The sequence below is a fragment of the Cellvibrio sp. OA-2007 genome (genome assembly GCF_000953825.1).
In the GTDB taxonomy this organism is placed as follows: Bacteria; Pseudomonadota; Gammaproteobacteria; order Pseudomonadales; family Cellvibrionaceae; genus Cellvibrio.
In genome coordinates, this window is record NZ_BBUL01000020.1 from 173015 (window position 1) to 230685 (window position 57671).

General features: G+C 46.6%; 56 protein-coding genes (1 of these 56 cut by a window edge). 30 read left to right on the top strand and 26 right to left on the bottom strand.

The features are described from left to right. From atpD to rpmH, 18 genes are all read right to left on the bottom strand, one after another. Window positions 1-731, bottom strand: the 5' portion of a protein-coding gene (atpD, locus tag AWU77_RS01000; protein WP_062057875.1) for a F0F1 ATP synthase subunit beta. It extends 649 nt beyond the left edge of the window; only the first 731 of its 1380 coding nucleotides appear in the window; the start codon lies at window positions 729-731; its stop codon lies off the left edge, out of view. Between the two features lie 112 nt (window positions 732-843). Beyond that, window positions 844-1707 carry a F0F1 ATP synthase subunit gamma gene (gene atpG / locus AWU77_RS01005; protein WP_062057878.1) on the bottom strand — a complete coding sequence of 288 codons (864 nt, stop codon included), beginning with the start codon at window positions 1705-1707 and terminating at the stop codon, window positions 844-846. 79 nt (window positions 1708-1786) lie between these two features. Then, window positions 1787-3331 (bottom strand): F0F1 ATP synthase subunit alpha, encoded by a 1545-nt coding sequence (atpA, locus tag AWU77_RS01010; RefSeq protein ID WP_062057881.1) that lies wholly within the window; start codon window positions 3329-3331, stop codon window positions 1787-1789. A gap of 22 nt (window positions 3332-3353) precedes the next feature. Beyond that, window positions 3354-3890, bottom strand: a complete 537-nt coding sequence (locus AWU77_RS01015) for a F0F1 ATP synthase subunit delta (protein WP_062057884.1) — start codon at window positions 3888-3890, stop codon at window positions 3354-3356. An 11-nt stretch (window positions 3891-3901) separates the two neighbouring features. Next, the gene (locus AWU77_RS01020) at window positions 3902-4372 is read right to left on the bottom strand and encodes a F0F1 ATP synthase subunit B (protein ID WP_062057887.1); all 471 of its coding nucleotides are present in this window, start codon (window positions 4370-4372) and stop codon (window positions 3902-3904) included. A gap of 50 nt (window positions 4373-4422) precedes the next feature. Continuing rightward, window positions 4423-4662 carry a F0F1 ATP synthase subunit C gene (gene atpE, locus AWU77_RS01025; RefSeq protein ID WP_039916140.1) on the bottom strand — a complete coding sequence of 80 codons (240 nt, stop codon included), beginning with the start codon at window positions 4660-4662 and terminating at the stop codon, window positions 4423-4425. A gap of 70 nt (window positions 4663-4732) precedes the next feature. Continuing rightward, complete coding sequence (gene atpB, locus AWU77_RS01030; protein WP_062057890.1) at window positions 4733-5638, bottom strand: F0F1 ATP synthase subunit A; 906 nt, start codon at window positions 5636-5638, stop codon at window positions 4733-4735. Between the two features lie 39 nt (window positions 5639-5677). Continuing rightward, entirely contained in the window at window positions 5678-6109 is a 432-nt protein-coding gene (locus AWU77_RS01035) for an ATP synthase subunit I (protein WP_062057892.1), read from the bottom strand. Between the two features lie 262 nt (window positions 6110-6371). After that, window positions 6372-7283: a ParB/RepB/Spo0J family partition protein gene (locus AWU77_RS01040; protein WP_062057895.1), complete on the bottom strand. Its 912-nt coding sequence runs from the start codon at window positions 7281-7283 to the stop codon at window positions 6372-6374. Between the two features lie 26 nt (window positions 7284-7309). Beyond that, window positions 7310-8113, bottom strand: coding sequence for a ParA family protein (locus AWU77_RS01045; protein ID WP_062057897.1), 804 nt, complete (start codon window positions 8111-8113; stop codon window positions 7310-7312). A 36-nt stretch (window positions 8114-8149) separates the two neighbouring features. Continuing rightward, window positions 8150-8809, bottom strand: a complete 660-nt coding sequence (rsmG, locus tag AWU77_RS01050) for a 16S rRNA (guanine(527)-N(7))-methyltransferase RsmG (protein ID WP_062057900.1) — start codon at window positions 8807-8809, stop codon at window positions 8150-8152. Between the two features lie 86 nt (window positions 8810-8895). Next, window positions 8896-10806, bottom strand: a complete 1911-nt coding sequence (gene mnmG, locus AWU77_RS01055; protein ID WP_062057903.1) for a tRNA uridine-5-carboxymethylaminomethyl(34) synthesis enzyme MnmG — start codon at window positions 10804-10806, stop codon at window positions 8896-8898. An 837-nt stretch (window positions 10807-11643) separates the two neighbouring features. Next, entirely contained in the window at window positions 11644-12429 is a 786-nt protein-coding gene (locus AWU77_RS01060; protein ID WP_062057906.1) for a ParA family protein, read from the bottom strand. A 115-nt stretch (window positions 12430-12544) separates the two neighbouring features. Beyond that, window positions 12545-13909, bottom strand: coding sequence for a tRNA uridine-5-carboxymethylaminomethyl(34) synthesis GTPase MnmE (gene mnmE / locus AWU77_RS01065; protein ID WP_062057909.1), 1365 nt, complete (start codon window positions 13907-13909; stop codon window positions 12545-12547). 9 nt (window positions 13910-13918) lie between these two features. After that, window positions 13919-15583, bottom strand: a complete 1665-nt coding sequence (yidC, locus tag AWU77_RS01070) for a membrane protein insertase YidC (protein ID WP_062057912.1) — start codon at window positions 15581-15583, stop codon at window positions 13919-13921. Window position 15584: 1 nt separating this feature from the next. Next, window positions 15585-15887: a membrane protein insertion efficiency factor YidD gene (gene yidD, locus AWU77_RS01075; protein ID WP_062057915.1), complete on the bottom strand. Its 303-nt coding sequence runs from the start codon at window positions 15885-15887 to the stop codon at window positions 15585-15587. Continuing rightward, entirely contained in the window at window positions 15865-16380 is a 516-nt protein-coding gene (gene rnpA, locus AWU77_RS01080) for a ribonuclease P protein component (RefSeq protein WP_062057919.1), read from the bottom strand. Before rnpA ends, yidD begins: the two co-directional genes overlap by 23 nt. 107 nt (window positions 16381-16487) lie before the next feature. Next, complete coding sequence (rpmH, locus tag AWU77_RS19985) at window positions 16488-16625, bottom strand: 50S ribosomal protein L34 (RefSeq protein WP_084617888.1); 138 nt, start codon at window positions 16623-16625, stop codon at window positions 16488-16490. A 479-nt stretch (window positions 16626-17104) separates the two neighbouring features. Between rpmH and dnaA the strand changes: the two genes are divergently transcribed. The 5 genes from dnaA to AWU77_RS20405 all read left to right on the top strand — a co-directional run bounded on the left by dnaA (window position 17105) and on the right by AWU77_RS20405 (window position 23867). Beyond that, entirely contained in the window at window positions 17105-18697 is a 1593-nt protein-coding gene (gene dnaA / locus AWU77_RS01085; protein WP_062057923.1) for a chromosomal replication initiator protein DnaA, read from the top strand. Between the two features lie 83 nt (window positions 18698-18780). Next, a complete protein-coding gene (dnaN, locus tag AWU77_RS01090) occupies window positions 18781-19884 on the top strand; it encodes a DNA polymerase III subunit beta (protein WP_062057927.1) in 1104 nt (367 codons plus the stop codon). Between the two features lie 32 nt (window positions 19885-19916). Continuing rightward, the gene (recF, locus tag AWU77_RS01095; RefSeq protein ID WP_062057930.1) at window positions 19917-21035 is read left to right on the top strand and encodes a DNA replication/repair protein RecF; all 1119 of its coding nucleotides are present in this window, start codon (window positions 19917-19919) and stop codon (window positions 21033-21035) included. Between the two features lie 51 nt (window positions 21036-21086). Next, window positions 21087-23507, top strand: a complete 2421-nt coding sequence (gene gyrB, locus AWU77_RS01100) for a DNA topoisomerase (ATP-hydrolyzing) subunit B (RefSeq protein WP_062057934.1) — start codon at window positions 21087-21089, stop codon at window positions 23505-23507. 195 nt (window positions 23508-23702) lie between these two features. Continuing rightward, window positions 23703-23867, top strand: a complete 165-nt coding sequence (locus AWU77_RS20405) for a hypothetical protein (RefSeq protein ID WP_193747469.1) — start codon at window positions 23703-23705, stop codon at window positions 23865-23867. Between the two features lie 46 nt (window positions 23868-23913). Here AWU77_RS20405 and AWU77_RS01105 read toward each other — a convergent pair whose 3' ends face one another. Continuing rightward, window positions 23914-26445, bottom strand: a complete 2532-nt coding sequence (locus AWU77_RS01105) for an alpha-amylase family glycosyl hydrolase (protein ID WP_202966600.1) — start codon at window positions 26443-26445, stop codon at window positions 23914-23916. 352 nt (window positions 26446-26797) lie between these two features. Between AWU77_RS01105 and AWU77_RS01115 the strand changes: the two genes are divergently transcribed. After that, entirely contained in the window at window positions 26798-28138 is a 1341-nt protein-coding gene (locus AWU77_RS01115; protein ID WP_193747465.1) for a CAP domain-containing protein, read from the top strand. A gap of 32 nt (window positions 28139-28170) precedes the next feature. On the opposite strand, the gene AWU77_RS01120 is transcribed toward AWU77_RS01115, so the two are convergent. The 4 genes from AWU77_RS01120 to AWU77_RS01135 all read right to left on the bottom strand — a co-directional run bounded on the left by AWU77_RS01120 (window position 28171) and on the right by AWU77_RS01135 (window position 30833). After that, complete coding sequence (locus AWU77_RS01120; protein ID WP_062057943.1) at window positions 28171-28914, bottom strand: SDR family NAD(P)-dependent oxidoreductase; 744 nt, start codon at window positions 28912-28914, stop codon at window positions 28171-28173. A gap of 107 nt (window positions 28915-29021) precedes the next feature. Then, window positions 29022-29603 (bottom strand): TetR/AcrR family transcriptional regulator, encoded by a 582-nt coding sequence (locus AWU77_RS01125; RefSeq protein WP_062057946.1) that lies wholly within the window; start codon window positions 29601-29603, stop codon window positions 29022-29024. Window positions 29604-29692: 89 nt separating this feature from the next. Then, window positions 29693-30442 carry an RES family NAD+ phosphorylase gene (locus AWU77_RS01130; RefSeq protein WP_062057950.1) on the bottom strand — a complete coding sequence of 250 codons (750 nt, stop codon included), beginning with the start codon at window positions 30440-30442 and terminating at the stop codon, window positions 29693-29695. Between the two features lie 19 nt (window positions 30443-30461). Further along, window positions 30462-30833 carry an XRE family transcriptional regulator gene (locus tag AWU77_RS01135; RefSeq protein ID WP_062057953.1) on the bottom strand — a complete coding sequence of 124 codons (372 nt, stop codon included), beginning with the start codon at window positions 30831-30833 and terminating at the stop codon, window positions 30462-30464. Window positions 30834-31042: 209 nt separating this feature from the next. Between AWU77_RS01135 and AWU77_RS01140 the strand changes: the two genes are divergently transcribed. Genes AWU77_RS01140 through AWU77_RS01155 form a run of 4 tightly spaced genes read left to right on the top strand, consistent with a single transcriptional unit; the run spans window position 31043 to window position 34542 of the window. Then, window positions 31043-32248, top strand: coding sequence for a M48 family metallopeptidase (locus AWU77_RS01140; protein ID WP_062057956.1), 1206 nt, complete (start codon window positions 31043-31045; stop codon window positions 32246-32248). Then, window positions 32238-32900, top strand: a complete 663-nt coding sequence (locus AWU77_RS01145) for a TIGR00266 family protein (RefSeq protein ID WP_062057959.1) — start codon at window positions 32238-32240, stop codon at window positions 32898-32900. Before AWU77_RS01140 ends, AWU77_RS01145 begins: the two co-directional genes overlap by 11 nt. 10 nt (window positions 32901-32910) lie before the next feature. Then, the gene (locus AWU77_RS01150) at window positions 32911-33594 is read left to right on the top strand and encodes a TIGR00266 family protein (RefSeq protein WP_062057962.1); all 684 of its coding nucleotides are present in this window, start codon (window positions 32911-32913) and stop codon (window positions 33592-33594) included. A 12-nt stretch (window positions 33595-33606) separates the two neighbouring features. Further along, window positions 33607-34542, top strand: a complete 936-nt coding sequence (locus AWU77_RS01155) for a TIGR00266 family protein (protein ID WP_084617891.1) — start codon at window positions 33607-33609, stop codon at window positions 34540-34542. A 57-nt stretch (window positions 34543-34599) separates the two neighbouring features. Here the strand turns inward: AWU77_RS01155 and AWU77_RS01160 are convergent, their stop codons facing one another. Further along, window positions 34600-35064, bottom strand: a complete 465-nt coding sequence (locus tag AWU77_RS01160; RefSeq protein ID WP_062057966.1) for an Lrp/AsnC family transcriptional regulator — start codon at window positions 35062-35064, stop codon at window positions 34600-34602. 181 nt (window positions 35065-35245) lie between these two features. Between AWU77_RS01160 and leuA the strand changes: the two genes are divergently transcribed. From leuA to AWU77_RS01210, 10 genes are all read left to right on the top strand, one after another. After that, window positions 35246-36913 carry a 2-isopropylmalate synthase gene (gene leuA / locus AWU77_RS01165; protein WP_062057969.1) on the top strand — a complete coding sequence of 556 codons (1668 nt, stop codon included), beginning with the start codon at window positions 35246-35248 and terminating at the stop codon, window positions 36911-36913. 158 nt (window positions 36914-37071) lie between these two features. Then, window positions 37072-37623 (top strand): hypothetical protein, encoded by a 552-nt coding sequence (locus tag AWU77_RS01170; protein ID WP_062057972.1) that lies wholly within the window; start codon window positions 37072-37074, stop codon window positions 37621-37623. A 319-nt stretch (window positions 37624-37942) separates the two neighbouring features. Continuing rightward, the gene (locus tag AWU77_RS01175) at window positions 37943-39193 is read left to right on the top strand and encodes an ABC transporter permease (protein ID WP_062057975.1); all 1251 of its coding nucleotides are present in this window, start codon (window positions 37943-37945) and stop codon (window positions 39191-39193) included. Next, window positions 39193-40458 (top strand): ABC transporter permease, encoded by a 1266-nt coding sequence (locus AWU77_RS01180; protein ID WP_062057978.1) that lies wholly within the window; start codon window positions 39193-39195, stop codon window positions 40456-40458. The genes AWU77_RS01175 and AWU77_RS01180 overlap by 1 nt, the downstream gene beginning before the upstream one ends. 224 nt (window positions 40459-40682) lie before the next feature. Then, window positions 40683-41411: an ABC transporter ATP-binding protein gene (locus tag AWU77_RS01185; RefSeq protein WP_062057982.1), complete on the top strand. Its 729-nt coding sequence runs from the start codon at window positions 40683-40685 to the stop codon at window positions 41409-41411. 5 nt (window positions 41412-41416) lie between these two features. Further along, window positions 41417-42655: an ABC transporter permease gene (locus tag AWU77_RS01190; RefSeq protein ID WP_062057986.1), complete on the top strand. Its 1239-nt coding sequence runs from the start codon at window positions 41417-41419 to the stop codon at window positions 42653-42655. Between the two features lie 12 nt (window positions 42656-42667). After that, window positions 42668-43933 carry an ABC transporter permease gene (locus tag AWU77_RS01195; RefSeq protein WP_062057989.1) on the top strand — a complete coding sequence of 422 codons (1266 nt, stop codon included), beginning with the start codon at window positions 42668-42670 and terminating at the stop codon, window positions 43931-43933. 124 nt (window positions 43934-44057) lie between these two features. Beyond that, on the top strand, window positions 44058-45131 hold the full coding sequence (locus tag AWU77_RS01200; RefSeq protein ID WP_062057992.1) for an efflux RND transporter periplasmic adaptor subunit: 1074 nt from the start codon (window positions 44058-44060) through the stop codon (window positions 45129-45131). Window positions 45132-45261: 130 nt separating this feature from the next. After that, entirely contained in the window at window positions 45262-45507 is a 246-nt protein-coding gene (locus tag AWU77_RS01205) for a type II toxin-antitoxin system Phd/YefM family antitoxin (protein WP_062057995.1), read from the top strand. Beyond that, the gene (locus AWU77_RS01210; RefSeq protein WP_062057998.1) at window positions 45504-45890 is read left to right on the top strand and encodes a type II toxin-antitoxin system VapC family toxin; all 387 of its coding nucleotides are present in this window, start codon (window positions 45504-45506) and stop codon (window positions 45888-45890) included. The genes AWU77_RS01205 and AWU77_RS01210 overlap by 4 nt, the downstream gene beginning before the upstream one ends. Window positions 45891-45971: 81 nt before the next feature. Here the strand turns inward: AWU77_RS01210 and AWU77_RS01215 are convergent, their stop codons facing one another. Next, the gene (locus AWU77_RS01215; protein ID WP_062058001.1) at window positions 45972-46733 is read right to left on the bottom strand and encodes a hypothetical protein; all 762 of its coding nucleotides are present in this window, start codon (window positions 46731-46733) and stop codon (window positions 45972-45974) included. A 246-nt stretch (window positions 46734-46979) separates the two neighbouring features. Here AWU77_RS01215 and AWU77_RS01220 point away from each other — a divergent pair, with 246 nt between their 5' ends. From AWU77_RS01220 to AWU77_RS01240, 5 genes are all read left to right on the top strand, one after another. After that, complete coding sequence (locus AWU77_RS01220; RefSeq protein ID WP_062058004.1) at window positions 46980-48314, top strand: hypothetical protein; 1335 nt, start codon at window positions 46980-46982, stop codon at window positions 48312-48314. 3 nt (window positions 48315-48317) lie between these two features. After that, entirely contained in the window at window positions 48318-48833 is a 516-nt protein-coding gene (locus tag AWU77_RS01225) for a hypothetical protein (RefSeq protein WP_062058007.1), read from the top strand. A gap of 39 nt (window positions 48834-48872) precedes the next feature. Continuing rightward, window positions 48873-49406 (top strand): hypothetical protein, encoded by a 534-nt coding sequence (locus AWU77_RS01230; RefSeq protein ID WP_062058010.1) that lies wholly within the window; start codon window positions 48873-48875, stop codon window positions 49404-49406. 32 nt (window positions 49407-49438) lie between these two features. Further along, on the top strand, window positions 49439-49729 hold the full coding sequence (locus AWU77_RS01235) for an immunity protein Tsi6 family protein (protein WP_062058013.1): 291 nt from the start codon (window positions 49439-49441) through the stop codon (window positions 49727-49729). A gap of 522 nt (window positions 49730-50251) precedes the next feature. Next, on the top strand, window positions 50252-51004 hold the full coding sequence (locus AWU77_RS01240; RefSeq protein ID WP_062058016.1) for a hypothetical protein: 753 nt from the start codon (window positions 50252-50254) through the stop codon (window positions 51002-51004). A gap of 101 nt (window positions 51005-51105) precedes the next feature. Here the strand turns inward: AWU77_RS01240 and AWU77_RS01245 are convergent, their stop codons facing one another. Beyond that, on the bottom strand, window positions 51106-53163 hold the full coding sequence (locus AWU77_RS01245) for a beta-propeller domain-containing protein (RefSeq protein WP_062058018.1): 2058 nt from the start codon (window positions 53161-53163) through the stop codon (window positions 51106-51108). Window positions 53164-53386: 223 nt separating this feature from the next. Here AWU77_RS01245 and AWU77_RS01250 point away from each other — a divergent pair, with 223 nt between their 5' ends. The 5 genes from AWU77_RS01250 (at window position 53387) to AWU77_RS01270 (ending at window position 57323) form a co-directional block, all read left to right on the top strand. Next, complete coding sequence (locus AWU77_RS01250) at window positions 53387-54298, top strand: MipA/OmpV family protein (protein ID WP_062058022.1); 912 nt, start codon at window positions 53387-53389, stop codon at window positions 54296-54298. Between the two features lie 118 nt (window positions 54299-54416). Further along, the gene (locus AWU77_RS01255) at window positions 54417-54743 is read left to right on the top strand and encodes a DUF3019 domain-containing protein (protein ID WP_238582281.1); all 327 of its coding nucleotides are present in this window, start codon (window positions 54417-54419) and stop codon (window positions 54741-54743) included. Window positions 54744-54957: 214 nt separating this feature from the next. Beyond that, the gene (locus AWU77_RS01260; RefSeq protein ID WP_062058025.1) at window positions 54958-55659 is read left to right on the top strand and encodes a response regulator; all 702 of its coding nucleotides are present in this window, start codon (window positions 54958-54960) and stop codon (window positions 55657-55659) included. A 21-nt stretch (window positions 55660-55680) separates the two neighbouring features. Further along, window positions 55681-57006: an ATP-binding protein gene (locus AWU77_RS01265; RefSeq protein WP_062058028.1), complete on the top strand. Its 1326-nt coding sequence runs from the start codon at window positions 55681-55683 to the stop codon at window positions 57004-57006. A 14-nt stretch (window positions 57007-57020) separates the two neighbouring features. Next, window positions 57021-57323, top strand: coding sequence for a hypothetical protein (locus AWU77_RS01270; protein ID WP_152625216.1), 303 nt, complete (start codon window positions 57021-57023; stop codon window positions 57321-57323). Window positions 57324-57671: the final 348 nt, after the last annotated feature.

Consider the following 57671-nt stretch of genomic DNA (forward strand, 5'->3'; position numbering starts at 1 on the left):
TAAATGTTGTCAACGAAGAAGAGTACGTCTTTACCTTCGTCACGGAATTTCTCCGCCATGGTCAAACCAGTCAAGGCTACGCGCAAACGGTTGCCCGGCGGCTCGTTCATCTGACCGTAAACCATTGCCACTTTATCGACAACGTTAGAGTCTTTCATTTCGTGGTAGAAGTCGTTCCCTTCACGGGTACGCTCACCTACACCGGCAAATACAGACAGACCACTGTGCTCTTTTGCGATGTTGTTGATGAGTTCCATCATGTTTACGGTTTTACCTACACCCGCACCACCGAACAAACCTACTTTACCGCCTTTAGCAAAGGGGCAAACCAAGTCGATTACTTTGATACCGGTTTCGAGCAAATCGTCTGACGCTGACAGCTCTTCATATTTAGGCGCTGCACGGTGAATCTGCATACGCTCTTGTTCGCCGATAGGGCCACACTCGTCGATTGGATTACCTAAAACATCCATAATACGACCGAGTGTTTCTTTACCTACGGGTACTTTGATAGGTTCGTTAGTGTTGGTCACGACCAAGCCGCGACGCAAACCTTCGGATGAGCCCAGAGCAATAGTGCGCACAACGCCGTCACCTAATTGCTGTTGAACTTCAAGCGTCAGGTTGCCGTCGGTAATTACCAAAGCATCATAAACTTTAGGCACTGCATCGCGTGGGAATTCCACATCGATAACGGCGCCGATAATCTGAACGATACGTCCGCTACTCATTTCCGGTTCCTCTTTGTTCCAGAAATCTCAGATCCCTTTTAATAAAACTCAAGGGGCTGAAAGATTAAACACAAAAACAGTTTGGCTTGCTGCGCGCTGGGTGAACAGGGTATTAAGATACCGCTGCAGCACCACCTACGATTTCCGACAGCTCTTGCGTAATGGCTGACTGACGCGCTTTGTTGTAAATCAGTTTCAAACTATCAATTAATTCGCCGGCGTTGTCGGTTGCGCTTTTCATTGCAATCATCCGCGCTGCTTGCTCACAGGCCGCGTTTTCAACTACCGCTTGATAGACTTGCGATTCAATAAAACGAGTCAACAACCCTTTCAACAGGAACTCGGCATCTGGTTCGTAGATATAATCCCAATGATGTTTCAACTTGGAATTTTCTTCAGCCACCAGAGGCAACAATTGGCGAACTTTCGGCGTTTGCGTCATGGTGTTAACAAAATCATTACTCACCATAAACAGCTTATCGATCTTGCCTTCTTCAAAAGCATCGAGCATAACTTTCACACTGCCGATCAAATCAGCAACCGCAGGGGCTTCGCCGATATCGCGCGTGGAAGCAACAACATTGCCACCAAAACTTCTGAAAAACTGGGCCGCTTTTGCACCCACCAAACACAGATCAATGGCGATGCCCTTGTCGTTCCAGGATTTCATGTCTCTAATTGCAGCTTTAAACAAGTTAGTGTTTAAACCACCGCAGAGACCGCGATCACTGGACACCAGAACATAACCAACGCGCTTTACTTCGCGCTCTTTCATAAAACGGTGTTTGTATTCGGGGCTGGAATTTGCCAGATGCCCGACTACCTCACGAATGCGATTGGCGTAAGGTTTGCCCAATTGCATACGGTCTTGCGCACGACGCATTTTACTTGCTGCGACCATTTCCATCGCGCTGGTAATTTTCTGCGTGCTTTTGACGCTCGAAATTTGCGTCCGAATTTCTTTAGTGCTTGCCATACTCTCGAACTCAGGTTAACGGCCTAAGACGCTTGAGGTCGTATAAGCCGATCATACATCGGCTTATACGACCACCAAATTACCAGGTGCGGCTTGCCTTCAGCTTGGTGATCAGTTCTTTGAACTTGCCTTCCAATTCGCCATTCCAATCACCGGTTGCATCTATGTGAGCCATAGTGTCAGCGATTTCAGATTTTGCGAAAGAGAGCAGGGCAGCTTCAAAATCCAGTACTTTGTTAACGGCGATATCTTTCAAATGACCTTCGTTAGCAGCGAACAAGACCAATGCCATTTGGGCAACACTGAATGGTGCAAATTGTTTTTGCTTCATCAGTTCGGTAACACGTTGACCGTGCTCCAATTGCGCTTTGGTCGCTTCGTCCAAATCAGAAGCGAACTGCGAGAACGCAGCCAATTCACGGTATTGGGCCAATGCGGTACGGATACCACCAGAGAGCTTTTTAACTACTTTAGTTTGAGCTGCACCACCTACACGCGATACCGAAATACCGGCGTTCATCGCAGGGCGAACACCCGAGTTGAACATGGACGACTCAAGGAAGATCTGTCCATCGGTAATCGAAATAACGTTAGTTGGAACGAATGCAGAAACGTCACCCGCTTGGGTTTCAATGATAGGTAACGCGGTCAAAGAACCGGTTTTGCCTTTCACTTCACCTTTGGTGAATTGCTCAACATAAGCTTCGCTTACGCGAGAAGCACGCTCAAGCAAACGGGAGTGGAGATAGAATACATCGCCAGGATAGGCTTCACGGCCTGGTGGACGACGCAACAACAATGAAATCTGACGGTAAGCCCAAGCTTGTTTAGTCAAATCATCATAAATGATCAATGCGTCTTGGCCGCGATCGCGGAAATATTCACCCATAGTACAACCGGTGAAAGCCGCGAGAAATTGCATAGCAGCCGGGTCAGAAGCAGTCGCTGCAATAACTACGGTGTGCTCCATCGCGCCGTGTTCTTCCAACTTGCGTACAACGCTTGCAACAGAAGAGGCTTTTTGACCGATCGCTACATAAATACATTTAATGCCAGAGCCTTTTTGGTTGATGATCGCATCAACAGCAATAGCAGTTTTACCGATTTGACGGTCGCCGATGATCAGCTCACGCTGGCCGCGGCCAATAGGTACCATTGCATCGATAGCTTTCAAACCAATTTGTACTGGTTGATCTACCGACTTACGCCAAATTACGCCAGGTGCAATTTTTTCAATCGCATCGGTCATTTTGGTATTCAGTGGACCCTTACCATCGATTGGATTACCCAAGGCATCCAGTACACGACCCAATACTTCTGGACCAACAGGTACTTCCAGAATACGGCCAGTGCACTTACATTTTTGGCCTTCGGCCACACCGCGGTAATCACCCAGAATTACAGCACCAACGGAGTCGCGCTCCAGGTTCAGTGCCATACCGTAGATGCCGCCTTCAAATTCAATCATCTCACCGTACATAACATCGGCGAGACCGTGAATACGAATAATACCGTCAGTTACTGAAACGACAGTACCTTCGTTTTGTGCTTCTGTTGAAAACTCAAGACCAGCAATACGCTGCTTGATGATTTCACTGATTTCAGAAGGATTCAGTTGCTGCATGCTCTGTTCCTCGACCCTAAGATTAGGATTTCATTGCTTCGGCGAGCTTCGCCAAGCGACCACGTACTGAACCGTCAATTACCATGTCGCCAGTGTGGATAATTGCACCACCTAGCAGGCTCTTATCAACCGAGCCTTGAACACTAACGTTACGATCCAATTTGGCGCTCAGTGCTTGAGCCAATTTGTTTATCAAGTCAACCGGCAACTCATAAGCTGCGGTTACCTCAACATCGATGGTTTTTTCTTGCTGGGCTTTCATTCTGGCGAACAGCTCTTTCACAAACGGAAGCAGCGCCAGACGTTTATTGCTTGCAAGGGTGTGGATGAAATTCTGTTGATTTTCATCCATCGCTTCACCACAAACTTGTACAAAGATGGAAGCTTTCTGCGCAGCAGACAAACCAGATACGCCCAAGGCTTTTTTCACCTGATCTTGTTCTGCTACCGCGGCTGAAACTTCCAGAGCTTCAAACCAAGACTGCAATTTGTTTGCAGCCAAGGCGAATTCAAATGCTGCTTTGGCATAAGGTCTAGCCAAGGTGGTCAGTTCAGCCATAACTACCTCTCTTAGAGCTCGGCAGCGAGTTTATTTACCAACTCGTTGTGAGCATTTTGATCGATAGAAGATTCGAGAATCTTTTCTGCACCAGCTAATGCCAGAGTTACCACTTTGCTGCGCAATTCTTCGCGCGCTCGGCTGGTAGCCTGTTCAATTTCCGCTTGCGCAGAGGCTTTCAGACGATCACCTTCCAAACGGGCTTTCTCTTTTGCTTCTTCAACAATTTCGATAGCGCGCTTGTTCGCTTGATCAATAATGGTCGCCGCTTCTTTCTTAGCAGAAGTCAGCTGCTCAACCACTTTCTGTTTAGCCAATTCGAGATCTTTTTCAGCTTTATCTGCAGCCTGGAGACCGTCGGCGATACGCTTGGTACGCTCAGCCATTGCCGCAACAATGGGTGGCCATACAAAACGATGTGTCAGATAAATAAAGATGACAAATGCCACCATCTGACCAATAAAAGTTGCGTTCAGGTTCACGTTTAGATGCCTTTGTTAGAGGGATTAATCGCTAACGCGACTACTTAAAATTAGGCGCCTGTAGCAAACAGGATATACATGCCGATACCAACACCAATCATTGGAACCGCGTCTACCAGACCCATAACAACGAAGAACTGAGTACGCAACATTGGAATCAATTCTGGTTGACGAGCACCGCCTTCCAAAAACTTACCACCAAGAATACCTACGCCAATTGCAGCACCTACAGCACCTAAACCAATTACCAGTGCACCTGCCAAATAAATCAAAGCTTGAGCTTCAGTCACAGTATTTTCTCCTACTAAGTTGATAAATTAAAAAACAAAAAACAAAACTTAAAAAAACAAACTAAAAACCTTAATGCTGCTCATCGGTTTGGTAAGACAAACTCATATAAACAATGGTCAACACCATAAAAATTAACGCTTGCAGGTAAATGATCAATATGTGGAATAGTGCCCACACTATCTGGATCAAACCAGCAACACCCGCAAACAAAATTCCAGCACCGTACAAAATCGCAATCAGGATAAAAATAATTTCACCCGCGTAGAGGTTGCCGAATAGACGCAATCCAAGTGATACAGGTTTGGCAAACAGACCTGGCAACTCAAGAACAAGGTTTACTGGAATAAATAAGGTTTGAATAATTGGATTACTGCTGCTGAATGGGTGCAACGTAAATTCTTTAAGGAATCCGACAACACCTTTTTGCGTAATGCTGTACCACAGGATGAGGATAAAAACGCAAGCGGCCATTCCCAAAGTAATATTAGGGTCAGTTGAAGGAACTACCTTGAAGAAAACTGCATGAGGATCAGCACCTAAAGATACGCCAATTAATTTAGCTATTTCCGGCAGAAGATCAATAGCGATGAGGTCCATCGCATTCATGAAGAATACCCACACAAAAATTGTTAGCGCCATAGGCCCAATCATTTTATTTTTGTAGGGAAACATACCCTTAACATTGCTATCAACAAACTCAATAGCAAACTCAACGACGTTTTGTGCACCGGTAGGTACATCGCTAGTTACTTTTTTAGCAACGCTGCGGAAAATGAAGAAAAACAGTGCACCTAAAAACAAAGACCAACCCATGGTATCTACGTTAACAGCCCAAAAGCCCATTTGTGCAGCTTCATCGCCATTATGCGCAAAACCCCAAGTACCGTCTGGCAATTTGCCATAGGTGAGGTTGGTAAGGTGGTGTTTAATATATTCTGAAGATGTTAGAGCTTCTGCGTGTTCAGCGGATGACATCGTTAAGTTCCAAATGACCAAAGTTGAAATCGGTTCACGCTAGCGGCGCCCAGCGGGGCTGCGGACTAGCGGATATAGCCAGGCAATTGCCTGAACCACCACATAAGCCAGGATCATAGTTGCTGCGTAAGTGGCGTGTTGAAACAACGCAATCTGCTTAAACGCCAACAAAAATAACAAGGCCGTGATAACAAACTTTCCCAACTCACCAGCGTAAAAAGCCGCCAGCAGTTTTTGGGGAGGCGCGCCCAATGGGGGACGAAACGCCACTAGTGCCAGCCACAAATTAGCTGCCACACAAATAATTCCACCTGCAAACAATGAGATTGCGATCTGCTGATCGATCGCAAGAGCCAAGACGCTGAACGCCAAGGTTGCCAGCAATTGAGCTGCCACTGTTCGGAGAGCAAAGCCACGCCCTTTGAGATAACGCGACATTCCGGATTCCGCCCTCTTTTTTTGCGGCGGCATTCTGTCACAAAGAATTACTTATTACCATTGGTAACAAACTTATGCTTCAGACGCCCAAACGTGGCGCATTATAGAGATTAAGCCCCCCAGCAGCAACCGTCGCATTAACACTAAAGACAAAAACTGACTAGTAAATTTGTTGTAAATTTAGTCGCCGATCTATCGATCACTGTAATTAGTGTTTAAATATGAAATCTACAACTAGATATAGGGGAACGGCACTTTTGCAATCGGTGCCGATGAAATGGATTAAATAAAAAATTTATTTGATATGGCCCAGAATGCCATCAAGTTCGTCCAAGGAGTTATAACTAATCACAAGCTTGCCCTTGCCTTTGGCGCCGTGTTGGATTTCAACTCCGGCACCTAAAGTATCTGAAAGCTGATCTTGTAAACGACGGATATCGGCAGAAACAACAACATCGGGTTTTACTTTTTCGCTGTTACGCCCTTCCTGATGCAAACGCACCAAGGCTTCCGTCTGACGTACCGATAAACCCTTGGCGACAATTTGCCGCGCAATCGCACATTGGGTTTCCGCATCAAGGGTCAGCAGTGCCCGCGCATGACCCATTTCCAGATCGCCATGCTCCAGCAGGGTCTTTACTTCGTCACTCAGCGCAATCAGGCGCAGCAAGTTAGTGATAGTGGTGCGCGATTTTCCAACCGCCTGCGCCACTTCGGCGTGGGTCAACTCAAATTCGTCTTGTAAACGTTTGAGTGCAACTGCTTCTTCAATTGGATTTAAGTTTTCGCGCTGAATGTTTTCAATCAACGCCATTGCAATTGCTGCCTCGTCAGGCACATCGCGAATTACCGCAGGGATTTTATCCAGCCCGGCAATTTGGGTGGCGCGCCAGCGGCGTTCACCGGCGATAATTTCATAGCGGCCTTCGCCAATCGGACGCACCACAATTGGCTGCATCACACCTTGGGCTTTAATCGATTCGGCTAATTCTTCCAGCGCTTCAGTGTGCATATCACGGCGCGGTTGGTATTTTCCGCGCTGAATTAATTCAACTGGTAAATGCGCGAGCTTGCCATCACGATAATCGAGTTTGTTATCTACTTCCGCAGGATTAATCGGCATTTCGGGCGCAGGTGCAGTGACACCCAGACCAGCACTCAAGAGTGCATCCAAGCCTTTTCCTAATCCTTTGCGTTTTGTCGACATCTGAATCAGCCTTATATAATTTTTTGTTAAAGAGTTTCTGTTGAAGCAGCAGCGGGTTTATTGCTTGTTTCATTGCGGCGCAAAATTTCACCGGCCAGTGCAAGATAGGCAATTGCACCTTTGGACTGACGATCAAACGCCAATACTGGCATACCAAAACTGGGCGCTTCCGCCAGCCGCACATTACGCGGAATACAAGTGCGATACAAACGATCGCCAAAATGCTGTTGCAACTGCGCCGATACATCGTTGGTCAAGCTGTTGCGCGGATCATACATAGTGCGCAACAAACCCTCGATTTTTAAAGTGGGATTTAATACTTTTTGAATTTGATTAATGGTGCCGACCAACGCCGATAAACCTTCTAGCGCATAGTATTCACATTGCATTGCAATGATGACGCCGTCGCACGCGGCCAGTGCATTCAAGGTGAGCATGTTAAGCGACGGTGGGCAGTCAATAAGAATATAGTCAAATTGGTCGCGCACCTGGTTGAGTGCATTTTGTAAACGGCGCTCTTTGTTATCCAGCGCCAGCATTTCAACTTCCGCTGCGGTTAAGTCGCCGTTTGCCGGTAGTACCTGGTATTTGCCGCTTTCTGATAATACTAAACAATCGTGAATGGACTCGCGTTCGGTAAGCACATCGTAAATTGAATTTTCAATTTCATTTTTGTTAACACCACTGCCCATAGTGGCATTACCTTGCGGATCAAGATCCACCAACAAGACACGCTTTTTGGTTGCTACCAATGAAGCAGCTAAATTCACACAGGTGGTGGTTTTACCAACGCCACCTTTTTGATTGGCAATAGCGTATATCTTGGTCAAGTGAAAATCCTATAACCACCCAGTGGTTGAAAATTTTTATTGTTTCGGCTGCAAAACTAACAGGTGGCGCTCGCCCTCTGTCTCTGCAACCAACAGTTTTACAGTTTCAAGCAGTGCAACTTTATCGGCGATAGGTGCAAGTTCATCTTGCGGGAACAAGCCTTTCATCGCGAGAAAAATACCTCCGGCGGCCAACATGTGTGCACAACCTTCCGTCATATCTTGCAAACTGGCAAATGCCCGGCTGATAACCGCATCAAATTTTTGCTCAGGTTGAAACTCTTCAACCCGACGGTTTTCAACACTTATGTTAGTTAAACCCAGCAAGGTTTTAACGTGAAATAAAAACCGCGTTTTTTTACCGTTGCTATCGAGCAGGGTAAATTGTTTTTCTGGAAACATAATCGCTAATGGAATTCCGGGTAAACCACCACCGGTGCCGACATCAATTACCCGCGTAGCGGAAAAATTTTTATTGCCGGTAAACCAAGGCACCACACTTAAACTATCTAGCAGGTGACGCGCCACCATTTGGCGAATATCGCGCACCGCAGAAAGATTATAGGCTTTATTCCATTTTTCGAATTCGCGCACATAGGCCAATAAGTTTTCAATTTGGCTCTCGCTTAATACCACCGACATTTCAGTGGCGCCGCGTACTAATTGATTGCGTAATTCAGTGTTTAAATCAGTCACTCGTCACTCGTCACTCGTCAATAAATTCGGTATGTGTTTTTTGTAGGATGAGTGGAGCCTAAGCGATACCCATCGATTTTTCAAAATTACGATGCCTGCTGTTCAGGTGCATCTTCCTGCAAACGTTTTAACACACCACGTTTTTTCAAATAAACCAACACCAAGGATATTGCCGCTGGGGTAATTCCAGAAATGCGCGAGGCGCGTGCCAAGGTTTGTGGCCGCGCAGCGGTCAATTTTTGTTTGACCTCGTTGGATAAACCATCCACAACCGAATAGTCAAAGTCATCCGGAATAATCGTATTTTCATACGCACGCAAACGATCTACATCTTCTTGTTGCCGCTCGATATAGCCGGAATATTTTGCTTCTATCTCAACTTGTTCAGCAGCCGCTTCATTAGCAATGGGTTCACCTTTGAGTGATGCGATATCGCCGTAAGATAATTCCGGGCGACGCAACAAATCCATCAAACTGTATTCGCGGGTCAGTTTGGTTTGGATAATCGCTTCCACTTTTTCCGCTTCAGTAGAACCGGCTTGAATCCAGGTGGAGCGCAAGCGCTCTTTTTCCAAGGCAATTTGTTCGCGTTTATCGCAGAACACTTGCCACTGCGCTTCACCAATCAAACCAAATTCGCGCGCTTGCTCAGTTAAACGCAAATCGGCATTGTCTTCGCGCAATAACAAACGGTATTCCGCGCGGCTGGTAAACATGCGGTAGGGTTCTTTAGTGCCAAGCGTAATTAAATCATCTACCAGTACGCCCACATAAGCTTGATCGCGAGTTGGGCACCAAGCCGGTTTTTCTTGCGCGCGCAGCGCCGCATTAATTCCGGCGAGCATACCTTGCGCACCCGCTTCTTCGTAACCAGTAGTGCCGTTGATTTGACCGGCAAAAAATAAGCCGCCAATTACTTTGGTTTCCAAGCTGTGTTGCAAATCTTGTGGATTAAAATAATCGTACTCAATCGCATAACCAGGGCGAAGGATGTGAGCGTTTTCAAAACCTTTCATTGAGCGCACGATTTCCAACTGCACATCAAATGGAAGGCTAGTAGAAATTCCGTTGGGATAAAGCTCGTGGGTAGTCAAACCTTCCGGCTCGATAAATACCTGATGTGAATCTTTATCCGCGAAGCGGTGAATTTTATCTTCGATCGACGGACAGTAGCGCGGACCAATTCCTTCGATCACACCCGAGTACATCGGTGAACGATCCAGATTGCGGCGAATCACATCGTGGGTTTTTTCATTGGTGTGGGTGATGTAACAACAAATTTGTTGCGGCTGCATAGCGCGATTGCCCATCACCGACATCACCGGACGCGGATCATCGCCGTATTGTTTTTCCAGCACATCAAAATTCACCGTGCGCGCATCAATACGCGGCGGCGTTCCGGTTTTTAAGCGATCAACCCGCAGCGGTAATTCACGCAAACGTTTTGATAAAGCGATCGACGGTGGATCACCGGCGCGACCGCCGGAATAATTTTGCATACCTATGTGGATAAGACCACCGAGGAAAGTACCGGCAGTCAACACCACTTGGTTGGCCATAAATTTCAGGCCCATTTGAGTGACCACACCGCGCACTTGATCATTTTCCACAATCAAGTCGTCAGCGGCTTGTTGGAAAATCCACAAATTTTCCTGATTTTCCAGCGTTTCACGAATCGCCGCTTTGTAGAGAATCCGGTCGGCCTGCGCGCGAGTTGCACGCACCGCTGGACCTTTGCGCGCATTCAGCACCCGAAATTGAATTCCGCTTTTATCGGTTGCCAGTGCCATAGCACCACCCATGGCATCGATTTCTTTTACCAGATGGCTTTTGCCAATCCCGCCAATTGCGGGATTACAAGACATTTGGCCAAGGGTTTCAATGTTGTGGGAGAGTAATAAGGTCTTGCAGCCCATACGCGCCGCAGCCAAACAGGCCTCGGTACCGGCATGGCCGCCGCCGATCACAATCACATCAAAACGATCCGGGAAAATCATCGCTTACTACCTTGCAGCAGGGCTGCATACAAATACCTTGAACAGGCTGGAGACAAAAGGGGCGACATTATAGGGCTTGTCAACGATTTGCACAAAACTTGTACAGGGATTAATCAGTATATTTTTTATGCTCTGAGCACCTAAGACTTTCTGGCCAATGGAATCCGAAATTGATTCTGAGACTGTCTGAGACATGGATGTCGAAGATAAGCCCCCATGGACGACCCACAGGGATGTGGGAAGTTTCCTGAAGCGCCGGGAGCGCGAAGGGATGGGTTCACGGCGGGTCTCAGAATTGATTTCGGATTCCATCTCTCTGAAAACTAAATATTTATCCAAAAAAAGTATTCGCGTTACAACAAAGGAAAATATTTTAAGTAATGAATATATGTGTTGTTATTTAGGTATTTAAAAGATGTTGTTATATATATAGAGCGATATCTCTGTGGATAAGCCAAAAAAATATAGGTTTTTCAATAAGTTAATATAAGGATAAGGCATTGCAAAAGCATCGCGCAAGCTGGGCTAAAGCTGCTGGGAAGCTGGATATAAAAGCCTTTGTTATACACGGAGTTGGTAAAAGCTGACTTATCCCCAAAAGCCTGCCCAGCTTTTGTCACTAAGACCCACAGGATTGTGCACATCAGCATAGGTTAATAATAAAAATTCTTGTTAAAACAGTTATTTACAGCATAAAACTCGATTTAACTGTGGATAACCTGTGTAACTGTGTGGAAAACATTGGAGATAAGTCTGTATTAAGGTTCTTTTTAGTGGAAGGTTTGTAAAATAGAGGGTATTTAAGGAAGGGAAATAGCAACGCAATAATCTTGGTGATTAAGAGGCGTTTGTAGCATCTGAATCCACATCTTCAGCTGCAGGATCATCCAACCATTGGCTGGGCGAAGCTTGTGCATCCAACCAACATAAGAGTAATTCCCAATCGTTGCGGTCCCGTTCATGGCTCTGTTGGGGGTAATCGGCAATGCCGCGACCTTCGCTATAAGCGCGCACATAGTGTTGGGTATCGCGCAACCTGGCGGGAAAAGGAATATTCAGGCTCAGTAAAAATTTTTGTAATCGTTCCCAAGCGGTGGTTTGCTGTTTTACGCGATTGGCTACTACCGCAATGGGGCGACGTTGGCGACGCATAGAGCGGGTCAGCAAGAGTTCACCGATAAAACGGGCACTCGCGCGGATATCTATATCGGAGGGCAGCACCGGCACTATGATCAGATCGTGGTTCTGGATGAGATCGTCCAATGCCGGGCCTGTCAGGCCGGGGGCGGCATCGGTAATCAGCCAGCGGGTTGATTTAGGGGCGCGCCATTGGAAGCTGCGGGTTATCCGGCTATTGAGTTCGATTTTCACGCCAAAAATATTAGGCAACTCGGGCGCGCGCGAACTGAGCCAATAACTGGCGGAACCCTGTGGATCGGCATCGACTAATACGGTTGTTTCACCGCGTTGTTGTAACCATGCGGCGAGATTGGTGCTAACAGTGGTTTTGCCTGATCCACCTTTGCCATTGATAACCAAAATCCGGCACGCCGATAGCAATTGAATAGCGACCAGAGGTTCTGCGTGGGGTTTGCTGGAATTGATCTGTGGCGGGATGCTCATTGGCTGTGTCTATACTGTTTAATTTATAAACAGTATAGACACACAATGGTGCAAATTTTTGGTGAAAACTCACATAAATGGGATATATGTGGAGTGCGACGACGTGTTAAGCCGATTATTTGCCGATACAAAAACTGCTAAAGATACGGCCTAGCAAGTCGTCCGGGGTAAATTCACCGGTAATTTCGCTCAGCGCATTCTGTGCGTGGCGCAGGTCTTCGGCGAGCAATTCACCGGCGGCATAACCTTGCAGCTGGGCTTTGCCTGAAGCGAGAAAGGTTTGGGCGCGCTCAAGTGCATCCAGATGGCGGCGGCGGGCAGTAAAACCGCTTTCTCCGCTTTCGCTAAAACCCATGATGGTTTTGAGATGGTGTTTTAAGTCGTCGATACCGGCACCGGTTGCGGCACTGATACCTATATATAGATCATCTGAATTTGATTGAAACAATCCTGCCGCTTCGCCACTTAAATCAATCTTGTTGCGTACCAGGGTGATTTTGCTGGCATCATCCTGCTTATCAACAAATTCTGGCCATATTTGACGAGGATCGGTGAGTTGGTTTTGGCGACTATCAACCAAGAGCAATACGCGGTCTGCTTGTTGGATTTCTTGCCAGGCGCGTTGGATGCCGATTTGCTCAACTTCATCCGGGCTCTCACGTAATCCGGCGGTATCGATAATGTGTAGTGGCATGCCATCGATATGAATATGTTCACGCAATACATCGCGCGTGGTGCCTTCAATACTGGTGACGATGGCGGATTCGCGCCCACTTAAGGCATTGAGCAGACTGGATTTTCCCGCATTCGGGCGGCCGGCGATAACAACTCGCATACCGTCGCGCATCAACACACCCTGACGCGCTTCTTTAAATACTTGCTGCAATTTGCTGGTGATGCCATCCAAGTCCCGCGCTACCTTGCCGTCGCTGAGAAAATCGATCTCCTCTTCAGGGAAGTCGATGGAGGCTTCAACATAAATACGCAAATGGATCAGTGCTTCTACCAGTTCATGGATGCGCTTGGAAAAGGCACCTTGCAGCGAGTGCAGGGCATTGCGCGCCGCTTGTTCGCTGGTGGCATCGATTAAATCGGCAATGGCTTCGGCTTGGGTGAGATCGAGTTTGTCATTGAGAAAGGCGCGCTCAGAAAACTCACCCGGGCGGGCGAGGCGAATCCCCAACTGGGTAATTTCGCGCAGGAGTAGATCGAGAATAACCGGGCCGCCATGGCCTTGCAGTTCAAGGACATCTTCACCGGTAAAGGAATTGGGGCCGGGAAAGAACAGGGCGATACCCTGATCCAGCACCTCACCAGCGCGATTGTTGAAATCGCAATAATGGGCGTGGCGCGGTTGGAGATTAATAGAAAGAAGACTTTCAGCCACAAGTCTGGCTTTGGCACCAGAGACGCGGACTATGCCGACCCCACCGCGGCCAGTGGCGGTGGCGATGGCGGCGATGGTGTCGGTAATGATCATAGTCGTAACTTATTTAGCGGCAGGTTCGGCGTCGATTTGTTTGGTAATAATGTACTGCTGCAAAATCGACAAGCTGTTGTTGGTAACCCAGTAAAGTACCAGACCGGCGGGGAACCAGAGGAACATAAAGGTGAAGACCAAGGGCAGCATTTGCATAATGCGCGCCTGCATTGGGTCAGTCGGTTGCGGGTTTAACTTCTGCATAAAAAACATAGTAATACCGTAGATGACCGGCAATACAAAGTAGGGGTCTTTTACCGACAGATCCATAATCCAGCCAAAGAAAGGTGAATGGCGCAGTTCCACCGATTCCATCAATACATAATAAAGTGCGAGGAATACCGGCATTTGGATCAGCAGCGGTAAACAACCACCAAACGGATTCACCTTTTCAGTTTTGTACATCTTCATCATTTCTTGTGAGAGCTTTTGGCGATCATCGCCCAAACGCTCTTTCAACTCAGCCATCTTCGGCGCTAACTTACGCATTTTCGCCATGGATTTATAGCTAGTTGCTGACAATTTGAAGAACAGCAGTTTTACGCAGAGGGTCAGGCCGATAATCGCCAAGCCCCAGTTGCCCACCAGATTGTGGATAAATTTCAGCACCCAAAACAGTGGTTTAGCCACCCACCAGAGCCAGCCGTAGTCTACGGTCAGGTCGAGGTAGGGAGAGATCTGTTCCAAGCGCTCGGTATCTTTTGGACCGGCGTAAAAACTGGCCGAAATAGTGCCTTGGGTACCGGCAGCGACTTCATTAACTTTGCCGGTAAAACCCAGCAAATACAGGTCATTGTCGCCTAACTTGCGCAAGTGATAGGTGTTCTGACTGTCTGCATCTGGAATCCAGGCGCTGATAAAGTAATGTTGCACCATCGCGACCCAACCGCCCTGCACACCAATTTTTTCCTCTTTTTCGGCCAGATGAGCAAAGGTGATTTTTTTGTATTTGTCATCTGGTGTAGTAATCGCTGCACCCAGGAACGGGTTCATTTCCAAGGCGCTGACTTTGACGAAGTTTTGGCTATCGCGTTTGATTTGGCCATAGAGTTGAGCAGACCAATTATTAGCACTTTGGTTATCGATCAGGTATTCGATATTGATCAGGTAATCGCCGCGGGTAAAGGTGAAACGCTTGGTAATTTTGACATCACCCTGTGCCATAGTCAGATCAACTACTAATTGGTTTTCACTTTCTGCGAGAGTGTAAGTCGTTTTTTCGCTGCTAAATAAAGGGCGACCTTGGGTGGTATCTGTGCCATTGGCGCCGATTAACCCGCTTTGTGCGAGATAAGTGTGGTGGTCGCGGTTATCGAGCAGAACAAAGGGTTGATCTGGTGTATTTAACTTGAGGAAATGACGCGGCAGTGCCAATTGCACTATATCGCCACCCAAAGGATTGATAGTGAGATCAAAACTGTCAGTTTTTACCGAAATCAACTGGTTTGAAGCGATAGTTGTTTTTTCCGCTTCCGACAAACTGTTGGCCGCGACGGGAATTTCGCTGTTAGCAACAGAGGTTGTCGCTGGAATAGCCCCATTATTGGTTGGCGCTGTTTGTGTAGCCACCGTAGTTGATGTGGGAAGTTTTTCCTGAAATTCATGCCAGCGAATAACTAACATCAACAAGGTAGCGAGAATTGCTGCAATTAATAGGTTTTTTTGCCAATCCATCTTAATGACTGCCATCAGTAGTGTGTGAATGAATAGAAGAACAACAACTTTTTTTCAATTCCGGTACCGGATCCAAGCCGCCTTCATGCCAAGGGTGGCATTTTAATAAGCGCCGCAGGGTTAGATAAGACCCTATAAAAAATCCGTGCCGCACAATTGCCTCTTCCGAATAATGTGAGCAGCTGGGATAGAAGCGGCATTGGTTGCCGATCCAGGGGCTCAATAAGTAGCGATAGCCGTGCAGCAATTTCACTGCCAGCCAGATCAAGCCGGAATGCGCGCTATTGATCAGTCGCTTTAGCATCTGTATCCGCCTTTGATTCCACCCCTTGAGTTTGCGCCTGCGATGTTAACCGATGATGGCGCACTTTTTTGAAAATTCGCTGCCATTGTTGATTTAATTGCTGGGTAAACTCGCTGCTGGACAAACTATCCATGCCTTTGCGCGATAAGACCACAATATCCAGCCCGGCTAATTCTTGTTGCTGCAGACGGAAACTCTCGCGGATCAAGCGTTTCATGCGGTTGCGTTCAACGGCCAGTTTCATGTGTTTTTTGGCCATCACCAAACCCAAGCGTGGTTGTGTTTGCTGGTTGAGGCGGGCGAGGATTAAAAAATACTGGTGCGAGGCGCGAAACGGCGCATTATCAAACACAGGTTTGAAATCAGCGGCACAAAGTAAACGCAGGGATTTGGTAAAACGGAAGGATGCGGTGTTAGAACCTGGACCAAAGCGGGAATCGCTCTGGGGTTGATTCGAACTAGCAGACTGTTGAAATTCTATTTTGGCTGGCATATGTGCGCTAAAAATAGTCTAGGAATGACCGTTATCGACTACTTTCGTCTCACGTTTGCCAATAACAAATTTCAACAAACTGCTAGTGAACCAAGAATCGAGATCAATTAAACGCGAGTCAACTCGGCACGGCCTTTGGCGCGACGACGAGCCAATACCAAACGACCACCTTTAGTAGCCATACGAGCACGGAAACCGTGGTTGCGAACGCGTTTCAGATTGCTGGGTTGGAATGTTCTTTTCATGATAAACCTGTTAAAAATCCTGAGTTAATTCACACGGCGTGCGAAAAGAGGCGGGATTCTAAAGAATGCGGCCGCCTAAAGCAAATTTATTTGAGCAAATAATCTACAAAACCGGGGAAATTTGACTGCACACATCTTCTACCAGCTTTCCCCCAGTTAATTAAGATGTTATCAACAGTGTTATCCACAGATTTAGCGTTTTATTCCTTATGTTTATCGGTTTTTAAGGTGCTCAGTTAAGCTCCTCACCATAGCGTAACTAATTGAATCTTAATGGCTAAGTTTTAGTCCATTAAATTAAATTTGGTTTTTGTTGTGGATAACTCTGGGGGGCGAGAGTAGACTTGGCTCCCCCTGCATAAACCTGTGTTGGTTATTCTTGTTAGAGTCGATTAACAGCGGCAGGTTTTGGTTTTTATTTCTGTTTATCAATACATCAATAAACAATAATCGCAATCTGCGTTTCGGGAGTTTTGGTTTTGCTGCAATCGATTTGGAAATTATGTGCCGCCAGTTTGCAGGATGAATTGCCTTCGCAGCAGTTCAATACCTGGATTCGGCCATTGCAAATCGATGAGTCAGCCTCACCTCAGGAATTGCGTTTGTTGGCGCCGAACCGGTTTATTTGCGATTGGGTGGCAGAAAAGTTTCTCAATCGCATCCGCGAGCTGGCCAGTCACTATCATCAAGATAATAGTCTGCAAGTGGCTGTGGGGGTTGCACCGCGCCCGGCAACTGGTTTTCAAGCGGCATCAGTCAACTCCCAATCAATAGCACCCAAACAATTTGCGCCAAAATATGAGCCTGCTGCTGCAGAGGGAAGTTCAGCCCAGCCAGAACAGCATGTGCGCGAGGATAATCTGGCGTTTGGCAGTAAAAATACAGAGCCTGAACAGGCTAGTGATGGCTATATAAATTCTCCTAATAGAGCTAATAAACCAGCTAAAATCGTCGAATATGATGCTAAATCACGGGATATTATTGTAGAAAGCAGCAGTTTTGATAGCACTCGTGTAACGCCCGAGTTGGAAGTGGAGGGTGGCCTCAAACACAGTAATTATTTAAATGTCTCATCGACCTTCGCTACTTTTGTGGAAGGTAAGTCGAACCAATTAGGTCTGGCTGCAGCGCGTCAGGTAGCGGAAAATCCGGGTGGCGCTTATAACCCCCTCTTTATCTACGGTGGGGTAGGTTTGGGTAAAACCCACTTGATGCAGGCGGTGGGCAATGCCATGGTGGCACGCAACCCCAATGCCAAAGTTGTCTATCTGCACTCCGAGCGGTTTGTGGCAGATATGGTAAAAGCGCTGCAGTTGAACGCAATCAATGATTTCAAACGCTATTACCGGTCGATGGATGCGTTGCTTATCGACGATATTCAATTTTTTGCCGGTAAAGAGCGCTCGCAAGAAGAGTTTTTTCACACCTTTAATTCACTGCTGGAAGGCGGCCGCCAAATTATCCTGACCTGTGACCGTTTTCCTAAAGAAATCAATGGCTTAGAAGAGCGGTTGAAATCCCGTTTTGGCTGGGGCTTAACGGTAGCAGTGGAGCCGCCAGAGCTGGAAACGCGGGTGGCGATTTTGATGAAAAAGGCGGAGCAGGTGAATATCGATTTACCACACGACGCCGCATTTTTTATCGCCCAGCGTATTCGCGCTAACGTGCGCGACCTTGAAGGCGCTTTGAAGCGGGTAATCGCCAGCGCTAATTTTACCGGTCGGCCCATCGATGTCGAACTGGTGCGTGAAGCCTTAAAAGACTTGTTGGCGCTGCAGGATAAACAGGTCGGTATTGATAATATCCAGCGGGTAGTCTGTGAATATTACAAAATCAAAATGAACGACATGATTTCCAAGCGTCGCAGTCGTTCAGTGGCGCGCCCGCGCCAGGTGGCTATGGCCTTGGCCAAAGAATTGACCAATCACAGTCTGCCGGAAATTGGTGAAGCATTTGGCGGCCGCGACCACACTACGGTGCTGCACGCTTGCCGCAAAATTAAGGAATTACAGGAAGAGACCGCAGATATCCGCGAGGATATGAAAAACTTGCTGCGTTCGCTGACAACTTGATTTATAAACACTGTTGTTTTGTGCTTGATCCAGTAGAGATAAAAACGCAATAAGTCCCGGAAGATTACCTAAGAGACCATCACATGAAATTTGTCGTATCCCGCGAAGCCTTGCTCAAACCCTTACAACTGGTAGCTGGTGTGGTGGAGCGTCGTCAAACGCTGCCGGTGTTGTCCAATGTATTGATTCAATTGAATGATGATCAACTCTCGCTCACCGGTACGGATCTTGAGGTAGAGATTGTCGGGCGCATCACACTGGAGCAAGCCGGAGTATCGGGCGAAATTACAGTTCCGGCACGTAAGTTGGTAGATATCTGCAGATCCCTGCCTGATGGCAGCAATATTGAGTTTTTTCTCGAAGAAAACCGCATTATGGTCAAATCTGGCCGCAGCCGGTTTACTCTTTCTACTTTACCTGCTGCCGATTTTCCTAATGTTGAAGATACACCGGGCAATTTACGTTTTAGCTGCGCGCAACAAGAAGTTAAACGCCTGATTGAACGCACAGCGTTTGCTATGGCACAGCAGGATGTTCGCTACTACTTGAATGGTATGTTGTGGGAAGTACGCCAGGATCAATTGCGTGTAGTGGCTACCGATGGTCACCGTATGGCGATGTGTACACGCGCAGTTGCGGTAAATACCGCAGACGTTATTCAGGCTATTTTGCCACGTAAAGGTGTATTGGAATTATCGCGTCTGCTGGATGATTCTACCGCCCAGGTTGAAGTAGTACTGAGTTCTAATCATATTCGTGTCACCTCAATGGATTACACCTTCACCTCCAAGTTGGTCGATGGCAAATTCCCCGAATACGAGCGTGTGTTGCCTCGCGGTGGTAATAAGGTGGTGATTGGTTCGCGCCTTGAATTGAAACAAGCCTTTGGCCGCACGGCAATCTTATCCAATGAAAAGTATCGCGGTGTACGTTTGTTGCTGTCCGATGGTAGCTTGACCATAGTGGCTAACAACCCAGAGCAAGAAGAAGCTGAAGAACAGGTCACCGTGGATTACACAGGTGAATCTCTGGAAGTAGGTTTTAACGTGAGCTATTTGCAGGATGTTACCAACGTTATCAGCAATGATAATGTGAAGATTACCCTGTCAGATGCTAACTCCAGTGCTCTGTTAGAAGAACCGGAAAACAGCGATTCCCTCTATGTAGTAATGCCGATGCGCCTGTAAGGGTGCATTGGTAGAACAGTCTTGTTGGTCGTATGACCTTAAAACGTCTATTTATTCAAAACCTGCGCAATCTGGAAGGGGTGGATATCACACCTTCGCTGCAGGTGAATCTTATCTACGGTGAAAATGGCTCTGGTAAAACCAGTGTACTGGAAGCTATCAATCTACTTGCCCTTGGTCGTTCCTTTCGCAGTCATAAACACAAACCGCTTATCAATCACCAACAATCCTCGTTTACGGTGTTTGGCCGTGTGCATACAGATGATGAATCTGATGTGCCGATTGGTATTAGTCGCCATATGGATGGTGAAGCGAGTTTTAAAGCGAATGGAGTCTTGGTGCCATCGGCGGCTGATCTTGCTGCCTATCTGCCAGTTCAGGTCATTAATTCCGATACCTTTCTATTGTTGGAAGGTAGCCCTAAGGTTCGGCGGCAGTTTATCGATTGGTTAGTGTTTCACGTGGAACCTAATTTCTTCCCAGCTTGGAAAGCCATTCAACGCTGCTTGAAACACCGCAATAGCCTGCTGCGGCGTGATAGAATAGACCCCTTTGAATTAGCGCCCTGGGATAAAGAACTAGTAGATTTGACCAATAAAATCCACGAGTTTCGCACCCAGTGTATGGCGCATTTCAATGAAACCTTTGCTGTGTTGCTGAAAGAATTTATCAACATTGACGGTATAGCACTTGGTTATTATCGCGGCTGGGATAAAGACAAAGCCTATACCGATGTTCTTGCTGACAGCCTTGAACGTGATAAACGCCAAGGATATACCCATGCCGGTAGTCACAGGGCAGATTTAAAAATAACAGTGAATGGCTTGGATGCCGCAGAAGTTCTTTCGCGCGGGCAACAAAAGCTACTCGTATGTGCACTCAAAATTGCTCAGGGCTATGTATTTACCCGAATTACCGGGCGAAAATCGATTTATTTAGTGGACGATTTACCCGCTGAATTAGATGAAAAGCACCGTGCACTATTAGTTCATTGGTTGGATACCATGAATACTCAGGTATTTATTACCGGGGTTGATTCAGAAACCCTGTTATCCAGCTGGCGTGATAAGACCAAAATTACCCCTAAAATGTTCCACGTGGAACAGGGCAGGGTGACTGAGGTGGTTAATTCCTCTGTTATCGCCCAATAGATTATGCGCAACCAGCTTGGTTGCTACTGAACAAAAAAGCGGAGAAATGCTATGTCAGAAGAGAATGTTTACGACTCGTCCAGTATTAAAGTCCTTAAGGGCTTGGATGCGGTGCGTAAGCGCCCAGGGATGTACATTGGCGACACCGACGATGGCTCAGGTTTGCATCATATGGTGTTTGAAGTCGTGGATAACTCTATCGACGAAGCGCTGGCTGGCCACTGTGATGAAGTGCGTGTAGTCATTCATCCAGATGAAACTGTCTCTGTCTCTGACAATGGCCGTGGTATCCCTACTGAAATGCACGAAGAGGGTGTATCCGCCGCTGAAGTTATCATGACCGTTCTCCATGCCGGTGGTAAGTTCGATGACAATACTTACAAGGTATCTGGCGGCTTGCATGGTGTGGGCGTATCGGTAGTAAACGCTTTGTCTGAGTGGTTGAAACTGACTATTCGCCGTGGTGGCAAGATTCATGAGCAGATTTATCGTCACGGTGTACCCGATGCACCACTTGCGGTGGTGGGCGATTCAGCCACTACCGGTACTGAAATTCACTTCAAACCTTCCGCTGAAACCTTTACCAATATTGAATTTCACTTCGAATTATTGGCTAAACGCCTGCGTGAACTGTCATTCTTGAACTCTGGCGTGCGCATTGTTTTGAAAGATGAGCGCTCAGCAAAAGAAGAGGTTTACCAATACGAAGGTGGTTTGCGCGCGTTTGTAGAGCATTTGAATAAAAACAAAACCACCATTAATAAGATGGTGCACTTTGTTTCGCTCAAGCGTGACGATGGCATCGGCGTAGAAGTCGCCTTGCAGTGGAACGATTCCTTTCAGGAAAACCTGTTCTGCTACACCAATAATATCCCGCAGCGCGACGGTGGAACCCACTTGGCTGGCTTCCGTGCTGCGCTCACCCGGGGTTTGAATACTTATATCGAGAAAGAAGGTATCGCCAAAAACGCCAAAGTCGCCACTACGGGTGACGATGCCCGTGAAGGTCTGACGGCGATTATCTCGGTTAAAGTGCCCGATCCTAAATTCTCCAGCCAAACCAAAGACAAGCTGGTCTCTTCGGAAGTGAAAACTGCCGTAGAACAGGAGATGAATGAACACTTTGGCGCTTACCTGTTGGAAAACCCGCAGGAAGCCAAGTCGATTGTGGGCAAGATGATCGATGCCGCCCGCGCCCGTGAAGCCGCGCGTAAAGCCCGTGAAATGACTCGCCGTAAAGGCGCATTGGACATTGCTGGTTTGCCCGGCAAGTTGGCAGACTGTCAGGAAAAAGATCCGGCGCTGTCTGAACTTTACCTGGTGGAGGGTGATTCTGCGGGTGGTTCAGCCAAACAAGGCCGCGCGCGGAAGACTCAGGCTATTCTGCCGCTCAAGGGTAAGATCCTCAACGTGGAAAAAGCCCGTTTCGATAAGATGCTGTCATCGGCTGAAGTCGGCACGCTGATTACCGCACTCGGCTGTGGTATCGGCAAAGAGGATTACAATCCGGAAAAACTGCGCTATCACAGCATCATCATTATGACGGACGCCGACGTCGACGGTTCGCATATCCGTACCCTGTTATTGACCTTCTTCTTCCGCCAGATGCGCGAGCTGATTGAGCGTGGCCACATTTATATCGCTCAGCCACCGTTGTATAAAATCGCCAAAGGCAAACAAGAACAGTATCTGAAAGACGAAGCGGCGATGACCGAGTTCCTCACCCAAGCCGCCTTGGAAGATGCCAGCTTGCACGTTAACCCTAGCGCCCCGCCGATTGCCGGTGAAGCCTTGGAAAAACTGGTGTATGAATACCGCAAGGTAATGGCGACGATTGATCGTTTGTCGCGTTTGTATCCGGCTGATGTACTGGAAAAGATGATTTATTTGCCGGCGGTTCGCCCTGAGCACTTGGCCGATCAAGGCCATATGCAACAGTGGTGTGACCAGATGGCAGCACACTTCAGTATCGATGCCCGCGCCGGTAGCCAGCGCTATATCATCACCGTGCGTGAAGATACTGAGCGCCATCTGTTTATGCCGCAGGTAGAGATTACCGCCCATGGTATCGCTACACCTTATCCATTCACTCGCGATTTCTTCGCCTCGGGTGAATATGCCTCGATCGTTTCCTTGGGTGAAAAGCTGGAAAGCCTGATCGAAGAGGGCGCCTATATTCAGCGCGGCGAGCGTAAACAACCGCTGTTCAAGTTCGCCGAAGGCTTGGAATGGCTGATGAAAGAGTCGCGTAAAGGCTACAACATCCAGCGCTATAAAGGTCTGGGTGAGATGAACCCGGAACAATTGTGGGATACCACCATGAATCCGGAAACTCGCCGTATGCTGCGGGTGACTATTCAGGATGCAATTGCCGCCGATCAAATCTTTACCTGTTTGATGGGTGATAACGTGGAACCGCGCCGCGAATTTATCGAGACTAATGCACTTGCAGTAGCTAACCTTGATATATAAAAACTATTAATTTTTATATATTAATAGTTTTGATATCTATAAATAAAAGGCCGAATTCAAGTGAATTCGGCCTTTTATATTCAGAAATGAAATAAAAAATCTTGTTAAATTTCTAAATATCCAATTTTGACTGGTCTATACTCAGGACGTAGTGAGTAGTTTGGATGAGATTAACTGTGTAGCGAGATGACTTTAATGATCACTGAAAAAAAAGCACCCAAGGTATTGTTAACCCAAATTGAAGATGCACTTGAAGAGCGTCAGCGCCAAGATCGACGCCAATACCACGAGGGAATCCCGCAGGACGTACCTCATGAACGGCGCAAAAATGATCGCCGCGAGCGCAAGGCGAGCAAATAAATCGCAATCATAAAAGGGGCTACAAGCCCCTTTATTACGTCTTCTATTAACGCAGATAGGTTCCGGTAGTACCTATCTTGCCGGGTCCATTAAGCACATATATTCCCGCCGAATAACTGGCCACAATAAAACTGATGGTGCCATTAGTTACCGTTAGGGTATTTCCGGTCACTGCGTCCTTATAGGTGCCGTTTTTCACACCGCTGAGACTGATGGACTGGGCGCTGGACGATGCCAGCCCGACAACTGCATAGCTGCCTTCGCTGGATAGATCCCGCACAAAACTCATTCCTGCGCCCCATTCGTTCACCTGCGTACTTGGTGCTTTTTGCAGGGCTGGGATGGCACTGCGAATCTGATTCAGGCGTTTGATGTGCTGGTAGAGCGGATGGCTCTGGGTTGTTGCCAGATTATCCAGATAGGCGCCAAAGTAGGCGCGACCGGTCTGATCTATGGTATCGCTATTGCCAGCGATATCTTGCGGTAGCCCGGCTTGGAACATGACTTCTTCCCCATAATAGAGGGTGGGAATACCGCGATTGGTCCAGAGCAGGTTGTAGACCATAGCGGCATTAGCCATTTCGCCGCCATAGCGATATTTAAAATCGTTATCCGGGCCCACATCGTGGTTTTGGAAAAAGGTTACCAGTTTGGTGGCATCGCCATAGACCCAATCCATCGCCATTACCCCGCCGATACCACCGAAATTGCCGCGTGTGACGTTATCGCGGAAAGTGGAAAAGACCGAGAAATCCAGCACCGAAAAGCCAGAGTCGCCACCTGCACGCGGGTCGGCAGGATTGTTGGTAGTGCGTGTGTACCACCAGGGGCGGATAACAGCGCTGGCGTTATCGTTGGCAATCTCTGAACCAAAACCCGTGCCTTTGACCAGATTTTCACCAAACACAAACAAACCAGGCTTATGCGCCTTCCATGTATTGACGTAGCTGAGCAGTTCATTGCGTTCGATATGTTTCACAGTATCCAAGCGGATCGCATCAACGCCCATGTCCAAATACATCTTCATCGCGCCGTTGAGGTAGTCCTTCACATTCTGCCGTTCAGTGGCCAGATCTATAGTGTCGCCCGCCATATGTTTGCGCTGCAGCGCCAGTGGGTTTTCCCAGTCACCACCGGACATAAATCCATCCAGGTGATACCAGTTGGGGTCGAGAGTGGCGGCATCTATGCCGAAGAAGCGATTGGCGTCATAACCTGCTTTGGGTACCGAAACACCGGTCTTTGGATCTACCAGAGGCACAGTGCCGTTGGCATCGGAAGTATGGCGATCCTTAAACCATTGGGGTGCGACTGAGTTGTCGTTATCATCGCGGAACGCGCGCTTATAATCGCCTAAATTACCAAGATAAGGCCCATTGACTATATTGCCTTGAACCCCGCCAGCTGGCACATAGTATTTGATCGGTAGATGGTCTATCCAGACCGCATTGCGCAGGCCGTATTGGCTGGAGTGATTGATCACCACATCCTGAATAACCTTCAAACCCTTGGCGTGGGCGGCATCAATAAAATTCTTATAGCTGGTATCGGGTGACTCCAGGCGCGGATCTACCTTATAAAAATCGTAGGCATGGTAGCCGTGATAATCCAGCCCCGAGCGATTCTCCACCGGCGGCGTTACCCAAATCGCGGTGAAACCCAGATCCTTGATGTAATCCAGTTTTTGGATCAAGCCTTTAAAATCGCCGCGCCAGTGAGGATCGCCCGCTTTATAGCGATCGCGGTTGTAATAGTTATTGCTGGAATCGCCATCGTAAAAGCGTGCAGTCAGCAAAAAGTAAATGGTCTCCTTGCGGAAGTCACTATTCACAATACCAATACTGGAGCTTGTAGCGCTGCTCGCCAGACTGGAACTCACTAATGAACTAGATGATGATATTGGCGATGAAATGGAACTGCCACTAGAAAAACTACTTGAAGCGGCGGATGTGGTGACGGGAGTTAGGGTGTAAGCCAGCGTAGCATCATTTACTTGCACGCGATAAGTACCCACCAGACTGGTGAAAATATCGCTGCCGTTTTGATTCAATATTCCATCGTTATTGCTATCGCCATAATTCACCGACCAGTTAGTAGTAGTATCAAATTTAAAGCGCTGATTTGCTTGTCCATTCAATAAAATTTCTGTTGACCAAATATTATTGGCCACCAAGGTCATTGGTGTTGTTGTCCAATTGTTTGCTGTACCGCGAAAATTCAGTGCCGAAAAATTTTTAGCAAAACCAACAGAGTCGCAGCTGCTTACAGATTGCAGCGCGATGCTTTTGGTAATGGAATTAAAAGTGATTTTGTAAGATTGGTTGGCGGCAACAGGGTAATCATTAGCGGGATAACTCTCGCTCCAATTGCCGGTGCGATCAATTTTAAAACGCGGGTTAGTAGTGGCGGCACCGAAACTCTGACAGCTAGTAAATTCGCTAGCACTCACAGCAGTCATCGCCGTGCTGCTCCAATTGTTAGGTGTGCCGCGAAAAAACCAATCGGCATAACTCAGTTGGCTGAACAGCAGCGCGCCAGTGGCAGCCAGTTTAATGGCGCCAGATAGGGATAGATTCATAAAATCCTCATTGGGTTGTGAATTATTGTTGTAACTTATGAGTAAACGCAGACAGCAACTGCCGTCTATTGAAGGGCTTAAACTGCAAGCAGGGAAATCACAATTATTGTTGTTATAGGTCGGACAGGGGGAAGTCCGATAAATCAGACGAAGAGTAGAGCGAGCCAGTTGTTCAATACAATCAACTGCATACGTATGCAGCGAATGAATACGTATGTAAAAAAAGTCCTATAGAAAAAGAGGGTAAATCAGCGGCGGTTTAGATACCGGCGAGTTGTGGGCGAACTCTCGGTTCGGTGTGTTTAATCTTGTTAGTATTTCTCCATCAATGGCAAGTTGGATTCACTACACCATGAATAGCTTAATACTATTACGCAGCGCACTGTTGTTTGCCTCTGTCACGGCATTAATTTCTTGCGGCGGCGGTTCAGGTGGCGGCGCAGCAACTCCGCCAGCGTCCAACAGTTCTGCCAGTAACCTTGCTACTTCCAGCAGTAGTGTGTCCAGTATCGCGAGCAGTAATTCCTCCTCAGTTGTTTTAACCTCATCCTCGGCACAGTCTTCTATAACATCTTCTTCGTTAGCATCCTTGGCTGCGCCACAAAATATTGCCGCGCAACCGGGAACTGCAGCAGTCACACTCAGTTGGAATAGCGTGGCGGGTGCTTCGGGCTATCGTGTCTATTACGCATCTGAAGCGAATATTCTCATTAATAATATTGCCAGTTTTGATGATGGCACCCGTGTGGATAACGCAATCTCACCGCGTGTGATTAACAATTTGCGCAACGGCCAGACTTATTATTTTGTGGTGACGGCAATCAATGGCAATCAGGAGAGCATTGCCAGTGCTGAAGTCAGTGCAACGCCCAATGTAATTGATTTGGCGAAACAGCCTAATGCACAAGAAGTATTAGTAGTGGAGTTAGTTAATCGCGCGCGCGCCAATCCGGATGCTGAAGCCGCGCGTTTGGGCATTGGCTTGAATGATGGCATCACCGGCACTGCAATCACCAACACACCCAAACCACCACTTGCGCATAATTTATTATTAATTGAATCAGCGCGATTACATTCGCAGTGGATGTTGGATGCCGATATTTTTTCGCACACCGGCAACAACAATTCCACCCCGCACGAGCGAATGCAAGCCGTGGGTTACAGTTTTACCGGTAGCTGGACCAGCGGGGAGAATATTGCCTGGGGCGGCACAACTGGGAGCAGTATTAATTTAACCAGTTATGCCGTTTCACAACACGAGGGATTATTTAAATCGCCCGGCCACAGAGTAAATATTCTCAATGCGAATTTTCGTGAGTTAGGTGTGGGGCAGTTGCAGGGTTATTTTATGCAGGATGGACGCAATTATTTATCCTCCATGCTCACGCAAAATTTTGCCCGCTCCGGTTCCAGTTATTTTTTAACCGGCGTGATTTATGAGGATAAAAATAACAACGAGTTTTACGATGTAGGCGAAGGCTTGAGTGGAATCAACATCACGATTAATGGCAAAACCTATCCTGCATTTAATAGCGGCGCCTACGCAATCCCGCTGGCCAATGGCACTTATCAATTGAGCATTACGGGCGCTGCGCTGGGTGGGCCGGTTTATTACTCGGTGCAAATCAGCAATCAAAATCGCAAATTGGATGTGATTAAAACGGGAGCCAACCTCCGTGTCGTGACTCCCTAGTAATATCGTTTTTTATGTTTTAACCAAAAGCCTTAGCCCAACCAGCTCGCGTATTCCTGTTCGAGTTGTTTCGGATTTGTCTTAAAGGTGTTGTACCAATTCGCCGACATGGCATCGGGGAATATGTCTTCCTCTTTTTGCTCCACACCGGTCAATATAATGTCGGCAACTTCAGCGGGCAGTGCCTTGGACAATTCAAAGCCTTCACTCATGCGTGTCGCCACCGGGCCAGGGTAGACACCTTGAACAAAAATTTCGCTCTTGGCCAGTTCTGCGCGCAACCCTTGAGTGAAAGAGTGAAGTGCGGCTTTGGACGCAGAGTAGGGCCCAAGCAGCGGCATATTGGCAATACCTGCGATGGAGCTGATATTGATAATCGCCGCCTGCGAAGACTGCTGCAATTGTGGCAAAAGCGCGCGGGTGAGATTGACCGGGCCAAAATAATTGGTGGCCATCTCCAGCTGCGCTATGTCGCCACTCGTCTCCTGAATAAATCCGGAACTATTGGCGATACCAGCGTTATTGATCAGTATGTCCAACTCGCTCAGCGAACGGCTCGCTTGAGCGATATCGGCGGCGGAAGTCACATCCAACTGGATAGCAACCAACTCACTGCTGGAAGCCCCCAACTCCTGAATAGTTTGTTCAAGCGCCGCTAAATCCCTACCGCCCAGATAAATACGTTTTACCTTGCGCGCGATCAGTGCCTTTACTAATGCCAAACCTATACCGCGATTGGCGCCGGTGACTAAAGCTGTTTTTTGTTGCCATTGCATCTTCATTACTCCTTCTATTAAGAACATGGTTTGTTGAAAAAGTAGACCGGTCGTCTAGTTTGTGGTGCTAAAAAAGAGCCTTGCGGCTCCGGGTTTAATTTAGGCCATCAGGGTTTTAACAGCTGGCCAAAATAAAGCTTTAATAGTTCTTCTAAGGGTTGAGTGGTCTGTTCCAGTTTGGAGCGGATCAAACAGCCTTCCCAAGCGGCAAACAGTTGGCGCGCCAACAGCTGGGCATCGGCAGTGGGCGCCAGTTCTCCTGCCTGTTTAGCCTCTTCAAAACAAGCCGCAATTTGCGCTTCTACACCTTGGTAGTGGCGATAAATAGCCACACGCATAGCATCGGATTGCAGCGCCAGTTCTTGCCCAAGGTTGCCTAACAGGCAATTACAGCGGCCAAAATGCTCGCCAAAATAGATCAACACATCGCTGAAATACTGATGTAATTGAGTCAGCGGCGAACCTGAGTTAGTCGCTAAAGACGCTGCCAACCCATCGCGCAATATATGCCCATAGTGATCAATCACTGCCAGTCCAAGATCTTCTTTACTTTTGAAGTAGTGATAAAAGGAGCCTTTCGGCACCTTAACCTGAGCGAGTATCTCGGCAATGCCGGTACTGTTAAACCCTTTGACGGCAAACAAAGTCACCGCGGCATCGATCAATTTGTCTTTGGTATTGTCGGACATAAGTAGTGTTGTCTTGATAGTAGACCAGTCGTCTAGTAAATACAATAACTTCTATGATACGGGTTTTACGGGGTTTAGTCAGTTGTGTTTCACGCGGCCGGCATGGGCATACGGCCATCTACTAAAAAATTATCCAAGGGGAAGCGGATAATCTCTTTTTGCCCTAACTGCTTAAAGGCAACTTCAGTGGCGCTCAATTCGCATAACCACTGGGTCATATCCGCTGGTTTCTTCTGCGCGAGTGGGGCGGGGACAAATAAACCTACACAGCGATTTTTTTCCGGGTCCCGTGCCGATTGGTATTCAAAGGCTTCGACTTTCGCCGCGCGCATGTCGCTGCCTAACTGCTGGGTGGCGGAATAATCCTGTGGATGAGTGAGTTGATGAAGGAATTGATCAAAGGGAGCTGTATCCAATCGCACCCCATGGTCACTGGCATAGTTCACACAAAATAAAGTGTGCGCCGAGGTGATGGTGTTTTTGATTGGGCTGGCAGCCATCGAATACCAAAACACAAAACGATAATAAGCGGATTCAGCCAGCGTAGTTTTAGGATTGCAGCCAGCGTAAAAAATCCCCGGTTCATGGATGCGGCCAAAACGCGAACCCCATTTCAATGGCGGGTAACGAAAAGGCGTTTTAAGCAGATAGTGATAGCTATCGCTGTGGGCGGGATAGGGGGGTTTTACTGAATCGAGCAATTCTTCCAGCAACGCCTGCTCTTCGAGACTATCGACATATCCGAGCGTGGCGATTTGTTCCTGGCTTTCGACCAAGCGCCAGGCGGTGCCGGAAATGCTTTGCAGTTGCGCTGCTCCTTCGCAGGTTTCCCAAATCATTAAGCCTTGTCCTCAGTCATCAGATTTTGCCGCGCAATGCGTCGACAAAGTTCAGCACCTGCATCAAGCCCTGAATGCTTTCGATTTGTTGGGCGGGAACGCCACCAGTGACTTGATTGGGATTGTGCATAAAGTGTTTGATCCAGTCCCTATCGCCACCGGTCAGGGTAAAGAGCGCGCGTGCAATGCGGATCAGCAGTAGGGCCAACTCACCCTGTTTGGATTTTGGGTCAAGCGCCGGATTTTGTTTGAGGCGGCTCACGGCGGTGCGATGAATCCCCAATACCGCGGCTAACTCGGATTGTTTTAACCCGAGTTGCTCAGCGGCGTTTAACACCGCTTTGGCGAGTACCGCGGCCGGATCTGGATCAAGGTGTGCAAGGGCTGACATGGCTCCCCCAATGGATCGAAAATGTTCAATATGCACTTATCATAGGTGATATGTGCAAATTGAACAAGTTTTAAGCGATGGTAAAGCGAGGGTAAAGCACAATGGCAGTGCGATTACTATTTGCGTAGTTGACTGAAATCATTGAGCATAGCCGGTCAATTTGCTCGCCAATTTGGTCATAAGTTCAATAAAGGAAAGGAATTAGCACAGTGCAAGATTTCACTCATACCCAGTACGACTGCATGGGTTTTCACAGCCAGCTGCCCAAGGGCAAGGCTTCCGGCAGTATGCGTATCACTTCAGCGGGAATTGATTTTACGATTGGAGATCAGCAACTACATTTGCCACTTCATGGATTACAAGTCAGCCTCGGCGGTGCCAGCAATCGCTTGGTGTATTTTGAGCATCCTCTGTTAAGCGGTTGGAGTTTTTACACCAGCGACCGCAGTGTATTAAAAGATCCTCATTTACATAGTGTTACCGGTGTTTCCAAACTCTTAAACAGTGCGCGCCACAAACGCATGCTGGGCTGGGGCATTTTGGCATCCGTTGCGACGCTGATTGTGGCCGTGCCGCTAATTATTATTTTGCGCATGGATTTTTTCACTGGTTTGATCGCTAACAATATTCCAGTGGAATGGGAGCAAAAACTGGGCGACTCGGCGCTAGCGCAATACCAACTGGGCAAACAAATGCTCGATGACAAAAAAGCGGAGCAATTGCTGAAACCACTGGTTGAACCGCTTACCGCCGCCTTGCCGCAGAGCCGCTACCAGTACCATTTTAAAATTGTTAATGATGGCAGCCTCAATGCATTTGCGCTGCCGGGTGGTCAGGTAGTGATTCACTCGGAATTAATTTTGCGCGCCGATTCTGCCGAAGAACTACTCGGTGTGTTAGCCCATGAAATCCAGCACGTTGAACAGCAACACGGTCTGCGCAATATGATTGGTGCGAGTGGTATTTATTTAATTGCCAGCGCGGTATTTGGCGATACCTCGGGTTTATTGGCACTGCTTAGCAGCGCTGCGCCACTGTTATTAAATCAAAGCTATTCACGCGGGTTTGAAACCGAAGCGGATGTAAAAGGTTTTGCGCTCTTGCAAGCAGCGGAAATTGATCCCAAAGGCTTGGCGAGTTTTTTTGAAAAAATGATTGCGGAAGAAAAAAAGCAAATGGATAAAATCCTCGATGAGGAAAATCAGCAACTGGCCAAACAAGCGTTGAAATTTTTATCCACCCATCCCGCCAATGAAGATCGCATCAAACGGCTTGAACAACTTGCGCAAGACAATCTTAAAGACAATGCGCAAACCATTCACTACCGAAATCTAGAACCTGCATTTGTGGAACTACAAAGTGCGGTAAAACTATTTGTTACTAATACACAGGGAGAAACATCGAATGAAAACTGAACTTAAAGGCTCACAGGCCTTTAGCTATATTGAGGTAGAGCTGCAGCCGGGTGAAACCATTATCAGCGAATCGGATGCCATGTCGAGCATGGATGCCGAGTTGGATTTAAACGCAAAATTAAATGGCGGATTTTTTAAAGGATTGCTGCGCAAATATCTTGGCGGTGAATCCCTTTTTATCAACCATTTCACCAACAATACCTGCCAGCCGCGTCGTATGACATTGGTGCAGGGAACACCGGGTGAAATTCGTCATCGCAAAATGGATAACGACGAAATCTATCTGCAACCTGGCGCTTTTGTCGCTTGCAGTGAAGGGGTAAAACTGAGTTTGGAATGGGCTGGCTTGGTATCTTTTATCGCCCGCGAAGGTTTGTTTCGCTTAAAAATAAGCGGCAGCGGCGATTTATTTTACGGCGCCTATGGCGCCTTATTAGAGCGTGAAATCGACGGCGAATATATTGTCGATACCAGCCATCTGGTGGCCTATGACCCGAGCATTAAATTAAAACTGCAATTGGCGGGCGGAATTTTTTCCAGCTTTTTCGGCGGCGAAGGTTTGGTTACGCGGGTGGAAGGCAGAGGCAAAATTGTTATTCAATCGCGCAGCATCACCGGCCTGACTGGCTGGTTGAATCCCAAATTCTGGTAAGGAGTCCGCAATGAAAGTTGAATTGATAAATCAGCCGGGCAATACCGCGGCAAAAATTACCCTGGCAGCGGGTGAGACTTGTACCGCCGAAGCGGGCGCTATGATCGCTATGAGCGGCCATATGAATATCACCACCACTACCCACAAAAAAAATGCCGGCGGTATTTTAAAAGCGGCCAAACGTATGCTCTCGGGCGAATCTTTTTTTCTCAACCATTTTGATCCCCAAGGCAAAGCCGGTGAAATTTGGTTGGGCAGCGATTTAGCGGGCGATATGCTCAGCCTGGAATTGGATAATGAAAATCTGATTGTGCAAAGCGGTTCGTTTCTCGCCTGCGACGATAATATCGACATGGATATGGGCTGGCAGGGTTTTAAATCGCTGCTATCCGGTGAAAGTGTTTTTTGGTTAAACCTGAAAGGCCGTGGCACGGTGGTGCTCTCTAGTTTCGGCGCTATTTATCCCATTGAAGTGGACGGTGAATACATAGTGGATTCAGGCCATATAGTTGCGTTTAACGAAACTCTGGATTTTTCCATCACCAAGGCGGGCAAAAGTTGGTTGCAATCTATGTTGGGCGGTGAAGGTCTGGTGTGTAAATTTAAAGGTAAGGGCACTGTCTGGTGTCAATCGCACAACGCCAAAAGTTTTGGCGGTTCATTAACCCCGAATTTGCGTGTGCGCAAAGCCTAAGGAGAAATCATTATGGAAAATAAATATAAAGTACAACTGAACGGCCAGTTAGCGGCCGGTGCAGACTTGTCCAGCGCGACAGAAAAATTTGCCCAGTTGTTTAAAATCACCGCTGACAAAGCGCAACAGATGTTAGCGACATTTCCGGTCACGGTAAAAAACAATGTGGATGAAGTTACTGCACAAAAATTTAAAACAGCAATCGAAAAGACTGGATTCTTGTGTGACATCATTGCATTGGCAGAAACCACCGCTGTTATTGACACGCCGGAAACCTTTAAGGGTTGGCAATACAAAATAGAAGGCCGCCCCGACTACGGCTTTTTAACGGTGCAAATTCCGGCCAATGAAACTTTAAAAGTAGAAGCCTCGGCCATGGCCACTATGGACACCCATTTGGAAATGAAAACCAAATTAAAAGGTGGCTTGGGTCGTTTTCTCACCGGTGAGAATTTATTCCTCAACGAATTCAAAGCCGCAAAAGGCGCGGGTGAAATTGGCATAGCGCCCGGCACCCCCGGCGATTTGATTCACCAATACATTGACGGTCAAACATTGTTTTTACAAAACTCTGCGTTTGTTGCCGCAACTATGGGTGTGGAGTTGGAAACCAAATGGCAGGGGATGTTGAAAGGATTTTTTTCCGGCGAGAGTTTCTTTTTAATTCGCGCCAGCGGCAAAGGCGATTTATGGTTTAACTCCTACGGCGCGATTATCGAAATCGATGTGGAAGATGATTATGTCGTCGATACCGGCAACATAGTCGCCTTTACCGAGGGCATGGAATACGAGATCACCAAAGTCGGCGGCTATAAATCCCTGTTCTTCTCCGGCGAAGGTTTTGTCTGTCGCTTCCGCGGCAAAGGCAAAGTCTGGATCCAAACCCGCAACGCCCAAGCCTTTGTCTCCTGGGCGAATTATTTCCGTCCGGTGCAATCAAAGGGCTAATTCGTTTCGCGTGGAAAGTGGTTTTCGACCCCTGAATTTTTTTCAGGGGTTTATTTTTTATCCCACCGGCAGCGCCGTTTTATCCACCGGCGATTTCAATACAAACGACGAATGCACACCGCTTACGCCTTCAATACGGGTGAGTTTTTGCAGCAAAAACTGTTGATAGGCATCCATGTCCTTGACGATCACTTTTAACAAGTAATCGGCCGACTGCCCGGTAATTAAGTGGCACTCCAATACTTCAGGGTAGGCGCCCACGGTTTTTTCGAACATATCAAAGCGATCGGGTGTGTGTTTATCCATGCTGATTTGGATAAACGACAATAGGGTCAGCCCGAGTTTGCGCGCGTTGAGCAGGGCGACGTAACCGTCGATTAAACCCGCTTCCTCCAGTGCGCGTACCCGCCGCAAACAGGGGGAGGGCGAGAGGCTGATGCTGTCGGCCAGATCCTGATTGGAGATGCGGCCATTGTGCTGCAAGGCCTCCAGAATCAAACGGTCATATTTATCCAGTTCCATAAAATCTCAACTAGTTAGCTTTAAATATCAATATTTAACGAAATACAGCAATAATATTGTTCTATTGGTGATGTTAACACAAGCTTCGCAATCATCTGCCAGTCTTGTCTGCCTATACTATCGATAAATCTCCCCAGCCTCCTTTTACAAAGGGGATTAAATCTTTCACCAGGAGTCGATCATGCTTGCCAATCCATCCAGTAAATACCAGCGTTTTGTCGGCGTGTCCTTGCCCGACCGTCAATGGCCCAACAACCATATTGAAAAACCGCCCATCTGGATGAGCACTGACCTGCGCGATGGCAATCAGGCATTGATCGACCCTATGTCGGTTGCGACCAAAATGCGCATGTTCAAAGAGTTGGTGGCGATTGGTTTTAAAGAAATCGAAATCGGTTTCCCGTCCGCGAGTGAAATTGATTACAACTTCACTCGCCAATTGATCGAAGAAAATTTAATTCCCGACGATGTGACCATCGAAGTCTTGGTGCAAGCGCGCTACGACTTGATTGAAAAAACCGTGCAGAGTTTGCGCGGTGCCAAGCGTGCGATTTTGCACATGTACAATCCACTGGCGCCAGCGTTCCGCAAAATTGTGTACAACACCGATGAAGCGGGTGTAAAAAATATTGCGATCCAAGGCACCAAATGGTGCAAAGAATTAACCGCACAAGCGCCAGAAGTGGATTGGACTTTCCAATACTCGCCGGAAGTGTTTTCTTCTACCGAAATTGAATTAGTAAAAGACGTGTGTGATGCAGTGGTGGATATTTGGAATCCATCGCCACAAAAGAAATTGATTTTGAATTTGCCCGCTACGGTAGAGATGAACACACCCAACACCTACGCGGATCAAATCGAGTGGATTCATCGCAATATCAATCGCCGCGATTCCATTATCATCAGCGTGCATCCACACAATGATCGCGGCACTGCCGTTGCCGCAGCAGAGTTAGCAGTAATGGCCGGTGCCGATCGTATTGAAGGTTGTTTGTTTGGCAATGGCGAGCGCACCGGCAATGTGTGCTTGGTAACTCTGGCGATGAACTTGTATTCGCAAGGTGTTCACCCGGGTTTGGATTTTTCCGACATCGACCGCATACGCAAATTGCATGAAGAGTGCACCCAGTTGCCGGTGCATCCGCGTCACCCTTATGCCGGTGAATTAGTTTTTACCGCGTTTTCCGGTTCCCATCAGGATGCGATCAAAAAAGGTTTTGCAGTACAGAAAAAAGATGCCCTGTGGGAAGTGCCATATTTGCCTATCGACCCGGCAGATTTGAATCGCAGTTACGATGCGGTGGTGCGGGTAAATGCCCAATCCGGTAAAGGCGGTGTGAGTTTCTTGTTGCAGCAGGAAGCCGGTTTGCAATTGCCGCGCCGTTTGCAAATTGAATTCAGCGGCGTAGTGCAAAAAGTCAGTGATAGCACCGGCAAAGAAGTGAAAGCCAATGACATTGCCCGCATTTTTAACGATGAATATTTTGCCGTAAATTCACCCATTACTTATCAGTCCAGCAAATTCACTGAGCAGGATGATACCCATCAAGTGGATATAGTGATTCGCGCGCAACATCAGGATCAAACCGTGCAAATCAGTGGCAGCGGCAATGGCCCCATCGATGCTGCGGCTCACGCGATCAGCCAGTTTATCGATGGCGAAGTGAGTGTAATTGACTACCACGAACACTCTGTGGGCGAAGGCTCGGATGTGGCTGCAGTAACTTATGTTGAAATCAAAGTGAAAAACGGCAAACCGGTGTACGGTGTGGGGCAAGACCGCAACATCATTACCTCAGCGGTGAAAGCACTGATTAATGGTGTTAACCGTAGTGGAGCGATTAGCTAATTAATTTCTGTTATAAAACGCGAAAAGTGCAGTCGGTGAAAATCGGCTGCGCTTTTTTCAAACACCACAATTGGATTAAAGCGGTCAACTCGTTAAGGTGTTGAAATAGTTACGACTATTGTTGACTAATACATACATAAACCTCGAAAGGAATTTTGATGAAAGCATTACCTCTGGTTATTTTTCCATTGCTCTTAAGTCTTCCTCTTCACGCGCAAGAAAATCAACAAAACACCTCTCGTGGATCGGTCGGTATTGGTGGTGGCATGCTTTACGGCTTTGATGCGGGGTTGCGCGCGGATTACCGGGTAGCAGAGCAGGTTACCGCGAATATTGGTATGGGTTTTAATAATTCAACGCCTACGGTGGGGATGCAATTTCACATACGTCCACAGCACAAGTTCTGGCAGCCACGTGTAGGATTGCATTACGGTATTGTCGATTCATTGGATGTATCTTTACCAGTAAGCGGCTCTAGCAATACTTACTATCAAAAAACTTATCTATTTAAAGGGCTTATGTTTGAAGCGGGGCAAAGTTTTAATTTTGGTACAGCGCGTCGTCACGGGCTGGATCTAACCTTTACCCTGCGTTTGGGCGGTGATCAGAAAAAGGAAAAACGTGAAGAGTTGGGCTTGGGTGAAGGATGGTTCGATAATCTCGGTCAGACGATTAATTCGTTTAATCTTGGGTATAGATACAATTATTGATTTTGAATTGATTGCCACTGACTGAATCCAACTGCTCTTTCTATACGTCTTACAATTCGAGCAAAGCAAATCCCCATATCCCCCAACCTGGGAATTTGCTTATCTCTCTGCAAATTAACTTATCAGAGCGCAGCACCTTTAGGCTGATCAGTTATTTTACCTCCGGTGCGTGCTGGTGCCGGAGGGACTTTTTCCCATTGCAGCTTTCCTGTGCTATTTTACGTGCCTAAAAATAATTCCTTGACGTGAATCTGATAGGGAGATGAGTGGGTCAAAGCACTTATCAGGTGTTATTGCTACATATGATTAGGAAATCATTATGGATAGCCTGCAAGAAATCCTCTTTACTTTGCGCCAGAACAAATTGCGCACTGGGTTAACTGCCTTTGGTGTGTTCTGGGGCATTCTGATGTTGATCCTGCTGCTCGGTGCTGGGCGGGGCATGGAAAAAGCCTTTTTAGAAGGCAATTTCAATGACACCGAAGACTCCATGTGGATCCAACCCTATATCACCTCTATTCCTTACAAGGGCTTTTCTGTCGGGCGACGAATCAACTTTACCGAGGAAGATATGCTGGCAATTCGCCAGAATATTCCCGGTGTGCGTTTTCTCTCCAGTGAAAATCCCCTCGGCAACTTTATCAACTCCGATATTTTGGTAAACAACGGCACTCGTTCCGGCGTATTTCAAGTGCTGGGTGTGGCAGATCAATATTTTCATATCAAAGAGAAAGTCGAATTTAACAATGGTCGCCGGTTAAATCATTTCGATAAAGAAGATAGCCGCAAAGTCTGCGTGATTGGTACACGTGTGCAGGAGCGATTATTTTCGGCGGGCGAGGATCCGCTCGGCAAAGACATTCAAGTCAATGGCGTTATCTTTAAAGTCGTGGGAGTTTTTTACGATAAGGGCAACCAAGGGCGTATGTCAGAACGTGTGTATATGCCGGTGAGTGCGTTTAAAAAAACCTTTGGTGGTGGCACCAGTCTTGATTTACTGGCCGTGCGCCCAAAACCCGGTGTGGATGGCATTGCTTTGGAAGATGAAATTGTAAATTTTCTCAAAGAACGGCATCACATTGCACCTAGCGACAACCGCGCAATATGGGTGATGAATTACTCGCGGGTTACCAAAGATATTAAAGAAACATTTGAAGGTTTGAATCTATTTATCTGGTTAGTCGGCATAGGCACTTTGCTCGCTGGCATTGTCGGTGTGAGCAATATCATGATTATCACCGTGCGCGAGCGCACCCGCGAAATTGGTATCCGCAAAGCCTTGGGTGCAAATCCGTTGTCAATTGTCGGTAGTCTTTTATGTGAATCGATTTTAGTGACCAGTGTTGCGGGTTATACCGGGTTGATTACCGGTGTCGCGCTACTGGAAGCTGTTGCAGCGATTTTAGAAAAACTGGATATGCAATTGCCTTTTTTTCAACAGCCGGAAATTGATTTAAGCATTGCCTTGGGTGCGCTGTTGTTGTTGGTTATTGCAGGAGTATTAGCCGGTTTAATGCCCGCACTGCGCGCCGCGCGCATTATGCCAATTGAAGCGATGAGAGCTGAATAATGTTTGCCACATGGATTGATTGGGACAAATGGCAAGAAATTATTGCCGCATTAAAAAAACAAAAAGTGCGCACTGCGTTGACTGCCTTTGGGGTTTTCTGGGGCATTTTTATGTTGGTAATCATGTTGGGCTTTGGCCAAGGCTATAGCAACAATGTAGACGGATTATTTGGCGATACTAAAAATGCAGTGTTTATGCGGCCCTCCAATGTTACCCAATTTGCTTACAAAGGTTTGCCTAAAGGCCGGGAAATTCGTTTCACCCAAGACGATATAGATGCAATCAAGCAAAAAATTCCCGATTTGCAAACCCTCGCCGGTATCAATTGGTTGAGAGGATCGCAATATGTGGTCAATGAGAAAAACAGCGGTTCCTTTTGGGTAATAGGCACCCATGGTGGTTGGGCAGGATTAAATACTAATCGTGTTGTGGAAGGCCGCTATATCAACCAGCGCGATGAAGATGAATTTAGAAAAGTAGCAGTTATCGGCACCCGGGTTCGTCCAATACTGTTTAAAGATGAAACTGAAGTGATCGGAAAGTTTATAAAAATCCAGGGCATCAGTTTTAAGGTGGTGGGTATTTACGAATCTACCCAACCCGATAGCGGTGACCAAAATCAAAGCATCAGTGTGTTTCTGCCCAACGCAACTCTGCGCAAAACCTTTAATCAAATGGATAGGTTCAATCAGTTATTAATCCAACCGGGCGCACACCAAAATACGCAGGAACTGGAAAGACAAATTAAAAAAGTAATTTATGAGCGCCAGAAAATCCACCCCGATGATCAGGGTGTATTGAATACCTACAACAGTGAACAAGAGTATTTGCAAAATAAAAATCTGGTTAACGGCATTATCGGTTTTAGTTGGATGGTGGCCATAGGCACCATCATCGCCGGGGTAATTGGCGTGGGTAATATCATGCTGATCGTAGTCAAAGAGCGTACCCGCGAAATTGGTTTGCGCAAAGCACTGGGCGCAACACCAACCAATATCAGCCTGATGATTATGCATGAATCGCTGGTAATTACACTGGTCGCGGGTTACACCGGTTTGGTTGCTGGCGTTGCCGTACTTGAAGTGGTCAAAGCCGTGTTAATCAATATGGGTAAGGGCAATGGCATGTTTGCTTCACCCTTCATCGATATAGGGACTGCATTTTCCGCGTTGGTAATCTTGGTGGTGATAGGCGCACTCGCGGCACTTTTGCCCGCGCTGAAAGCCGCATCGGTTAATCCGATTACTGCGCTGCAAGATGAATAACAAGAAACTGAACAGGGTGAATAAATTTTTTCACCCAAATGAATCCAAATACAGCTAATACACATCCAATATATCAATACAGGCAATTGCAATAAATCGGCGGTACTGACACTTGTCATTAGATTGTTAAGCCAAGGTAAATAAACCGGACATTTATGCCAAAGCCTTTAAGCTGTAAACGGTTTAAACCGGCACCACAGCAGCATAGCTAACAGGACGCTACCATGATCAAACTGCATAACATTCACAAGTACTACCACTCGGGTGAACAGCCACTGCATGTATTAAAAGGCATTGACCTGCATATCCGTGAAGGCGAATTAGTGTCGATCATGGGTTCTTCCGGTTCGGGCAAATCGACCCTGCTCAATATTCTCGGCATTTTGGATACCCACGACCAAGGCGATTATTTTCTCGCCGGGCGCGAAGTCAAAAATCTGAAAGAAAAAACCGCCGCGAAGATGCGCAATGAATTATTGGGTTTTGTGTTTCAGTCATTCAATTTATTACCGTTTAAAAATGCCACCGAAAATGTCGCGTTGCCGCTGTATTACCAGGGTGTTGGCCGCAAAGAGCGCAATTATCGCGCCGATCAATATTTGGAAATGGTGGGTTTAAGCAGCCGCGCCAAACACATGCCCAACGAATTATCGGGCGGACAAAAACAGCGCGTGGCCATTGCCCGTGCGCTAGTGACTAAACCCAAAGTGATTCTCGCCGACGAACCCACCGGCGCACTCGATAGCCAAACCACTCAAGAAGTGATGGCGCTAATCAAAGAAGTGCATCAGCTGGGCAATACCATTGTGATAGTCACCCATGAACAGGATATCGCCGATCAAACCCAGCGCCAGATTATTTTAAAAGACGGTCTTATTATTTCCGGTCAGCAGCACCATTCGCATCACGTGGATGAAATTGCCGATCAAGATGAAGAAGAAATTCTGGGTTAATTTTTATGATCGTTAGCCTGCAAGAAATTCTTTACACCCTGCGCCAAAATAAATTGCGCACTGCCTTGACCGCCTTTGGCGTCTTCTGGGGTATTTTCATGTTGATTCTGCTGCTCGGAGCCGGGCGCGGTATGCAAAATGGCGTATATGAAGATTTTGGTTCAGATGTATTGGATTTTATTGTGGCCTATACCGGTACTACGTCTGTTGCCTATAAAGGCATGGGGTTGGGGCGGCAAATTCAATTAACACTGGATGATGTAGACGCGATTAAACAACAAATTCCCGGTGTACGTTTTATTGCCGCGGAAAATCAGCGCAATGGTATATCCCTTATTTATGAACAAAAAAATGCAAATTTCGCCGTGCTGGGTGTGCCGGATGAATACTTTGATGTGAAGGAAAGTATTCCGTTTAATCTGGGGCGAAAAATGAATCTGCTCGATGAGCGAGAGCTGCGCAAAATCACTGTGATTGGCTCAGTAGTTGCGGAGCGTTTATTTGGCAAGGATGTAAATCCCGTCAATAAAGATATTCGTGTAAACGGTGTGATGATGAAAGTGGTCGGTGTGTTTTACGACAAAGGCAATCGCGGGCGAGACTCCGAGCGCATCTATATTCCCCAGCCCACTTTTCAAAAAATGTTTGGTGAGAGTAACCGCATAGGTTCCATTTGGCTGCGCCCTGAATTGGGTATGGATGGTTTTGAACTAGAGAAAAAAGTGATTGATTTACTGCAGCGTCGCCATTCGGTTTCGCCGGAAGATAAACGCGCGATAAATTCATTCAACATGGCTGAGCCAGCCAAAATGGTGAACGGATTATTTTTTGGTATCAACGCCATTATCTGGTTTGTGGGTTTGGGAACTTTGATGGCGGGCATAATCGGTGTCAGCAATATCATGATTATTACCGTGAAAGAGCGTACACGTGAGATTGGCATTCGCAAAGCGCTCGGCGCAACCCCGTTCAGTATTGTCAGCACCTTATTGTTTGAATCAATTCTGGTTACTGGAATTGCAGGTTATGCCGGGTTGGTAATGGGTGTAGGTCTCATTGAATTGATTGCTTTTGCACTGAATTCTGTTGGCGCACAGCTTCCTTATTTTAAAAATCCGGAAATTAATTTTCAGGTAGCGATTACCGCCATTATTTTATTGATTGCGATTGGCGCATTGGCGGGATTAATGCCAGCTTTGCGCGCAGCGAAAATTATGCCCATTGAAGCCATGCGTGCAGACTAACAGGAGCCACTAATGATAATTGATACAGAAAAGTGGCAAGAGATTTTTAAAACCCTTGGCCAACACAAACTGCGCACTGCGTTAACTGCCTTCGGTGTTTTCTGGGGCATTTTTATGCTCACGCTGTTGCTCGGCGCAGGTAAGGGTTTGGAAAATGGCGTCAACGAAGGATTTCCGCGGGTGCCCAATATTGTTTGGGTATGGGTGCAGGGCAGTACCCAAATGCCTTATCAAGGTATGCCTATCGGTCGCCAAATCGGGCTTAAGCCAGAAGATGTTGCGGCAATTGAAAAGAATGTTGCCAGTGTTGGTTTTATTCGTGGGCAGAACTCTGTCGGTATTTGGAGTGGAACACCTCCCTACACAGTACACAAAGATAAAAACGGGACTTTTTTTATCGAGGGAACTCATGCCCATATGGATAACATTCACTCCTTGCGTATGAAAGAAGGCCGTTACTTTAATGAGTTGGATGATTTGGAAAAACGTAAAACGGTCATCATTGGTACGCGGGTACGGACCCAACTATTTGATGCCGATGAAAGTCCGCTTGGAAAAAATATCACTATTAATGGCATCAGTTTTACCGTCATTGGAGTATTTGAATCCACTGCAAACGGTAACCAGCAGCAAGAAGAGGAAAAAATTTATCTGCCCAATGAAACACTGCGCTATGCGTTTAACCAGGTTGGAAATATTGGCAGTTTTGTCGTTCAACCCAAGCCTGGTATTCATGCCCGAGTCGCAGAAGAGGATGTCAAAAAATATCTCAAGGAATTGAAAAAAGTAAACCCGGAGGATGTGGGCGTATTTGGCAGCTTTAATTTGCAAAACGAGTTCGACAAAGTCGAAGGTCTATTTACCGGTATTGCAGTATTCAGTTGGGTGGTGGCGATTGGCACCATCATGGCCGGTGCAATTGGTGTGGGCAATATCATGTTAATTGTGGTGAAGGAGCGCACGCGCGAAATAGGTTTGCGCAAAGCGTTGGGTGCAACGCCTAACTCTATTATCGGCATGATTGTGCAAGAATCTATTTTTATTACCACAGTTGCTGGCTATATGGGTTTGGTAATAGGCGTATTAATTTTGGAAGGCGTAGGAAAACTATTGGAAGCCGGTGGCGGCAAAGCGGGTTTTTTTGGCAAACCAGAAGTGGATTTTGCAACTGCATTTGCCGCTTTATTGGTATTGGTGATCTCGGGTCTACTCGCGTCACTTATGCCAGCGGCCAAAGCAGCGGGCGTCAACCCAATCGTTGCGCTGCAAGATGAATAAGCAAACCATTGTAATACTCGCCTGGCGGGTATCCACAATATCTGGACTCCCGCAAGCGGGAGTGACGAACAAAATAAGTGCTTTAGAAAGTTAAATTAATATCAGCAATCACAAGAAGGACACCATGAAAAAGTTTATCTGGTACGCAGTGTTAGGTTTGATCGCCGTAGTATTTATTGGTACAGCAGTATTTTTGTATAACAAGTCGCAGGAAAAGCCCGTGACCTATACCTCGGACGAGGTATTTAAAACCACCATTGTGAAAAAGACAGTGGCAGTGGGCAAAGTAATTCCACGCCGCGAAGTGGAAATCAAATCGCAAGTATCAGGTGTGGTAGAAAAGCTTTATGTGATGGCCGGGCAGAATGTGAACAAAGGCGATATTATCGCCAAGATTACGCTGGCACCCAATATGGTGATGCTCAACCAAGCAGAGTCACAATTGGAATCGGCGAAAATCAATTTTGAAAATGCCACGGTTGAATTTGAGCGGCAGAAAAAATTGTTTGCCGACAAATTAATCTCCGAATCGGAATACAATAAATTTTTATTGAACTACGAGTTGCAAAAAGAAGCAGTGGCCTCGGCCGAAAATAATTTGCTGTTGATGAAATCCGGCGCTACCAAAAAATCAGACAAAGTATCCAATATGATTCCGGCCACAGTGACCGGCATGATTTTGGATCTTCCGTTTAAAGAAGGTGCATTTATTGTCGAAACCAGCTCCTTTGGTTCAGGCACCACAGTGGCAACCTTGGCCGATATGACCGATATGATTTTTGAAGGCATGGTGGATGAGTCTGAAGTCGGCAAAATTCGCGAGGGCATGGAGTTGGAGTTAGATGTAGGCGCGTTAGAAGGCGAACCCTTTACCGCAATCCTTGAATATATTTCACCTAAAGGTGTAACTGACCAAGGCACAATTAAATTCCAGATTCGCGCTGCAGTAAAACTCAGCGACAAATTATTCCTGCGCTCCAACTACAGCGCTAATGCAGACATAGTGCTGGAAAAAAAGGAAAACGTAGTCGCTATCAACGAAGGCAACTTGATTATCGAAGAAAAAGCGCAATTTGTTGAAATCGAAACTGGCCCACAAAAATTCGACAAGCGCGAAGTTAAAACCGGCATTTCCGACGGCATCAATATTGAAATCGTAGAAGGTTTGAAAGAAGGCGATAAGATTAAGCATCGTTAGTAGCAATATTCCTTAGTGCGGGTTCGCGCCAACGGGCGTGTAACCCGCAGATTTTAATGTTCCTTCATCTTGACTTCCCTTACTAACACTATCAGACTAAACTAACTAAGCTTAGTTTATCGGAGGTGTTATGCAAACCATTAATATCCACGAAGCCAAAACCCATCTGTCGCGTTTGGTGGAGCTGGCGGCCAAAGGTGATTCCTTTATTATCGCCAAGGCGGGTAAACCCTTGGTAAAAGTGACTGCCTTAAATTCCCCGGAGCCAGCGCAGATGAAGCGAATCGGGTTTCTTACTGGACAGTTTCAGGTTCCCGACGATTTTGACGTTATGGGTGCGAATGAAATAGCCAATTTATTCGGTGTTGATAAATGAAGCTATTATTGGATACACATTTACTGCTATGGCTGGCGGCTACACCCAAAAAGTTAAGTAAAAAAGCAAGGACTTATATTGAAAATCAAGACAATGAATTATTTTTCAGCGCGGCTAGTATCTGGGAAATCGCTATAAAACAAACGTTGGGAAGAGAGGATTTTACTGCTGACGCGCATTTATTGCGTCGGGGATTATTAGACAATGGTTACAGTGAGCTACCTATCCTGAGTGACCATGCTGTTGCTGTAAACGGCTTACCTGATATACACAAAGACCCTTTTGATCGCATGCTAGTAGCACAAGCTACTGTAGAGGGATTTGTACTGTTGACGGCGGATGTAACTGTAGCCAAGTATCCTGGTCCGATTAATAAGGTGTAATACTTTTAAAAAGTAATTGAATTGGCGATATGCAAAAGTACACAACCATTCGATGAATATCGCCAATTCAATGAGCTAAAACTATTTCTTAGTTGCAACCACTTCCAAATCCATAAAATAAATCGTCGTAGTGCCTTCAAAACCTGAATCAGTGCCCATTAATAACCACAGGCTACCTTGATCGTCCGTTATGGTTGAATAAGCGCCTTTTTCTGTCATCACCGATTTTTTTAAGTAAGTTGTCACAACATCGGTGGTACTGCATTCCTGGCTATTAGCAAAATCACCGGCAATAATTGCATCGCTACCACCGGCTGCCTGATTGCCTTTGTCCCAATTCAACAATAAAAACCCTGTGCCATCATCAACGGCTTTGGGTTCATCTTTTGTCGCCCCCACTTTAATCCACACACTATTGCCCGGCGAGCCGCCTATGCCGACGCAGTTGTTTTGCGCATTAGTTCCGAAGGTCACTTTAAAACGCAAATCGTAGCGAGTGTTAGGCTCAAGTCCATCGACCTTTTTGGTGACAAACATAAACAGGTCGTCGCTGTGATTATTACCAGTCACCTTATAGCCTTTGCGCTGGGTATTTAACGCAGCGGGCAAATTGCTGTGGCTGGAGCCCAATTCATAAAATGTTTCCTCACCGGCAGGATAATCGGCAAAACCGGTTTTCCAGCCGGCAATGCTATCGTTGAAATCAATATGTAACACCTTGGTATTGGGGTCTGGTTTTATATCGTCGTTATCACTACCACAGGCGCTGAGTAACCCGAGTAGCGGCAAAATAAACAGGGATTTTTTAAGTAATTTTTTGGTCAACGCAGAAGGGATTTGCATTTTGGGGCTCCAGTTAATGTCGCTCAAATTGAGTGAATCACACTGAATCGATTGTGGGTGCTAGCGCAGGGCGAATCTGTGGCGGATATGTAGCAAGACGTTAAAAAATGTAATAGCAATCTATTTTCTGGGCAATCCATCACACACCTTGGCTTGACCATGTGGCCTGCAACCCATTAACGTGCACGCGCTGTTTTGCAGATAACAAAGATTTGTTCATTCCATTGAACACAAAGGACTGTTCCTATGTTTTCTATTTTAGAAATTAAATCCCGTTACGACCTCACCTGGGAAGATCTTCCTTATATCGAATCTCCCGTATTTGCCCACGAGCACGCCATAAAAGCCATTCAGGGACGCGACCCGTTCGCGCCGCCCATACAAAACCTGGAAGACTTCCGCCGCGCCGAAGTCCCGCACTACGATCCGCTTTTTAATCACGACTATGTAGAAAATCATCTGCGTCGTCTGTTTTTTGAAGGCCAATATTTCTCCGTCTCCCGCCCCAAAATTCCCTTCGCCCCCATTTTCAAATGGAACCCGTTAGCAGAACACCCCGACGGCGGCGAGTGGATCGCCAACCCGTTTAATTACAGCGAACATTGCACAAAAACATTAGAAGAATATGCAAAGCAACTAGGCGCACAAAAACGCAGAATGATGGCGGAGCAGGCGGAAGCAAGTGCAATTCCTGCGGCATTGGTTGCTGGTGTGAGAAGGGTGGTTGAAAGATCGCCTGTGGAGCAGCCGAAACCTTCATTAGAAAAGAAAAAAATTGCACCGCCACAAACGTTAATAGAAGCAGCACAACGATTAAAAGATGCCGGTCCTGCAGTGCGTGATGCAAAAGCAAATAACAAGCCATTGCCACCTTCCTCCTATTCGTTAGCCGATAAACAAGCAGTCGTAGACGCTGGGCTGAAAGAGAGATTTTTAGTCCGCGTAATCGAAAAAAATTATGCGAGTGACAAGGGGCATATCGGCAAGGTTAGGGAACACGGTCAATCCATATCTTGGACAGCGCCTTTTACTATGGTGGAGCATGGTGATACAGATGCAGAAGCTCTGTTAAAAGCCTTCGGCACTCGTTACGATCCCGATAAGGAATACACCATTGTTATTATTGATCTGGAGATGATGAATGAAATTGGTGACGTAGAAACGGTTATTCCTACTACGCAAAATCTGAAAAATCTAATTGCAGAAAATCCCCATATATCGACATTAACACCTGAGGAAGTAGAGCAGGTATTAAGCGACGAACTTGCGCCTAAGTACAATAAGTTTGCTAAAGAAAAATCGAAACAAAATGTAAGCTCAAATAAACCTGAAGACATGCAAGATTTAGCAAGTGCGATGGGATTTTCAAAAGAGGAAACACAGCTACTCATTAAAAGACAAAAACTCGCAGACCAAGTAGCCGCATGGGAGCAGTTTACAGGTAATGGAATGACGTTGGATACAACTTCTAGCACTCAAGCCTTTGGGCCAGTCGAGGTTGTCATGCTTGACAAAAAACCATTGAAGCTGGGCACTCTCAGAAAAAAACACGCAATAAAACGCGTTCCTTGCCAAGGATAAAATATGAAAAAATTTGATAATACCGATCCTGTAAATTTACTGAATGACCCACGAATCATTTATCAGTATGCGGAGTTTAAAGATCATCTAAATGAAAATGACTACTATTTTTGGTTAAAGGAAGGCGAGCATTTAATATGGGCGGTTACCGGACTAGGCGCGTCATTTGAGGGGCGCCCAAGAAAGTGGGTGGGCGGCAGTCAACTAGAAATCCCCAAAGAAGGATTGTCTTGGTTTGTACGGATGATTGAAGAAAAATTTCTTAAATCTGCTGTGGAGGGCGGGCTTCCGAAAGGTCAATATGGTTGTGAGGAAGTTATCAATGGCGAGAGATTAATTATATCTCGAATGTTTGGTACGCCGGGTTATAGTTTTCGCAATCATTCACGCTATAGCCATTTATGGGATGACTCAACTGATCCGCAAGACGCTATGTTCACTGACGAAATGCTATTTGAAAAGGGTTTGTTTGATGATTTCAAAAAGCTGGCTGAAAAAATTGAACAAGGAAAGATATAACAGAGTCGCCGAAAGGCGATTCTGTAAGAAGTATTACTCATGAATAAAATCGCACCTCGCAAACAGCTAGGAATTATTGACTACAAAAACGTGCCTATAAATTATGTATATCTAGGTAGGCTGCCAAGCCCATTTTCTAATCCCCAGAAAAATTATGAAAATATTGCCGACTTTTATGTCGGTGACGGGTACTTAATTAATAGACGAGAAGACAGAAAAAACGGAATTTCTGACGATATGCCAGAACAATTTGAAATGCCGTTGGCAGGGGTTAGTTGGATGATTAATGCTATAGAGCAGGGTTTTGAAAAGCCTCCGTCAGAAGGTGGGCTTGAAAAGAATAAATTACATACTGACACCACACTGAATGAAGAAAGGTTACGAATCATGTATGGCGTATGTGTTGGTGGTGAAGGTGTTGGTGGCTATACAATAAAAAATACAAGTAGATCGAGTTATATATTGCCGCGATATTCTCAACAATTCTCAATTACTGTCGATATTTGGCAACAAGTAGGAAGAAAGTTTTTTAAGGATATTCTGAAGCGAATTAATAGCGGTGAATTCAATTAGATCGCCAAAGAGTTCACATACGGTTTTCTAAGATGAATTTTACAAGAATTGAAAAATCGGCGCTCAAAGCAATTGAAAAATTCCTTAACCAAAATGTTGTGGATATCAATGAGCCATTCATGCAATCGATACTGGCGCAATTAAATTTCATAGCTAATTGTGCAAAAGAAGGAAATAACCCTCGAACCTCGCTACCAGAAGGAAAAACGTTTACTTACGGAATAATCGCTTCAAGAGAGTTTGCTTCGCCAGAAGAACTAGAATTAAACGAATATATAACGGCAGTAGACATGGAGCTCTATCCAGAAGAGTACAGCAACTAAAAACTCACAAGAAACAGACCTCCTTCACTCACCTAAACCCTCCCAACACCTCAGTGTTCGGAGGGTTTATTTTTAGACTCTGCGTTACCTCCCCCACAATCAACAAGTGATTCACTGCCTTTGCAGACTCACCCCGTAATAAACTGTAATTCCGATTGGCCGTATTTAGTGAGATAGTCTTTAATTGTTTCTCGTTGTTGATGGCTGCTTTGATTAAAGGCTATAGTCCTACAGGAAGCTCGGGTCGCGTAAAGTGAGTTTTCGAACTGGAACTGCTTTTAGAGCCAGCAACGTGCCCAAAGGCGCGTTGACTTTTAAAGGTAACTCGTGTCGATGTGTTAGGACTGTTAGTTGACGTATGGAAAACTGCGCTAAATCCTAAAAATAGTTTAAAAACTGCAGTCCATAGCCCATTCTCTGATGTCAGATATGAAACCAAAATATAAGATTCAACTGTAGCGTGTAAGTTTGCGCTATGCCTCGATTGCGATATTCGCTAAGCTTTGATTTAGGAGAGCAAGAATGAAATATCACGGAGCATTGTTATTGTCTGGAAATAAGATGCTGAGTTTTTCTAACGAATCAGAAGAATATGCAATTAAAAATTTTTTGATTCCATTTATCAATGGTCAAGTTATTGAAACAAGCACAAATGGCTCAGAAACACATCAATCTTTGATTAATATGAAGTCTGCTGTAGCAATGTCTATTTATAGAACCGAAACGGATATTGACCATAGCAAATTTAGTTTTTCTTTTGCTCATGGAAATATAGAAAGAGAATATGGTGAATTTGATTGCACTTCTGAGTTTGTTGAGAAAGTGAAAGAGCTACAAACAAACCCATCAACACGTTCACTGTTGGAGCTGGCCTTTAGAAAACCGGAAAATCAGATATTTGTAATTATGAAATTCGGCGATCCATTGCTCGACTCTGCTTATGAGGGGGTAATAAAGCCATTAGGTAAAGAATTTGATATTTGCGTTGTTCGTGTTGATGAAATACAAGACTCAGGCAAAATTAATGACCAAATTCTAGAAAACATTGCTAAAAGTAGGTTGGTGATATCAGATTTATCTGGAGAGCGACCAAATTGCTATTATGAAACTGGTTTTTCACACGCATTAGGGAAGGACATTATATTGACTATACACAAAGACAGCGATGTTCATTTTGACTTAACAAATTACCGCTTTATTAAATGGGGTACAGAAAAAGAGCTGCGAGATAGGCTAAGAGAGCGAATGAGTTCGATGTTGCGGGATAGGAGCTGACAAGCGACTGTGGAGTGCTCACTCGTCTGAATTGGTTCACAAAAAAGCCCAGCCGTCAAAAACCGGCTGGGCTTTTGGCTATCTGCCTACTAAAAACTAATCTACTTTTTCCACGGCCCCGCAATCACCTTCGGTCCATGCACGTAAAACAACGCATCGCCGTGCAGTATGCCGCGGTCGTTGCCGCTCCAGAGAGGGTATTCCTGGTTGGCGCTGCTTTCAGAAATTACTGAGCCAACATGATCGAGTGATAATTTCCCATTAGCTAATCCGTTTACTTCAAATTGGTAGAGGCTGTTGTTTACCCAGCGGCTGGAGACGAACTCTTCGCCTTTTACTTCTTCATACAAGGTCACTGGCAAGGTGATGCGCAGTTGATCGTCGCCTGCATTTAAGAAGGAGAGGGCGCGGTGGTCGTAGAGGGCTTCGCTCCAGCTGTAGGCACTGCCAAAAACATGTTTGCTAATTTCGTTAGGCGCTGCGGGATTGCGAATGTCGTAGAGTGAAACTTTTACACCGGTGGCGAAGCCGTCGCTGTTGGTTTCATTGCCGAGTGCAAATAAATAATTGTCGCCAATCGGATGCAAATAAGTAGAGAAGCCGGGTACTTCTAATTGGCCGGCAATTTTTGGATCTAACGGATTGGCGAGATCAATTACGTAAAGCGGATCTTTGCGCTCGAAAGTTACTACATAAGCTTTGTCGCCATTGAAGCGCACACCAAAAATATCTTCGCGTGGTTTGCCAATGGTTTCCGGATGAGTTTTATTCGGTAATTGCGCAACCACTTCCAATTCGCTGCGGCCAGTGACTTTTTGCAAAATACTTAATTTATGTACTGGCTCACCGGTTTCACCGTAATTGGTGGTGACCATGCGCAATACACCTTTGTGCTCATCCATACGGAACGATGGCGAGCCCCAACCCAATACACCTTCTACAGAACCCGTTGCAGAGTAATCGACACCATTAGCGTCTAAAGCAAAACGATGCACTACGCTAAAACTTTGCCAGGTTTCCCAGCGGCTGTAATCGGAACCGACAAGATAAATACTCTCAGTGGATGCGTAAACGGTTTCCACATTGCTATTCACACAGACGGATTCAATTAATTGTTGCGAGCTTAAATTAATCGCAGTGATATTAATCAAGCTTAAGTGACCGTCAGTCTTTTTGGTGCTTGCGGGAATCATGCAACCATTGGCACTGTTGAGCGCTTGTGGGCTGCCGCCGTTGATGGAATATTCCGGCAATAATTTTTCAACTTGGGTAGTGGCGATTAATTTTTCGTTGGCGATTTTTGCATCTTTCGTTTCGGCGGCGTAATCCAACGTGGGAATGTTGGGCACAAAACTGCTGATGACATACAGCGTGTTGCCAATTTTACGGGTGCTGAGTAAATCGCCATCAATCGCAAGCGACCAGGTTTTTGCTGGCGTTGCGGGAGTGCGCACATCGAACAAGGTTATTTCAATGCCGTTGTCCATTTGATAGGGCCAGATCATAGCGCTGCGCGCTGCATCGGCTTCGTCAACCATCAAGGGTTTACCATCGCTGCTGACATCGGTAACGACTTTTTCATTGAAGGCGATAAAATCCCAGGAGCGACGAATGGTGGCGATGCCTGTGGTGCCCTGCGCGCTATCAACTAAATACATTTCCGACACACTGCCCCAGTGTGTTGTATCGAGTTGTGTATTGCTGACTTCGCTAACGCTGGCGTTGGCTGGATTGGTAGCGAGAATTTTTAAGCTCGCGCTTGCACCTGTGTCGGTATATTCAGCGGGTGTGGCGAGATAAATATAACGGCCGTCATACTTTACGCTGTCGGCTTCATCGACATTGGCGACTTGAACATTGGTTCCTGAAAAAGCGGTGCCGGTTTTACTATCACTCGTATTAGTGATTGCCGTTTCGCGAATCATCATGCCGTAACTTTGATTTTGCGCCAGCGATACACGCAGACCGTTTTTCACCAGCTCCGACAACTCACTGGCCGATGCCTGACGTAATGGGCCGGGTTCGAGCTTGCTGGCGGAAAGCGCTGAATAATCAGTATTGACCTGCTCCCGTTGAATATTGGGTTCACTGCTGCTGGAACCGCCGCCGCAGGCAACCAGGGGCAGACTGAGTAATGCTATTTTGACCGTGGATTTCATACAGCAACTCCTTAACAGTAGATTTATGATTTTTGTGGTGAGCCTAAGCTTGCTGGTATCCTAAGTCGGCTTGCAGAGGGAATCTGTAATGGATGTGAACGAATATGTAATAAATTGTAATAGGCCAGTTTCCGTCATCCAGGTCTACAATTCATTACAGCACTCACCACTAAAGTGATTTATAAATAAGATTGTGTTTATTGACCTGTTTCAATACATACCTATGACCTTGTTCCAATACCCGTTTCGCACACTTGCTGCCGCACTTGTCTCTGCCCTATTTGTTGGCAGTGCGCTCGCCTGTGAGCCGGAGGCGGACGACTGTGTTGAAATCGGTAAATGGGAATTAAGCTTGGGTATTGGCGCCGGGGTGCGCACCAATCCGCTGGAAGCCACGCCGGATATTCCGCTGGTGTTAATTCCGCAAGTTAACTACAACGGCGAACGTTTTTTTATCCAGAATCTGGATTTCGGTTTTATCCTCTGGGAAAACGACACGCAACAATTCAATTTGTTTGCCACACCCAGCTACGATCAAGTGTTTTTTCATCGCTGGAATCCGAGCAATTTTTTTATCGATTCAAACGGCTTTGCCACAGCGGGCAGAGGTGGTGAGGATGAAGATCTCCCGCTGATTAATACCGGTGGCGATAAAGAATTGATCGCGCCAGGTTTTAAAGATGTGCAAGCGCGCAAGTTGCGCAATCGCCGCATGGCGGGGTTAGCGGGTTTTGAATACAGCCTGACCACTGCGCTGGCGGATGTGCAATTGCAATACGTGACGGATTTTACCGGCATTCACGACGGCGATGAGGTGCGCCTCGCGCTCGCTAAACATTGGGCGAGTGGGCGCCATAATGTTTCCACTTCTATCGGCGTGATTTGGCAGAGCAGTGAAGTCGTCAATTATTACTACGGTGTCACCGAGCCCGAAGCCGATCTGCGCGGCACCTACAGTGCAGACGCAGCCCTTACGCCAGTTGCGCGTTTGGATTGGAATTATCAACTGACTGAACGCTGGGATTTGCGTTTCTTGGCCAACTATCGCCAGTTACCTGATGAAATCTCAGCAAGTCCACTAATAAATGATAATAAAGTGATCACTGTTTTCATTGGGGGGGTGTACCATTTTTGATGGGAACCTGCTGAGCGCACGCGCATTAACATCGTTTGCGGCGTTTCTATTTCTTGCAGCATGGCTGCCGGGAAGTTATGCGTTCGCCGATGATTTATCAAACGCGAGTTCGTCCGCTTTGCCGCTGATTCAGTTTTCCATTAAGCCGCGCCTGTGTGTATTAAATGCGGGCGAAGAAGTGTGCCGCGATGAGTTGGAAGTAAAATGGTTAGCGGCGCAGGCGCGCTCGCTGTGTTTATATCAAACCGATAAACCCGAACCACTGCGATGTTGGGAAAATGCGATTCAAGGTGAATATCAATTTGAACTGACGGCGAGTGTGAGTACCGATTTCCAACTGCGCGAATTAGACAGCGATACCTCGTTGAGCGACCAGCGCTTTCAAGTGGTGTACAACGAAAAAAAATACCGCAAAGCGCGGCGCAATCCGTGGAGTTTTTTTTAATCGATATGAAAACCTATGGATTAGCTGCGCTGGTCTGTGGCTCCCGCTACGCGAGGATGACGATTCCCAATAGAATTGGATAATCGTAAATTATATATCCGTCGTCATTCCCGCTAGCGGGAATCCAGTTATTGATCTTAGACCTATGGATCCTCGCTGCAAGAGGATGGCTATTAGCAAATATGCAGGATTTTTTACACAGAGATAAAAATCTATGTCGCAGAACAATTTGATTTTATTAGTTGAGGATGATCGCCGCTTGGCGCAGCTGGTAAAAGATTTTCTAGAGAGCAACGATTTTCAAGTTGCTATTGAAGAAAACGGCAATCGGGTTATTCGCCAGGTGCAAAATTTAAACCCGGCATTGATTGTGCTCGACTTGATGTTGCCTGGTAAAGATGGCCTCACATTGTGCAAAGAATTGCGCCCGCAATTTAAAGGCCCGATTCTGATGCTCACCGCGCGCGATTCGGATTTGGATCAGGTATTGGGCTTGGAATACGGCGCCGATGATTATGTGATTAAACCCGCTGAGCCGCGTGTATTGCTGGCCCGCATTCGCGCGCTCATGCGCCGCTATTACCAGAATGATCCGCGCGAGCAAGAGGCGTTGGAGTTTGGTGAATTGTGTATTCAACCGACCGCGCGCAAAGTCTCCCTCGGTGGCGTAGAGGTGGTCTTATCCAGCCATGAATATGATTTGTTATTGGCACTGGCGGCACAGGCCGGGCAAATTCTCAGCCGCGAATTTTTGTTTAACCATATTTACAATCGCGAATACGATGGTTTGGATCGCACTATTGATGTACGCATTTCCCAGTTGCGTAAAAAGTTAAATGATAATCCCGATAACCCCACGCGGATCAAAACGATCTGGGGTAAGGGTTATTTGTTTATTGCCGATGCCTGGAAATAATCGTGGACGCTTAACCCAACCATGAATCGCGCTTTCATCACGCTGTATTTTTTTATCGTCGCCTCAGTGGTGCTCATCGGCTGGGGCTTGAATCAGTTTTGGGAATCAGTCGCGCCGGAGCAAGAGCCAACGGCGGAAACTCAGGCGCTGTTTCAATTGATTGAGCAAAACTTACTGGCGCAACAACCGCACCCAATTGCCAGTTATAGCCAATCAGCACAGCAACTCAGCCAGCAATTACATCTTTCACTCGAATTATTACCACTCGATGACTTGGCACAATCAGCCGCCATGCAGGAGTTGCGCGCGGGAAAAATTCTCGCGGCGCGCAGTAATGGCGATATTATTTGGTACAAACGCCTCGCGCAAACTGATCAAGTAGTAATGCTCAATATTCCGTTGAGTGATGACAGTGAATCGCCGTTTTATCGCTTGTTATTGATTGTGTTTTACCTCGCGATTGCACTGGCAATTTATTTGTGGGTCTGGCCACTCTCGCGCGATAGCAAAAAACTGGAAAGCCAAACCCGCAATCTGGGCAAAGACGGTGTTCCAGAAACGCTAAAAATTTCTCCCACTTCTACTCTCTATCCACTCGCGCAAGCGTTTAATCATATGGCGCAGCGGCTGCGCGAATTAATTGCTTCACATCGCGAAATGACCAACGCCGTTTCACACGAATTGCGCACGCCTTTGGCGCGGATGAAATTTGCCTTGGCGATGATTGAAGAAGAAAAGCTAACCGATAAAGACCGTCGCCAGTTGCGCAGTGTGGAGCAGGATATTGCAGAGATGGAATCACTTATTAGCGCACTCTTGGCCTACGCCGGTTTCGAGCAAAAAACCCAGCAGCTCAAACAAACCAGCGGTTTTATGCGCGATCTAGTAGATGAGTTACAAGTGCGTTTTGCGCGGCAGGGTTCACTGCTGCACCAACGCAACTTGCAGCTAGACGTGTTGGATACCACGCATAACGCCGAATTTATTTGCGAGTGGAAACTGATTGAAACCGTACTGCAAAATTTTATTGGCAATGCGGCGCGCTATGCCAAAACCCGCATTCGTATCGAGCTGATGCAAACCGCCAGCGAATACATGATTGCGGTGGAAGACGATGGCGCCGGAATTCCCGCCGATAAACGCGAGCGAGTATTTGAATCGTTTGTGCGCCTCTATCACGAAGAACAAAGCGAACAAACCACTGGCTCCGCCACCGGCGGTTTTGGTTTAGGCCTCGCGATTGTCAAACGCATCATGCAGTGGCACGGCGGCAGCGCCCAGTTTGTCGAACCGGAAGTATTAGGCGGCGCAAGAGCGCTGATTCGCTGGCCGAAAACTTCTAGCTAATCCCTGTTTCTTTTTTGCTTGCCAAATTGATTGGCCTCCTTCAATTACTCGGTCTTAATGGAAGCGTGGGGTTGTTTGATCCTTTGCTTCCAGTTGCCACCAAAGAATATGAGTTAATGGTAATTAGCTACCCGACACATAAGGTGAAATCTTACGAAGAATTAACTAAGTATGTTTCGGAAAAAATCCTCAACATTAAGCCAGATATGCCTGTTATTACTTTCAATACCAACCATTTCTTACTCCAATCTTCTCCGCAGGCGGCTTGGGAAGCGATTGATAAATTTGTTAAAAATCAAAGTCTTGTAACAAAATAGATTAATTTTTTTGGGTGTTGGCTACCAAAAGTAACAAATTAACCTAATCAAGTGATTAGGGTAGAAATTATCGTATTAATCGGTGTACTATCTTTATCTCGCTTGGTTGCGAGCATATAAAAACAAGCAAGAAGCACTTAAAAGTGCTCGCTTAATCAACGTAGTTTCTGCGTTTTACGGTTCCTATCTGCAATAGGTTTTATCTCGGTCAAGGCCAAAATCGCCACTGATTTTGGTGGTGGTTCTACGCGTCCTCTAGTCAGGACTTAGCGAGGAAGCCAACGAGATAATGACTACAACAAGCAATAAAATTCATTTCTTAGCATTACCGATACCACCGCACTGCGG

What these genes read in the sequence shown, in the direction of transcription:
- atpG (WP_062057878.1), bottom strand. Translation starts at nt 1,707, where the DNA reads ATGGCAAGCACTAAAGAAATTCGGACGCAAATTTCGAGCGTCAAAAGC.
- atpA (WP_062057881.1), bottom strand. Translation starts at nt 3,331, where the DNA reads ATGCAGCAACTGAATCCTTCTGAAATCAGTGAAATCATCAAGCAGCGT.
- AWU77_RS01015 (WP_062057884.1), bottom strand. Translation starts at nt 3,890, where the DNA reads ATGGCTGAACTGACCACCTTGGCTAGACCTTATGCCAAAGCAGCATTT.
- atpB (WP_062057890.1), bottom strand. Translation starts at nt 5,638, where the DNA reads ATGTCATCCGCTGAACACGCAGAAGCTCTAACATCTTCAGAATATATT.
- AWU77_RS01035 (WP_062057892.1), bottom strand. Translation starts at nt 6,109, where the DNA reads ATGCCGCCGCAAAAAAAGAGGGCGGAATCCGGAATGTCGCGTTATCTC.
- AWU77_RS01040 (WP_062057895.1), bottom strand. Translation starts at nt 7,283, where the DNA reads ATGTCGACAAAACGCAAAGGATTAGGAAAAGGCTTGGATGCACTCTTG.
- mnmG (WP_062057903.1), bottom strand. Translation starts at nt 10,806, where the DNA reads ATGATTTTCCCGGATCGTTTTGATGTGATTGTGATCGGCGGCGGCCAT.
- AWU77_RS01060 (WP_062057906.1), bottom strand. Translation starts at nt 12,429, where the DNA reads ATGAGCATCCCGCCACAGATCAATTCCAGCAAACCCCACGCAGAACCT.
- mnmE (WP_062057909.1), bottom strand. Translation starts at nt 13,909, where the DNA reads ATGATCATTACCGACACCATCGCCGCCATCGCCACCGCCACTGGCCGC.
- yidC (WP_062057912.1), bottom strand. Translation starts at nt 15,583, where the DNA reads ATGGATTGGCAAAAAAACCTATTAATTGCAGCAATTCTCGCTACCTTG.
- yidD (WP_062057915.1), bottom strand. Translation starts at nt 15,887, where the DNA reads ATGCTAAAGCGACTGATCAATAGCGCGCATTCCGGCTTGATCTGGCTG.
- rnpA (WP_062057919.1), bottom strand. Translation starts at nt 16,380, where the DNA reads ATGCCAGCCAAAATAGAATTTCAACAGTCTGCTAGTTCGAATCAACCC.
- rpmH (WP_084617888.1), bottom strand. Translation starts at nt 16,625, where the DNA reads ATGAAAAGAACATTCCAACCCAGCAATCTGAAACGCGTTCGCAACCAC.
- dnaN (WP_062057927.1), top strand. Translation starts at nt 18,781, where the DNA reads ATGAAATTTGTCGTATCCCGCGAAGCCTTGCTCAAACCCTTACAACTG.
- recF (WP_062057930.1), top strand. Translation starts at nt 19,917, where the DNA reads ATGACCTTAAAACGTCTATTTATTCAAAACCTGCGCAATCTGGAAGGG.
- gyrB (WP_062057934.1), top strand. Translation starts at nt 21,087, where the DNA reads ATGTCAGAAGAGAATGTTTACGACTCGTCCAGTATTAAAGTCCTTAAG.
- AWU77_RS20405 (WP_193747469.1), top strand. Translation starts at nt 23,703, where the DNA reads ATGATCACTGAAAAAAAAGCACCCAAGGTATTGTTAACCCAAATTGAA.
- AWU77_RS01105 (WP_202966600.1), bottom strand. Translation starts at nt 26,445, where the DNA reads ATGAATCTATCCCTATCTGGCGCCATTAAACTGGCTGCCACTGGCGCG.
- AWU77_RS01115 (WP_193747465.1), top strand. Translation starts at nt 26,798, where the DNA reads ATGAATAGCTTAATACTATTACGCAGCGCACTGTTGTTTGCCTCTGTC.
- AWU77_RS01120 (WP_062057943.1), bottom strand. Translation starts at nt 28,914, where the DNA reads ATGCAATGGCAACAAAAAACAGCTTTAGTCACCGGCGCCAATCGCGGT.
- AWU77_RS01125 (WP_062057946.1), bottom strand. Translation starts at nt 29,603, where the DNA reads ATGTCCGACAATACCAAAGACAAATTGATCGATGCCGCGGTGACTTTG.
- AWU77_RS01130 (WP_062057950.1), bottom strand. Translation starts at nt 30,442, where the DNA reads ATGATTTGGGAAACCTGCGAAGGAGCAGCGCAACTGCAAAGCATTTCC.
- AWU77_RS01135 (WP_062057953.1), bottom strand. Translation starts at nt 30,833, where the DNA reads ATGTCAGCCCTTGCACACCTTGATCCAGATCCGGCCGCGGTACTCGCC.
- AWU77_RS01145 (WP_062057959.1), top strand. Translation starts at nt 32,238, where the DNA reads ATGAAAACTGAACTTAAAGGCTCACAGGCCTTTAGCTATATTGAGGTA.
- AWU77_RS01150 (WP_062057962.1), top strand. Translation starts at nt 32,911, where the DNA reads ATGAAAGTTGAATTGATAAATCAGCCGGGCAATACCGCGGCAAAAATT.
- AWU77_RS01155 (WP_084617891.1), top strand. Translation starts at nt 33,607, where the DNA reads ATGGAAAATAAATATAAAGTACAACTGAACGGCCAGTTAGCGGCCGGT.
- AWU77_RS01160 (WP_062057966.1), bottom strand. Translation starts at nt 35,064, where the DNA reads ATGGAACTGGATAAATATGACCGTTTGATTCTGGAGGCCTTGCAGCAC.
- leuA (WP_062057969.1), top strand. Translation starts at nt 35,246, where the DNA reads ATGCTTGCCAATCCATCCAGTAAATACCAGCGTTTTGTCGGCGTGTCC.
- AWU77_RS01170 (WP_062057972.1), top strand. Translation starts at nt 37,072, where the DNA reads ATGAAAGCATTACCTCTGGTTATTTTTCCATTGCTCTTAAGTCTTCCT.
- AWU77_RS01175 (WP_062057975.1), top strand. Translation starts at nt 37,943, where the DNA reads ATGGATAGCCTGCAAGAAATCCTCTTTACTTTGCGCCAGAACAAATTG.
- AWU77_RS01180 (WP_062057978.1), top strand. Translation starts at nt 39,193, where the DNA reads ATGTTTGCCACATGGATTGATTGGGACAAATGGCAAGAAATTATTGCC.
- AWU77_RS01185 (WP_062057982.1), top strand. Translation starts at nt 40,683, where the DNA reads ATGATCAAACTGCATAACATTCACAAGTACTACCACTCGGGTGAACAG.
- AWU77_RS01190 (WP_062057986.1), top strand. Translation starts at nt 41,417, where the DNA reads ATGATCGTTAGCCTGCAAGAAATTCTTTACACCCTGCGCCAAAATAAA.
- AWU77_RS01195 (WP_062057989.1), top strand. Translation starts at nt 42,668, where the DNA reads ATGATAATTGATACAGAAAAGTGGCAAGAGATTTTTAAAACCCTTGGC.
- AWU77_RS01200 (WP_062057992.1), top strand. Translation starts at nt 44,058, where the DNA reads ATGAAAAAGTTTATCTGGTACGCAGTGTTAGGTTTGATCGCCGTAGTA.
- AWU77_RS01205 (WP_062057995.1), top strand. Translation starts at nt 45,262, where the DNA reads ATGCAAACCATTAATATCCACGAAGCCAAAACCCATCTGTCGCGTTTG.
- AWU77_RS01210 (WP_062057998.1), top strand. Translation starts at nt 45,504, where the DNA reads ATGAAGCTATTATTGGATACACATTTACTGCTATGGCTGGCGGCTACA.
- AWU77_RS01215 (WP_062058001.1), bottom strand. Translation starts at nt 46,733, where the DNA reads ATGCAAATCCCTTCTGCGTTGACCAAAAAATTACTTAAAAAATCCCTG.
- AWU77_RS01220 (WP_062058004.1), top strand. Translation starts at nt 46,980, where the DNA reads ATGTTTTCTATTTTAGAAATTAAATCCCGTTACGACCTCACCTGGGAA.
- AWU77_RS01225 (WP_062058007.1), top strand. Translation starts at nt 48,318, where the DNA reads ATGAAAAAATTTGATAATACCGATCCTGTAAATTTACTGAATGACCCA.
- AWU77_RS01230 (WP_062058010.1), top strand. Translation starts at nt 48,873, where the DNA reads ATGAATAAAATCGCACCTCGCAAACAGCTAGGAATTATTGACTACAAA.
- AWU77_RS01235 (WP_062058013.1), top strand. Translation starts at nt 49,439, where the DNA reads ATGAATTTTACAAGAATTGAAAAATCGGCGCTCAAAGCAATTGAAAAA.
- AWU77_RS01240 (WP_062058016.1), top strand. Translation starts at nt 50,252, where the DNA reads ATGAAATATCACGGAGCATTGTTATTGTCTGGAAATAAGATGCTGAGT.
- AWU77_RS01245 (WP_062058018.1), bottom strand. Translation starts at nt 53,163, where the DNA reads ATGAAATCCACGGTCAAAATAGCATTACTCAGTCTGCCCCTGGTTGCC.
- AWU77_RS01250 (WP_062058022.1), top strand. Translation starts at nt 53,387, where the DNA reads ATGACCTTGTTCCAATACCCGTTTCGCACACTTGCTGCCGCACTTGTC.
- AWU77_RS01260 (WP_062058025.1), top strand. Translation starts at nt 54,958, where the DNA reads ATGTCGCAGAACAATTTGATTTTATTAGTTGAGGATGATCGCCGCTTG.
- AWU77_RS01265 (WP_062058028.1), top strand. Translation starts at nt 55,681, where the DNA reads ATGAATCGCGCTTTCATCACGCTGTATTTTTTTATCGTCGCCTCAGTG.